This window comes from Pseudonocardia oroxyli (genome assembly GCF_900102195.1).
Lineage (GTDB): Bacteria > Actinomycetota > Actinomycetes > Mycobacteriales > Pseudonocardiaceae > Pseudonocardia > Pseudonocardia oroxyli.
Genome location: NZ_FNBE01000017.1, coordinates 115,344 through 171,274, shown reverse-complemented (window position 1 = coordinate 171,274; position 55,931 = coordinate 115,344). Strand labels below are relative to the sequence as shown.

General features: G+C 73.5%; 51 protein-coding genes, 1 rRNA gene and 2 pseudogenes (1 of these 54 only partly in view). 20 read left to right on the top strand and 34 right to left on the bottom strand.

Annotated features, from left to right (window positions below; translation table 11 throughout):
• The 11 genes from BLS43_RS23670 to argC form a co-directional block, all read right to left on the bottom strand.
• A 16S ribosomal RNA gene (locus BLS43_RS23670) occupies positions 1-334 on the bottom strand; the annotation flags it as partial.
• 593 nt (positions 335-927) lie between these two features.
• Positions 928-2,193 carry a tyrosine--tRNA ligase gene (tyrS, locus tag BLS43_RS23665; protein ID WP_093088891.1) on the bottom strand — a complete coding sequence of 422 codons (1,266 nt, stop codon included), beginning with the start codon at positions 2,191-2,193 and terminating at the stop codon, positions 928-930.
• Positions 2,190-2,852, bottom strand: a complete 663-nt coding sequence (locus BLS43_RS23660) for a DNA-3-methyladenine glycosylase (RefSeq protein ID WP_093088890.1) — start codon at positions 2,850-2,852, stop codon at positions 2,190-2,192. Before BLS43_RS23660 ends, tyrS begins: the two co-directional genes overlap by 4 nt.
• A 92-nt stretch (positions 2,853-2,944) precedes the next feature.
• The gene (argH, locus tag BLS43_RS23655) at positions 2,945-4,357 is read right to left on the bottom strand and encodes an argininosuccinate lyase (RefSeq protein WP_093088889.1); all 1,413 of its coding nucleotides are present in this window, start codon (positions 4,355-4,357) and stop codon (positions 2,945-2,947) included.
• Positions 4,357-5,781 carry an argininosuccinate synthase gene (argG, locus tag BLS43_RS23650; protein WP_093088888.1) on the bottom strand — a complete coding sequence of 475 codons (1,425 nt, stop codon included), beginning with the start codon at positions 5,779-5,781 and terminating at the stop codon, positions 4,357-4,359. The genes argH and argG overlap by 1 nt, the downstream gene beginning before the upstream one ends.
• Positions 5,778-6,266 (bottom strand): arginine repressor, encoded by a 489-nt coding sequence (locus tag BLS43_RS23645; protein WP_093088887.1) that lies wholly within the window; start codon positions 6,264-6,266, stop codon positions 5,778-5,780. The genes argG and BLS43_RS23645 overlap by 4 nt, the downstream gene beginning before the upstream one ends.
• On the bottom strand, positions 6,263-7,225 hold the full coding sequence (gene argF / locus BLS43_RS23640; RefSeq protein ID WP_093088885.1) for an ornithine carbamoyltransferase: 963 nt from the start codon (positions 7,223-7,225) through the stop codon (positions 6,263-6,265). The genes BLS43_RS23645 and argF overlap by 4 nt, the downstream gene beginning before the upstream one ends.
• Positions 7,226-8,389 carry an acetylornithine transaminase gene (locus tag BLS43_RS23635; RefSeq protein WP_093088882.1) on the bottom strand — a complete coding sequence of 388 codons (1,164 nt, stop codon included), beginning with the start codon at positions 8,387-8,389 and terminating at the stop codon, positions 7,226-7,228.
• Positions 8,386-9,273: an acetylglutamate kinase gene (gene argB / locus BLS43_RS23630; protein ID WP_176921495.1), complete on the bottom strand. Its 888-nt coding sequence runs from the start codon at positions 9,271-9,273 to the stop codon at positions 8,386-8,388. The genes BLS43_RS23635 and argB overlap by 4 nt, the downstream gene beginning before the upstream one ends.
• Before the next feature lie 13 nt (positions 9,274-9,286).
• Positions 9,287-10,444, bottom strand: a complete 1,158-nt coding sequence (argJ, locus tag BLS43_RS23625; RefSeq protein WP_093088877.1) for a bifunctional glutamate N-acetyltransferase/amino-acid acetyltransferase ArgJ — start codon at positions 10,442-10,444, stop codon at positions 9,287-9,289.
• Positions 10,441-11,451, bottom strand: a complete 1,011-nt coding sequence (argC, locus tag BLS43_RS23620) for an N-acetyl-gamma-glutamyl-phosphate reductase (RefSeq protein WP_176921500.1) — start codon at positions 11,449-11,451, stop codon at positions 10,441-10,443. The genes argJ and argC overlap by 4 nt, the downstream gene beginning before the upstream one ends.
• 83 nt (positions 11,452-11,534) lie before the next feature.
• Between argC and BLS43_RS23615 the strand changes: the two genes are divergently transcribed.
• Complete coding sequence (locus BLS43_RS23615; RefSeq protein WP_093088874.1) at positions 11,535-12,212, top strand: DNA alkylation repair protein; 678 nt, start codon at positions 11,535-11,537, stop codon at positions 12,210-12,212.
• A 7-nt stretch (positions 12,213-12,219) separates the two neighbouring features.
• Here BLS43_RS23615 and BLS43_RS30635 read toward each other — a convergent pair whose 3' ends face one another.
• Entirely contained in the window at positions 12,220-12,651 is a 432-nt protein-coding gene (locus BLS43_RS30635; protein ID WP_218129972.1) for an MBL fold metallo-hydrolase, read from the bottom strand.
• On the bottom strand, positions 12,645-13,049 hold the full coding sequence (locus tag BLS43_RS30630) for a hypothetical protein (protein ID WP_218129971.1): 405 nt from the start codon (positions 13,047-13,049) through the stop codon (positions 12,645-12,647). Before BLS43_RS30630 ends, BLS43_RS30635 begins: the two co-directional genes overlap by 7 nt.
• A 43-nt stretch (positions 13,050-13,092) precedes the next feature.
• Here BLS43_RS30630 and BLS43_RS23605 point away from each other — a divergent pair, with 43 nt between their 5' ends.
• From BLS43_RS23605 to BLS43_RS23595, 3 genes are read left to right on the top strand one after another with little or no spacing between them, the layout of a single operon-like run.
• Positions 13,093-15,159 (top strand): bifunctional lysylphosphatidylglycerol flippase/synthetase MprF, encoded by a 2,067-nt coding sequence (locus tag BLS43_RS23605; RefSeq protein ID WP_093088872.1) that lies wholly within the window; start codon positions 13,093-13,095, stop codon positions 15,157-15,159.
• 50 nt (positions 15,160-15,209) lie between these two features.
• Positions 15,210-15,695: a hypothetical protein gene (locus BLS43_RS23600; RefSeq protein ID WP_093088869.1), complete on the top strand. Its 486-nt coding sequence runs from the start codon at positions 15,210-15,212 to the stop codon at positions 15,693-15,695.
• Positions 15,696-15,723: 28 nt separating this feature from the next.
• The gene (locus BLS43_RS23595) at positions 15,724-16,356 is read left to right on the top strand and encodes a TMEM175 family protein (RefSeq protein WP_093088867.1); all 633 of its coding nucleotides are present in this window, start codon (positions 15,724-15,726) and stop codon (positions 16,354-16,356) included.
• A 43-nt stretch (positions 16,357-16,399) separates the two neighbouring features.
• Here the strand turns inward: BLS43_RS23595 and pheT are convergent, their stop codons facing one another.
• The 6 genes from pheT to infC form a co-directional block, all read right to left on the bottom strand.
• Positions 16,400-18,862, bottom strand: coding sequence for a phenylalanine--tRNA ligase subunit beta (gene pheT / locus BLS43_RS23590; protein WP_093088864.1), 2,463 nt, complete (start codon positions 18,860-18,862; stop codon positions 16,400-16,402).
• A gap of 11 nt (positions 18,863-18,873) precedes the next feature.
• Positions 18,874-19,890 (bottom strand): phenylalanine--tRNA ligase subunit alpha, encoded by a 1,017-nt coding sequence (pheS, locus tag BLS43_RS23585; protein ID WP_093088862.1) that lies wholly within the window; start codon positions 19,888-19,890, stop codon positions 18,874-18,876.
• Positions 19,887-20,675 carry a TrmH family RNA methyltransferase gene (locus BLS43_RS23580; RefSeq protein ID WP_218129970.1) on the bottom strand — a complete coding sequence of 263 codons (789 nt, stop codon included), beginning with the start codon at positions 20,673-20,675 and terminating at the stop codon, positions 19,887-19,889. The genes pheS and BLS43_RS23580 overlap by 4 nt, the downstream gene beginning before the upstream one ends.
• Positions 20,676-20,677: 2 nt before the next feature.
• Positions 20,678-21,052 carry a 50S ribosomal protein L20 gene (gene rplT, locus BLS43_RS23575; protein ID WP_093088860.1) on the bottom strand — a complete coding sequence of 125 codons (375 nt, stop codon included), beginning with the start codon at positions 21,050-21,052 and terminating at the stop codon, positions 20,678-20,680.
• A 43-nt stretch (positions 21,053-21,095) separates the two neighbouring features.
• Positions 21,096-21,290 (bottom strand): 50S ribosomal protein L35, encoded by a 195-nt coding sequence (gene rpmI / locus BLS43_RS23570; protein ID WP_093088858.1) that lies wholly within the window; start codon positions 21,288-21,290, stop codon positions 21,096-21,098.
• Positions 21,291-21,369: 79 nt separating this feature from the next.
• Complete coding sequence (infC, locus tag BLS43_RS23565) at positions 21,370-21,954, bottom strand: translation initiation factor IF-3 (RefSeq protein WP_093088856.1); 585 nt, start codon at positions 21,952-21,954, stop codon at positions 21,370-21,372.
• A 334-nt stretch (positions 21,955-22,288) separates the two neighbouring features.
• Here infC and BLS43_RS32135 point away from each other — a divergent pair.
• Positions 22,289-22,417, top strand: a pseudogene (locus tag BLS43_RS32135) (type IV toxin-antitoxin system AbiEi family antitoxin domain-containing protein); the annotation flags it as partial.
• Positions 22,418-22,756: 339 nt separating this feature from the next.
• Here BLS43_RS32135 and BLS43_RS23555 read toward each other — a convergent pair.
• On the bottom strand, positions 22,757-23,077 hold the full coding sequence (locus tag BLS43_RS23555) for a DUF3817 domain-containing protein (protein WP_093088854.1): 321 nt from the start codon (positions 23,075-23,077) through the stop codon (positions 22,757-22,759).
• A gap of 81 nt (positions 23,078-23,158) precedes the next feature.
• Between BLS43_RS23555 and BLS43_RS23550 the strand changes: the two genes are divergently transcribed.
• A complete protein-coding gene (locus tag BLS43_RS23550) occupies positions 23,159-23,788 on the top strand; it encodes a TIGR03086 family metal-binding protein (RefSeq protein ID WP_093088852.1) in 630 nt (209 codons plus the stop codon).
• 10 nt (positions 23,789-23,798) lie between these two features.
• Positions 23,799-24,962: a trans-sulfuration enzyme family protein gene (locus BLS43_RS23545; protein WP_093088850.1), complete on the top strand. Its 1,164-nt coding sequence runs from the start codon at positions 23,799-23,801 to the stop codon at positions 24,960-24,962.
• 44 nt (positions 24,963-25,006) lie between these two features.
• On the opposite strand, the gene BLS43_RS23540 is transcribed toward BLS43_RS23545, so the two are convergent.
• Complete coding sequence (locus BLS43_RS23540) at positions 25,007-27,157, bottom strand: transglycosylase domain-containing protein (protein WP_245707738.1); 2,151 nt, start codon at positions 27,155-27,157, stop codon at positions 25,007-25,009.
• Between the two features lie 167 nt (positions 27,158-27,324).
• On the opposite strand from BLS43_RS23540, the gene tatA reads away from it, so the two are divergent.
• From tatA to BLS43_RS23525, 3 genes are read left to right on the top strand one after another with little or no spacing between them, the layout of a single operon-like run.
• Positions 27,325-27,588 carry a Sec-independent protein translocase subunit TatA gene (tatA, locus tag BLS43_RS23535; RefSeq protein WP_093088846.1) on the top strand — a complete coding sequence of 88 codons (264 nt, stop codon included), beginning with the start codon at positions 27,325-27,327 and terminating at the stop codon, positions 27,586-27,588.
• A gap of 10 nt (positions 27,589-27,598) precedes the next feature.
• Entirely contained in the window at positions 27,599-28,504 is a 906-nt protein-coding gene (locus tag BLS43_RS23530) for a TIGR03854 family LLM class F420-dependent oxidoreductase (protein WP_093088844.1), read from the top strand.
• A complete protein-coding gene (locus BLS43_RS23525; RefSeq protein WP_093088842.1) occupies positions 28,501-28,974 on the top strand; it encodes a DUF309 domain-containing protein in 474 nt (157 codons plus the stop codon). Before BLS43_RS23530 ends, BLS43_RS23525 begins: the two co-directional genes overlap by 4 nt.
• Before the next feature lie 108 nt (positions 28,975-29,082).
• On the opposite strand, the gene BLS43_RS23520 is transcribed toward BLS43_RS23525, so the two are convergent.
• Positions 29,083-30,159, bottom strand: coding sequence for a dipeptidase (locus BLS43_RS23520; RefSeq protein WP_093088841.1), 1,077 nt, complete (start codon positions 30,157-30,159; stop codon positions 29,083-29,085).
• A gap of 11 nt (positions 30,160-30,170) precedes the next feature.
• On the opposite strand from BLS43_RS23520, the gene BLS43_RS23515 reads away from it, so the two are divergent.
• On the top strand, positions 30,171-31,118 hold the full coding sequence (locus BLS43_RS23515) for an NAD(+)/NADH kinase (RefSeq protein ID WP_093088838.1): 948 nt from the start codon (positions 30,171-30,173) through the stop codon (positions 31,116-31,118).
• Between the two features lie 81 nt (positions 31,119-31,199).
• On the opposite strand, the gene BLS43_RS23510 is transcribed toward BLS43_RS23515, so the two are convergent.
• Together BLS43_RS23510 and dprE2 are read right to left on the bottom strand one after the other, a co-directional pair.
• Entirely contained in the window at positions 31,200-32,315 is a 1,116-nt protein-coding gene (locus BLS43_RS23510; protein WP_093088836.1) for an NDMA-dependent alcohol dehydrogenase, read from the bottom strand.
• A gap of 108 nt (positions 32,316-32,423) precedes the next feature.
• Positions 32,424-33,134: a decaprenylphospho-beta-D-erythro-pentofuranosid-2-ulose 2-reductase gene (gene dprE2, locus BLS43_RS23505; protein WP_093088833.1), complete on the bottom strand. Its 711-nt coding sequence runs from the start codon at positions 33,132-33,134 to the stop codon at positions 32,424-32,426.
• A 116-nt stretch (positions 33,135-33,250) separates the two neighbouring features.
• On the opposite strand from dprE2, the gene BLS43_RS23500 reads away from it, so the two are divergent.
• The 3 genes from BLS43_RS23500 to BLS43_RS23490 are packed head-to-tail and all read left to right on the top strand — an operon-like array spanning position 33,251 to position 35,165.
• Entirely contained in the window at positions 33,251-33,532 is a 282-nt protein-coding gene (locus tag BLS43_RS23500; RefSeq protein ID WP_093088910.1) for an MSMEG_0570 family nitrogen starvation response protein, read from the top strand.
• Between the two features lie 12 nt (positions 33,533-33,544).
• Complete coding sequence (locus BLS43_RS23495) at positions 33,545-34,378, top strand: shikimate dehydrogenase (protein WP_245707736.1); 834 nt, start codon at positions 33,545-33,547, stop codon at positions 34,376-34,378.
• Between the two features lie 7 nt (positions 34,379-34,385).
• Positions 34,386-35,165: a methyltransferase domain-containing protein gene (locus BLS43_RS23490; protein ID WP_093088828.1), complete on the top strand. Its 780-nt coding sequence runs from the start codon at positions 34,386-34,388 to the stop codon at positions 35,163-35,165.
• Between the two features lie 57 nt (positions 35,166-35,222).
• Here BLS43_RS23490 and BLS43_RS23485 read toward each other — a convergent pair whose 3' ends face one another.
• The 3 genes and pseudogenes from BLS43_RS23485 to shbA all read right to left on the bottom strand — a co-directional run bounded on the left by BLS43_RS23485 (position 35,223) and on the right by shbA (position 38,198).
• Complete coding sequence (locus BLS43_RS23485; protein WP_245707735.1) at positions 35,223-35,774, bottom strand: class I SAM-dependent methyltransferase; 552 nt, start codon at positions 35,772-35,774, stop codon at positions 35,223-35,225.
• Positions 35,775-36,736: 962 nt separating this feature from the next.
• Positions 36,737-37,477: pseudogene (locus tag BLS43_RS31310) on the bottom strand (maleate cis-trans isomerase family protein); the annotation flags it as partial.
• Positions 37,478-37,622: 145 nt separating this feature from the next.
• Positions 37,623-38,198: an RNA polymerase sigma factor ShbA gene (shbA, locus tag BLS43_RS23475; RefSeq protein ID WP_093088827.1), complete on the bottom strand. Its 576-nt coding sequence runs from the start codon at positions 38,196-38,198 to the stop codon at positions 37,623-37,625.
• Positions 38,199-38,298: 100 nt separating this feature from the next.
• On the opposite strand from shbA, the gene BLS43_RS23470 reads away from it, so the two are divergent.
• A complete protein-coding gene (locus tag BLS43_RS23470; RefSeq protein WP_093088825.1) occupies positions 38,299-39,006 on the top strand; it encodes a DsbA family oxidoreductase in 708 nt (235 codons plus the stop codon).
• Here BLS43_RS23470 and BLS43_RS23465 read toward each other — a convergent pair.
• The 3 genes from BLS43_RS23465 to BLS43_RS23455 form a co-directional block, all read right to left on the bottom strand.
• Entirely contained in the window at positions 38,973-39,734 is a 762-nt protein-coding gene (locus BLS43_RS23465) for a hypothetical protein (protein ID WP_093088823.1), read from the bottom strand. The two genes, BLS43_RS23470 and BLS43_RS23465, sit on opposite strands and share 34 nt — an antisense overlap.
• A gap of 175 nt (positions 39,735-39,909) precedes the next feature.
• On the bottom strand, positions 39,910-41,583 hold the full coding sequence (gene ilvD, locus BLS43_RS23460; RefSeq protein ID WP_093088820.1) for a dihydroxy-acid dehydratase: 1,674 nt from the start codon (positions 41,581-41,583) through the stop codon (positions 39,910-39,912).
• 180 nt (positions 41,584-41,763) lie between these two features.
• Positions 41,764-43,512: a DEAD/DEAH box helicase gene (locus BLS43_RS23455; protein ID WP_093088908.1), complete on the bottom strand. Its 1,749-nt coding sequence runs from the start codon at positions 43,510-43,512 to the stop codon at positions 41,764-41,766.
• Positions 43,513-43,805: 293 nt separating this feature from the next.
• Between BLS43_RS23455 and BLS43_RS23450 the strand changes: the two genes are divergently transcribed.
• Positions 43,806-44,513, top strand: a complete 708-nt coding sequence (locus BLS43_RS23450; protein ID WP_176921494.1) for a tyrosine-protein phosphatase — start codon at positions 43,806-43,808, stop codon at positions 44,511-44,513.
• 70 nt (positions 44,514-44,583) lie between these two features.
• Here the strand turns inward: BLS43_RS23450 and BLS43_RS23445 are convergent, their stop codons facing one another.
• Positions 44,584-47,022 carry a Tex family protein gene (locus BLS43_RS23445; protein ID WP_093088815.1) on the bottom strand — a complete coding sequence of 813 codons (2,439 nt, stop codon included), beginning with the start codon at positions 47,020-47,022 and terminating at the stop codon, positions 44,584-44,586.
• Between the two features lie 144 nt (positions 47,023-47,166).
• Between BLS43_RS23445 and BLS43_RS23440 the strand changes: the two genes are divergently transcribed.
• Both BLS43_RS23440 and BLS43_RS23435 read left to right on the top strand, forming a co-directional pair.
• Positions 47,167-48,678 (top strand): APC family permease, encoded by a 1,512-nt coding sequence (locus tag BLS43_RS23440; protein WP_093088812.1) that lies wholly within the window; start codon positions 47,167-47,169, stop codon positions 48,676-48,678.
• Complete coding sequence (locus BLS43_RS23435; protein WP_093088810.1) at positions 48,675-50,594, top strand: primary-amine oxidase; 1,920 nt, start codon at positions 48,675-48,677, stop codon at positions 50,592-50,594. Before BLS43_RS23440 ends, BLS43_RS23435 begins: the two co-directional genes overlap by 4 nt.
• 319 nt (positions 50,595-50,913) lie before the next feature.
• On the opposite strand, the gene BLS43_RS23430 is transcribed toward BLS43_RS23435, so the two are convergent.
• Genes BLS43_RS23430 through BLS43_RS23420 form a run of 3 tightly spaced genes read right to left on the bottom strand, consistent with a single transcriptional unit; the run spans position 50,914 to position 54,994 of the window.
• Entirely contained in the window at positions 50,914-51,729 is an 816-nt protein-coding gene (locus tag BLS43_RS23430) for an HTD2 family dehydratase (protein WP_093088808.1), read from the bottom strand.
• Between the two features lie 56 nt (positions 51,730-51,785).
• Positions 51,786-52,931 (bottom strand): class I SAM-dependent RNA methyltransferase, encoded by a 1,146-nt coding sequence (locus tag BLS43_RS23425; protein ID WP_093088907.1) that lies wholly within the window; start codon positions 52,929-52,931, stop codon positions 51,786-51,788.
• A gap of 23 nt (positions 52,932-52,954) precedes the next feature.
• Positions 52,955-54,994, bottom strand: coding sequence for an APC family permease (locus BLS43_RS23420; RefSeq protein WP_093088805.1), 2,040 nt, complete (start codon positions 54,992-54,994; stop codon positions 52,955-52,957).
• An 81-nt stretch (positions 54,995-55,075) separates the two neighbouring features.
• Between BLS43_RS23420 and BLS43_RS23415 the strand changes: the two genes are divergently transcribed.
• A complete protein-coding gene (locus BLS43_RS23415) occupies positions 55,076-55,738 on the top strand; it encodes a potassium channel family protein (protein WP_093088802.1) in 663 nt (220 codons plus the stop codon).
• 1 nt (position 55,739) lies between these two features.
• Positions 55,740-55,931: the start of a potassium channel family protein gene (locus BLS43_RS23410; RefSeq protein ID WP_093088800.1), read on the top strand. 468 nt of this gene lie beyond the right edge of the window; only the first 192 of its 660 coding nucleotides appear in the window; it begins with the start codon at positions 55,740-55,742; its stop codon lies off the right edge, out of view.

Below are 55,931 nucleotides of genomic sequence, written 5' to 3'. Positions count from 1 at the left end.
AGGAGTCTGGGCCGTGTCTCAGTCCCAGTGTGGCCGGTCGCCCTCTCAGGCCGGCTACCCGTCGTCGCCTTGGTGGGCCATCACCCCACCAACAAGCTGATAGGCCGCGGGCCCATCCCCCACCGAAAAACTTTCCACCAACCCCCATGCGAGGGAAGGTCATATCCGGTATTAGACCCAGTTTCCCGGGCTTATCCCAGAGTGGAGGGCAGGTCGCCCACGTGTTACTCACCCGTTCGCCGCTCGTGTACCCCGAAAGGCCTTACCGCTCGACTTGCATGTGTTAAGCACGCCGCCAGCGTTCGTCCTGAGCCAGGATCAAACTCTCCAACAAAATCTGGCTCTAGCTGACGGGCTCGCCTCCGACGGGGTCGGAGAAACGAGCCCCACAATGAACTGGCACAAACACTGCCAGAACAAGAAAAATAGCTCGACACACTGTTGAGTTCTCAAAAGACATCCGCACACCTCCGCATGGATCCACTCGGGATACACGCTCGGGGGCGTCGTCTGCAGTCACTCTACCAGGCCGGACCGGCCGGAGGCAACTTTCTTAACTTACCCGGTTCCACCGGCCTGGTCAAGCACCGGGGTACCGCGCCGATCCCCATCGCCCCTCGCGGGTCGGTGTGAACCGATTGTCGTCGCCACCTGCCGTCTGACTCTGGGCCGGAGATTCCGTCCCGGTCTGTCGTGCTGACCGCCTTGGCGACGACGAGAAAGTTACACACACGCCCTCAGGGCCCGAAAACCGGGGGGTGGGTTATCGATGTCTTCGCAGGTCACGACCGGTACGAAAGTCCGCGTGCGCTGCACGGGCCTGCAGTCGCCCCGACGCGGCCCGACGGCGTCGCCACCGAGACGGGTCGGGCCCGGCACCCCCCTGACGGGGGCGCCGAGCCCGAGAGAACGGCCGTGTGACGTCGCTTACCGCGCGCGGACGCCGGCCAGGTTGCGCTTCCCGCGGCGCACCACGAGCCAGCCACCCGCGAGCACGTCGGCCGACGACGGCGTCCAGCCCTCATCGGTGATCTTCACGTTGTTCACGTACGCCCCGCCCTCGCCGACGGCCCGCCGGGCGGCGCCCCGGGACTCGACGAGACCGGTACCGATCAGCAGGTCGACGAGCGTGGTCTCCCCCAGCACCGCGTCTGCGGTCGGCACCTCGCTCATCGCGGCGTCCAGTGTGGACGCGTCCAGCCCGGTGAGCTCGCCGCGCCCGAAGAGCGCCGCGGACGCCGCGACGACCTGCTCCGTCTGGTGTGCTCCGTGGACCAGCGTGGTCAGCTCCGCCGCGAGCCGCTTCTGCCCCGCCCGCAGGTGCGGACGCTCCCGGGTGTCCTCCTCGAGCGCGAGGATCTCCTCCCGCGACAGGAAGGTGAACATCCGCAGGTAGCGGCCCACGTCGGCGTCGGCCACGTTCACGAAGTACTGGTACCAGGCGTACGGCGACGTCAGCCGCGGATCGAGCCAGATGTTGCCGCCGCCCGTCGACTTCCCGAACTTGCGGCCCTCCGAGTCCGTGACGAGCGGGAGGGTCATGGCGTGGGCGGAGCCCCCGTCGACCCGGCGGATGAGGTCCGCTCCGCCGACGATGTTGCCCCACTGGTCCGAGCCGCCGATCTGCAGCCGACAGCCGTACCGGCGGTACAGCTCCAGGTAGTCCTGGGACTGCAGGAGCAGGTAGCTGAACTCGGTGTAGGACAACCCGTCCGTCGCCAGCCTGCGCTTCACGGTCTCCCGCGCCAGCATCACGTTCACCGAGAAGTGCTTCCCGACGTCCCGCAGGAACTCCAGGACGCTCTGCCCGCCGGTCCAGTCCAGGTTGTTCGCGACCAGCGCCCCGGTGGGCGAGTCGTCGAAGACCACGAACCGCTCGAGCTGGCCGCGGATGAGCCCGGCCCACTCCGCGACGGTGTCGACGCTCTGCAGCGACCGCTCCCCCACGTCCCGCGGGTCACCGATCTGGCCGGTGGCCCCGCCCGCCAGCACGATCGGCCGGGCCCCCGCCTCCTGGAAGCGGCGCAGGGTGAGCAGCGGGATCAGGTGGCCGGCGTGCAGGCTGGCCGCCGTGGGGTCGAATCCGCAATAGAGCGTGAGCGGCTCGGCTGCGTCGAGGTCCTTGCGCAGGGCGTCGAGGTCCGTGCTCTGCGCGATCAGGCCGCGCCACTCCAGCTCGTCGAGGATGCTCACGGGCCAATCCTCCCCGATCCCCGCGCCGTACGTCGGTCGGGTCGGGTCGGGGTCCGGACGCGCGGGGTGTGCCGGCGATAGGGGCTGACCTCCGGCGCGCCGTCGATCCAGAACCGCCAGGGCAGCTCGTGGGCGGCCGCCACCCCGACCCGCGGTCCGCTCCGGATCCGCTCCGGGGCGACGGGTGCGCCCGCCACGATCCGCACCGGCGAGTCCGGCGAGGTCAGGTCCAGGCCGTTGTGGTCCCGGCCGAGCCCGAGCAGTGCGGCCAGACGGGCGGGCCCGCGCGCCAGCTCGCGGTCCGTGCGGGCGGTGGGCCGACGGACCCGGGCGATCCCCGGGTCCGACACCACCCGTCCCGCTCGCAGCAGCACCGCGCCCGCCGCCCCGTCGCCGAGGCAGGACACGTTGGCGCAGAAGTGCATCCCGTAGACGAAGTACACGTACAGGTGCCCGGCGGGCCCGAACATCACCGTGTTGCGCGGGGTCCGCCCCCGGTAGCTGTGCGACGCCGGGTCGTCCGCCCCGCGGTACGCCTCGACCTCCACCAGCTCGACGGCCACGGTGCCGTCCGGCGTGTCCGCCTCCACCGTGCAGCCCAGCAGCCGCCGCGCCGCGGGCAGCACGTCGCCCGCGAGCTCACCGCGATCAAGCAGCATCGTGGCTCCACACTGTGCGTCCCGAGCCGCGGATCCGGCCGTTGTGGCTCCACTGTGCGGGCGTCGGGGCGGGGGCGCGCATCCCGCGGCGCTCAGGCGGAGCACCAGGCCCGGTGGTCCGCCGTGACGAGCCGCAGCCGGTCCAGCTGCTCCTCCACCCGGACCCCCGCCGTGCCGCCCCGCGCGTCCCGGCTGGCGATCGAGCCCGCCACCGTGAGGACCTCGCGGACCGCGGGGGTCAGCGCGGGGTGGACCTGGGCCAGCTCGGCGTCCGTCAGGTCCGCCAGGCCCACGCCGCGGGCCTCGGCGGCGCGCACACAGCCGCCCGCCGCCTCGTGCGCCACCCGGAACGGGACCCCCTGCCGCACCAGCCACTCGGCGATGTCGGTGGCGAGGGTGAACCCGGCCGGGGCCAGCTCGGCGAGCCGCTCGGTGTGGAACACCAGGGTCTCGACCATGCCGGACACCGCGGGCAGCAGGACCTCGAGCTGCTCGGCGGAGTCGAACAGCGGCTCCTTGTCCTCCTGGAGGTCCCGGTTGTAGGCCAGCGGGAGGCCCTTGAGCGTGGCCAGGAGCCCGGTCAGGTTGCCGATCAGCCTGCCCGCCTTGCCGCGCGCGAGCTCGGCGACGTCCGGGTTCTTCTTCTGCGGCATGATCGAGCTGCCGGTGGAGAACGCGTCGTCCAGGGTGATGTAGGAGAACTCCGCGGTGGCCCAGAGGATGACCTCCTCCGACAGCCTGCTGAGGTCGACCGCCACCATCGCGAGGACGAAGGCGGCCTCGGCGGCGAAGTCCCGCGCGGCGGTGCCGTCGATCGAGTTCTCCGCCGAGGAGTCGAAGCCCAGCTCCGCCGCGACCGCCTCCGGGTCGAGCCCCAGCGACGACCCGGCGAGCGCCCCGGACCCGTACGGCGAGACCGCGGCCCGCCGGTCCCAGTCCCGCAGCCGCTCGACGTCTCGGACGAGCGCCTGGGCGTGCGCCCCGAGCTGGTGGGCGAGGAGCACCGGCTGCGCGTGCTGCAGGTGCGTGCGGCCCGGCATCGGGGCGTTCGGGTGGGCGGTGGCCTGGGTGACCAGCGCGTCCACGACGTCCAGCACGCCGGACCCGATCCGGCGCGCCGCCTCCCGCAGCCACATCCGGAACAGGGTGGCGACCTGGTCGTTGCGGGAGCGGCCCGCGCGGAGCTTGCCGCCCAGCTCCGGCCCGGCCCGCTCGATCAGGCCGCGCTCGAGGGCGCTGTGCACGTCCTCGTCGTCGACGGCGGGGCCGAAGGAGCCCGACTCGACGTCCGCCGCCAGCTTGTCCAGCGCCTCCAGCATCCCGTCGAGCTCGGCATCGGTCAGCAGGCCGGCGCGGTGCAGCACGCGGGCGTGCGCCTTGGAGCCGCGGATGTCGTAGGGCGCGAGCCGCCAGTCGAACTGGGTGGACTTGCTGAGGGCCGCCAGCGCGTCCGCGGGGCCGCCGGTGAACCGGCCGCCCCACAACGCTCCGCTCGACTCGGGCATCAGTCCGTACCCGACTCGAGTGCCGCGGCGTCGAGCGAGGCGCCCTCGCCGCCGTCCTCACCCGCGGCGATCCGGTCGAACCCGCCCGAGGGCAGCTCCCCGAACAGCGTGCCGTGCTCCACCAGCACGGTGCCCTGCTCGGCGGGCTGGTCCGCGTAGGCCTCGAGCTTGGCGCGGGAGTCGGCGATGTCCAGGTTGCGCATGGTCAGCTGGCCGATCCGGTCCGTGGGACCGAAGGCGGCGTTCTCGACGCGCTCCATCGACAGCCGCTCCGGGTGGTAGGAGAAGCCGGTGCCCTCGGTGTTCAGGACCGTGTAGTCGTCTCCCCGCCGCAGCCGCAGCGTGACGGTGCCGGTGACCAGCGAGGCGATCCACCGCTGCACCGACTCGCGCACCATGAGCGCCTGCGGGTCCAGCCAGCGGCCCTCGTAGAGCAGCCTGCCGAGCTTGCGGCCCTCGTTGTGATAGTTGGCGACGGTGTCCTCGTTGTGGATCGCGTTGATCAGCCGCTCGTAGGCGGCGAACAGCAGCGCCATGCCGGGGGCCTCGTAGATCCCCCGCGACTTGGCCTCGATGATCCGGTTCTCGATCTGGTCGGACATGCCCAGGCCGTGCCTGCCGCCGATGGCGTTCGCCTCCAGCACCAGGTCGACGGCCGTGGCGAAGCGCCTGCCGTTCAGCGCCACCGGCCTGCCCGCCTCGAACGTGACGGCGACGTCCTCGGTCTCGATGGCGACCGCCGGGTCCCAGAACCGCACGCCCATGATCGGCTCGACGGTCTCCAGCGAGACGTCCAGGTGCTCGAGGGTCTTCGCCTCGTGCGTGGCGCCCCAGATGTTCGCGTCGGTCGAGTAGGCCTTCTCCGCCGAGTCCCGGTAGGGCAGGCCGTGGGCGGTGAGCCAGCGGCTCATCTCGTCCCGCCCGCCGAGCTCGCCGACGAAGTCCGCGTCCAGCCAGGGCTTGTAGATCCGCAGCTCGGGGTTGGCCAGCAGGCCGTAGCGGTAGAACCGCTCGATGTCGTTGCCCTTGTAGGTCGACCCGTCACCCCAGATGTTGACCTCGTCCGCCTGCATGGCCCGGACGAGCAGGGTGCCGGTGACGGCGCGGCCCAGCGGCGTGGTGTTGAAGTACGTGCGCCCGCCGGACCGGATGTGGAACGCGCCGCACGCCAGCGCGGCCAGCCCCTCGTCGACCAGCTGGGGCTTGATGTCCACCGCGCGGGCGATCTCGGCGCCGTACTGCGTGGCCCGCTCCGGGATGCCCGCGATGTCCGCCTCGTCGTACTGGCCGAGGTCTGCCGTGTAGGTGCACGGGATCCCGCCCTTGTCGCGCATCCAGGCGACCGCCACCGAGGTGTCGAGGCCGCCCGAGAAGGCGATGCCGATGCGCTCGCCCTTCGGGAGGGAGGTCAGGACCTTGCTCACGATGCTCCTTCATGCAGGTTCTGTAGCCGGTCGGCCAGCTGGGCGCCGGTCAGCGGTTCACGGGCGACCACGAAGATCGTGTCGTCTCCCGCGATGGTGCCGACGACGATGCTCAGCGACGCGCGGTCCAGTGCACTCGCAAGGTAGTGCGCCGCTCCGGGCGGGGTGCGCAGGACCGCCATGTTGCCGCTCGAGTCGGTGGAGACGAGCAGCTCGGACAGCAGGCGTTCGAGGCGCGACGTGCCCCCCTCGACGCCGCGGACGGGGCTCCCGTCCTCCGGGATCACGTAGGCGGGCTGCCCGCCGTCCGCCCCGCGCAGCTTGACGGCCCCGAGCTCGTCCAGGTCCCGGGACAACGTGGCCTGGGTGGTGTCGACGCCGTGCTCCTCCAGCAGCACGAGCAGCTCGCCCTGGCTGCGCACCGTGTGCCGCGAGACCAGCTCGATGATCAGACCCTGCCGGGCCGCCCGGGTGGCGCCGGTCATGTGCGGGCGGGGTCCATCAGCCACGCCAGGAGCGCCTTCTGGGCGTGGAGCCGGTTCTCCGCCTCGTCCCACACCGCGCTGGCGGGACCGTCGAGCACCTCGTCGGTGATCTCGTCCCCGCGGTGGGCGGGCAGGCAGTGCAGCACGATCGCGCCGCTGTTCGCCTTGCCCAGCAGCTCGGCGTTGATCTGGTACGGCCGAAACGGCGCCGCGCGGTCCAGCCCGTCCGCCTCCTGGCCCATCGACACCCAGGTGTCGGTGACCAGCACGTCCGCGCCCTCGGCCGCGGCGCCCGGGTCCCCGATGAGTTCCGCCGACCCGCCGGTCTCGCTGCCGTGGGCCTTCGCCGCCTGCAGGACCTCCGGGTCCGGCTGGAAGCCCTCGGGCGCGCAGATCCGCACGTGCAGGCCCGCCAGCACCCCGCCGAGGAGCAGCGAGTGGGCCATGTTGTTCGCGCCGTCCCCCAGGTAGGTCAGGGTGAGCCCGGCGGTGCGACCGAACCGCTCCCGGATCGTCTGCAGGTCCGCGAGGACCTGGCACGGGTGGAACTCGTCGGTCAGCGCGTTGACCACCGGGACGGTGGCCGCGGCGGCCATCTCGGCGATCCGCTCCTGCCCCGAGGTGCGCCAGACGATGGCGTCGACGAAGCGCGAGAGCACCCGCGCGGTGTCGGAGATCGTCTCGCCGCGGCCGAGCTGGCTGGTGGTGCCGTCCAGGATCACCGGCTGCCCGCCGAGCTGGGTGATGCCGACCTCGAAGGAGACCCGGGTGCGGGTGGACGCCTTGTCGAAGATCACCGCGACCGGGCGCGGGCCGTGCAGCGGCAGCGCCGATCGGTCGTTCCGCAGGCTCCTCTCCCCCGCCGCGAACCGCTCCGCCTTCAGCTCCGCCGCCAGCGCGAGGACCTCGGCCTGTTCGGCGGCGCTGAGGTCGTCGTCCCGCAGGAAGTGCCGGACCATCTAGACGCTCCGCAGGATGTCGGGGAGATCGGCCAGGAAGCCCTGGGCCTCCTCCCGGGTGAGCACGAGGGGCGGCGCCAGCCGCAGCCGGTCCGGCGCCGGGTTGTTGATCAGGTAGCCCCGCTCCCGGGCGGCCGCGGTGATCGCCGCGGACTCCGGCTTGGCCAGGCCGATCCCGATGTGCAGGCCCGCGCCGGACACGTCGGTGACCAGGGGCATCTGCTCGACGGCCGCGGTGATCTCCTTGCCGAGCGTGGTCACGTGCTCGAGCAGGTTGTCGTTCGCGATCACGGCCAGGACCGCGAGGGCCGCGGCGCAGCTGACCGGGTTGCCGCCGAAGGTGGTGCCGTGCTGGCCGGGCTCGAGCAGGCCCGCCGCCGCCCCGATCCCGATGCAGGCGCCGATCGGCAGGCCGCCGCCCAGGCCCTTGGCCAGGGTGACGACGTCCGGCACGATCCCGACCGTCTGGTGCGCGAACCAGGCGCCGGTGCGCCCGATGCCGGTCTGCACCTCGTCCAGCACCAGGAGCGCGCCGTGCCGCGCGGTGATCTCCCGTGCCGCCGCCAGGTAGCCCTCCGGCGGCACGATCACGCCCGCCTCGCCGAGGATGGGCTCGAGGAACACCGCCGCCGTGGTCTCGTCCACCGCCGCCTCGAGCGCCGCGACGTCCCCGAACGGGATGTGCACGACGCCCGGGGGCATCGGCTCGAACGGGGCCCGCTTGGCGGGCTGGCCGGTCAGGGCCAGCGAACCCATGGTGCGGCCGTGGAACGCCTGCTCACAGGCGATGATCTTCGGGCGGCCGGTCCGCCGCGCGATCTTGAACGCCGTCTCGTTCGCCTCGGCGCCGGAGTTGCTGAACAGCACCCGCGCCGAGTCCTGGCCGAGCAGGTCCCGCAGCTTCTCCGCGAGCAGCAGCGGCGGCTCGGCGATGTAGAGGTTGGAGACGTGGCCCAGCGTGGAGATCTGGCGGGTGACCGCCTCGACGATCGCCGGGTGGGCGTGGCCGAGGGAGTTGACCGCGATGCCGCCCAGCAGGTCGAGGTACTCGCGCCCGTCCGCGTCCCAGACGCGGGCGCCCTCGCCGCGCACCAGGGTGAGCGGCGGGGTGCCGTAGTTGTTCATGAGCGAGTGCTGCCACCGCTCGGCGTAGTTGCTGGTCATGAGGGCACCACCATGGTTCCGACACCGGCTGAGGTGAAGACTTCGAGCAGCACGGAGTGCGGCACGCGGCCGTCGATCACGTGCGCCTGGGGGACCCCGCCCCGCACCGCGCGCAGGCAGGCCTCCATCTTCGGGGCCATCCCGCTCTCGAGCTGCGGGAGCATCGGCTCCAGCTCGGCGGCGGTCAGCTCCGAGATGATCGACTCGGGGTCCGGGTAGTTCGCGTAGAGGCCCTCGACGTCCGTGAGCACCACGAGCTTCTCGGCGCCGAGCGCGGCCGCCAGCGCGGCGGCCGCGCTGTCGGCGTTGATGTTGTGGACCTGGCCCGCCACGTCCGGCGCGACACCGGCGACCACGGGGATGCGCCCCGCCGCCACGATGTCCAGCACCGCCGCGGGGCTGACCTCCACCACGTCTCCGACCAGGCCGATGTCGACCTCCTCGCCGCCGACCAGCGCCGTGCGCCGCTCGGCGGTGAACAGCCCGGCGTCCTCCCCGGAGAGGCCCACGGCGTAGGGGCCGTGCTGGTTGATCAGGCCGACGAGCTCGCGGCCGACCTGCCCGACCAGCACCATCCGGACCACGTCGATCGTCTCGGGCGTGGTGACCCGCAGCCCGCCGCGGAACTCACCCGGCAGGCCCAGTCGCTTCAGCATCGCGCTGATCTGCGGCCCACCGCCGTGCACGACGACGGGGTGGATGCCGGCCAGCCGCAGGAACACCATGTCCTGCGCGAAGGCCTGCTTGAGCTCCTCGTCGATCATGGCGTTGCCGCCGTACTTGACCACGACGACCTTGCCGTGGAAGCGCTGCAGCCAGGGCAGTGCCTCGGCCAGGACCGCGGCCTTCTCACCCGCGTGGGTGAGCCGACCAGGGCTGATCACCGGGCTACCGCCCTCACGAGGAGTAGGCACTGTTCTCCTCCACGTACGCGTGCGACAGGTCGGTGGTGAGGATCTCCGCCTCGCCGCCGCCGATCCCGAGCGCGACCTCGACCAGGACGTCCTCGCCGCTGAGGTCCGCGAGCGAGCGGTCCCCCGCCGCCACGCCGCCCCGGCAGAGCAGCACGCCGTTGATCGTGATGTCCAGCGAGTCGGGGTCCAGCTCCGCCTCCGCGTAGCCCGCCGCGGCGGCGATCCGGCCCCAGTTCGGGTCCGACCCGAACAGCGCGGTCTTGACCAGCGAGTCCCGGGCGACCGTGCGGGCGACCGTGACCGCGTCGTCCTCGCTCGCGGCGCCGGTGACCCGGATCGTCGCCCGCTTGGTGACGCCCTCGGCGTCCGCCTGCATCTGCGCCGCGAGGCTCTTCGCGACCTCGGTGAACGCCACGGTGAGCTCCGCGACCGAGGGCGCGGCACCGGAGGCGCCGGAGGCCATCGCGATCACGGTGTCGTTGGTGGACATCGACCCGTCGACGTCCAGCCGGTCGAAGCTGACCCGCACGGCGGCGCGCAGGGCGCTGTCCAGGGTCTCCGCCGACACCGCGGCGTCCGTGGTGAGGACCGACAGCATGGTGGCCATCGACGGCGCGATCATCCCGGCGCCCTTGGTGATCCCGCCGACCGACCAGCCCTCCCGGACGGCCACGGCCTGCTTGGCCACGGTGTCCGTCGTCATGATCGCGGTGGCCGCGGCCAGCCCGGATTCCGGTGAGGCGTCCAGCGACGCGGCGGCCTTCTCGACCCCGGCCAGCAGCACGTCCCGCGGGAGCTGTGCGCCGATCAGCCCGGTGGAGCAGATCGCGACGTCGATCGCGCCCACCCCGAGCACCTCGGCGGCCTTCTCGGCGGTGGCGTGCGCGGTCTGGAAGCCCTCGGGGCCGGTGCAGGCGTTCGCCCCGCCGGAGTTGAGGACGACCGCGCGGAGCGTGCCGGTGGTCAGGACCTGCTGGGACCACAGGACGGGGGCGGCCTTGACCTTGTTGCGGGTGAAGACGGCCGCGGCGGTCTGCTCCGGCCCGTCGTTCACCACGAGCGCGAGGTCCGGCTTGCCGCTCACCTTGAGCCCCGCGGCGATGCCCGCGGCCCGGAAGCCCCGCGGCGCGACGACACTCACGGCGCGATCCCCGTGGTCGGGAGACCCGTGGTCTCGGGGAGGCCGAGCGCGATGTTCATGCACTGGACGGCGCCGCCCGCGGTGCCCTTGGCCAGGTTGTCGATCGCGCCGACCACCACGAGCCGCTGCGCGTCCGCGTCCACCGCGACCTGCAGCTGCACCGTGTTGGCGCCGAGCGTGGCCTTGGTGGTGGGCCACTGCCCCTCGGGCAGCAGCCGGACGAACGGCTCGGCGGCGTAGGCCTTCTCGTAGACCTCCCGCGCGTCCGCACCGTCTCCGGTCAGCGGCGCGGTGCAGGTCGCGAGGATGCCCCGGGGCAGGGGCGCGAGGACGGGGGTGAAGCTCACCCGTACCGGGGTACCGGACACCCCCGACAGGTTCTGCGCGATCTCCGGGGTGTGCCGGTGCACGCCCCCCACCCCGTAGGCGGAGAGCGAGCCCATGACCTCGGCGCCCAGCAGGTGCGGCTTGAGCGACTTCCCGGCACCGGAGGTCCCGGTGACCGCGGTGACCACCACGTCCGGGGCCACGATCCCGGCCGCCAGGGCCGGGGCCAGGGCGAGCGACGAGACCGTGGGGAAGCAGCCGGGGACGGCGACCCGCCGGGTGCCCCGCAGCGCGTCCCGCGCGCCGGGCAGCTCCGGCAGGCCGTAGGGCCAGTGCCCGGCGTGCTCCCCGCCGTACCACCGGTCCCAGGCCACGGAGTCCGCCAGCCGGTGGTCCGCCCCGCAGTCGACGACGAGGACGCCCTCGCCCAGCTGCGCCGCGATCTCCGCCGACTTGCCGTGCGGCAGCGCGAGGAAGACCACGTCGTGTCCGGCGAGCACCTCGGCGGTGCTCTCGCCGAGCACCCGGTCCGCGAGCGGGGTCAGGTGGGGCTGGAACTCACCGACTCGTCGGCCCGCGTTGCCGCCCGCCGTGAGCGCGCCGATCTCGACGCTCGGGTGGGCCAGGAGGAGCCGCAACAGCTCTCCCCCGGCGTAGCCACTGGCTCCTGCCACTGCGATCCGTACCACGCGGATGATTATGCACACCCCTGCAAGCTCATGCAAAGGGGGTTTCCCCGAGCCTACGGCTCTAGGCTCGCCCCATGCACCCGTTGGTGGCCGACCTGCGCGCCGCGCTCGCGCGCGCGGCCGATCCCGAGCAGGCGCCGACCATGCAGGCCTACATGAAGTCCGCCCTGCCCTTCCGCGGGGTGCCGCAACCGGTCCGCGCCCGGATCCTGCGCGAGTGCCTGGCCGTCGCGCCGCCGCCGACCGCGGACGTCCTGGCCCGCGTCGTCGACGCTCTGTGGGACGGCGCGGAGTTCCGCGAGGAGCGCTACCTCGCCACGGCCCTGTGCGCCCACCGGTCGCTCGCCCGCATGCCGGACGCGGACTGGCTCCCCCGCTACCGGCACTGGATCGTGTCCGGCGCCTGGTGGGACCACGTCGACGAGATCGCGAACCGCCTGGTCGGCCCGCTGGTGCGCGCGGACCCCGGCCGGGTCGTCCCGGTCATGCGGCGCTGGGCCACCGACCCCGATCCGTGGCTGCGGCGCGCCTCGATCATCTGCCAGCTGATGGCGAAGGAGGCCACCGACACCGCCCTGCTGGGCGAGGCGATCGAGGCCAGCCTCAAGGACGAGGACTTCTTCCTGCGCAAGGGGATCGGCTGGGCGCTGCGCCAACACGCCCGCACCGACCCGCTGTGGGTCCGCGAGTTCGTCGACGCCCACCCGGACCTCTCCCCGCTCTCGCGCCGCGAGGCCCTCAAACACCTGTGAGCCGCGGTCACAGCCGGTACGTACTGCCCGCGCTGGGCGGGAGGTAGGCGTCCGGCAGGGCTGCGGCGAGGGCGTGTTGCGCCTTCCAGCCGGTGCAGTGGCCTCCGACGACCACGGCGGGTGCGAGCGCCCGCAGCGCCGCCACGGTCGGGGCGATCACCGGCTCGAAGTGCGCGCCGCCGAGGTGCAGGCCGCCGACCAGGGCGTGCAGCTCCGACACGCCGGTGAGCCGCTGCGCGTGCCGCACGATGTTCACCGCGCCCGCGTGCCCGCATCCGGTCAGCACCACGAGACCGCGGTCCCGGACGTGCACGACGAGGGCCTGGTCGTCGAGCACCCACGGGTCCGGCTCCCAGTCGTCCCCGGTCCAGGCCTGGTGCGCGGCGGGCATGCCGAGCTCGAAGTCGGTGGTCCGGTCGACCTCGCCGGTGATCAGCACCGCGCCGTCGACGAGCAGCGACGGGACCCGCCGCTCGACGAGCGCGAAGCCCTCCGCCTCCAGCGCGCGGCGTTGAGCGACAAGGCGTCCGGCGAGAGTCCGGCGTCGAACAGCAGTGCGGTCTCCGTGGCTCCCCGGCGCACTTTGACCAGCGCGGAGAACCCGTGCTCGGCCACCAGGCCCACGTCCGCCGCGCCGCCGAGGAACTGCGGCGCCTCGACCCGACCCGCCCCCAGCCCGGCTCGTGCGACCCGCGCGGAGCCGACGAGCAACGCGTCGAAGGTGTTCTCCACCAGGGTCGTGATCCGCACCTCGTCGACCGGCTCGAGCGCGATCGGGTCCACGGCGACGCCGGGCGCGGGTCGGGGCGCGCCGCCGGGCTCGTCTGCGAAGCACATGATCCGACGGTAACGCCGTCTGCGCCCGTGCGACCCTCTCCGGATGACGCACCTGATCAGGCGGCTGCCGTTCACCAGCGCCGTCGTGGTCGCGATGATCGTGCTCGGGCTCGCGACCGGCACCCTCTGGCGGGCCGCCGAGGACGCGTCCTGGTACCCGATGGTCGCCTACGGCGTGCCGTCGCTGGAGGCGGGCCGCTGGTGGACGTTGCTGACGGGCCCGTTCTTCGCCGTGGTGCCGCTGTTCTACCTGGCCATGACCGGCAGCTTCGCGTTGCTGGTGGGGTACGCCGAGTGGCGGCTGGGGACGCGGGTCGCCGCGGTCGCGGCCGTCGTCGGGCAGCTGACCGGCATCCTGGCCGCGCTCGGGTTCCTGGTCGCCGTCCGCGGGCACGGGTGGGGATGGGCGGACCGCACCGCCACCCTGCTCGACGTCGGGTTCTCCGCCGGGTCGCTGGCGGCCGCGGCGGTGACGAGCGCGGTCCTGCGCCCGCCCTGGCGGCTGCGGCTGCGCCTCGCCCTCGGCCTGTACGTGCTGGCCAGCGCCGTGTACCTGGGGTCGCTGGCCGATCTCGAGCACCTGGTGGCGGTGGGACTGGCGCTCGCCGTCGGACCGCGGCTGGTGCGGGCGCGGCTCGGGCTCGCCGCGCCCGGCAGGCCGACCCGGCGCGAGTGGCGGCTGCTGGCGGTGTTCGTGCTGGTCCTGCTCACCGCCGGGTCCGTGCTGAGTGTGGCGCTGCCGAACGACGGGCCGCTGGGCTCGACCGCCGACCCCGAGAGCACGTGGGTCGACATCGTGCTCAACGTGGTGATCACCGGGCTCGCGGTGAACGGCCTGCGCAAGGGGCACCGGGTCGCCTGGCGCTGGGTCGTCGGCTGGGCGGCGCTCAACGTCGCCGTCGGGCTCCTCGTCGGCGTCGCGGCGGGGGCGGTGGCGGTGGCGGGCGGGGAGGCGGGCGGGGAGATCGAGCTCGGCCAGGCGCCGGGGATCTTCGTGGCGGACCGCCTGGCCTACGCCGTGCTGTTCGCGGTGCTGGTGATCGGGCGGCGGGCGTGGCGGGTGCCGTCGCGGCGCGGTCGGCGGGCCGCGGGCGGGCTGACCGACCGGGAGACCGCCGTCGCGCTCGTCGAGCGGTACGGCGGCGGCACGCTGTCGTGGATGGCGACCTGGCCGGACAACGACTGGTTCCGCACCGCCGCCGGGGACACCGTCGTCGCCTGGCAGCGGCACGCCGGCGTCGCGATCGGGCTCGGCGACCCCGTGGGCGCCGACCCGGTGGGCGCGGTGGCCGAGTTCCGCGCCCGCAGCGAGACGGCCGGGCTGGTGGCGTGCCTGTTCTCGGCCTCGGACGAGCTGGCGCAGGCCGCCCGCGCGGCGGGCTGGCGCACCACGCAGGTCGCCGAGGACACCTTGATCGACCTGCCCGACCTGGAGTTCCGCGGGAAGTCCTGGCAGGACGTCCGGTCGGCGCTGAACCGGGCGGGCGCCCAGGGCGTCGGGTTCCGGATGGTCACCCTCGCCGAGGAGCGGTACTCGCTCGTCGCGCAGGTGCGGGAGATCTCGGAGCAGTGGGTCGGCGACAAGGGCCTGCCCGAGCTGGGGTTCACCCTCGGCGGGGTCGACGAGGCGCTCGACCCGCACGTCCGCGTCGGGCTGGCGCTCGACGCCGACGGGATCGTGCAGGGGGTCACGTCCTGGCTGCCGGTGTACGGAGGCGGACGGGTCACCGGCTGGACCCTCGACGTGATGCGGCGGCGGGAGGACGGGTTCCGGCCGGTCGTCGAGTTCCTGATCGCCTCGTCCTGCCTCGCGTTCCGGGCGGAGGGCGCACGCGTGGTGTCGCTGTCCGGGGCACCGCTGGCCCGCACCGACACCGACGGGGACACCGCCGTCCTCGACCGCCTGCTGGACACCCTCGGCGCCCGCCTGGAGCCGCTGTACGGGTTCCGCTCGCTGCACGCGTTCAAGGCGAAGTTCCAGCCGCGGTACTCGCCGCTGCACCTGGTCTTCCGCGACGAGGCGGACCTGCCGCGGATCGGGCTGGCGCTGACCCGCGCCTACCTGCCCGACGCCTCGGCGCGGGAGCTGGTCAGGCTGGCGCGGGTCTGAGTTCGGCGAAAACGCCTCGGGGCCCGGGGCGGGCGTCGTAGCGTCGGGCGGTGCGCGCGGTCCTGGCCCCGGTGGTGCTGCTCCTGGTCGCCGGGTGTGCCGTGTCCGTGCCCGGGCGGGCGGTGCCGGAACCCGCGCCCGCCGCCCCGACCACCGCGGTGCTGGTGTCGGACGTCCTGCCGGACGAGTGCCTGCTCGACGCCGAGGGGTTCGCGCTCCTGCTGGAGGCGCCGGTGGCCCCGCCCGCGAACGGCGGCGACCCGCCGTCCTGCGCGACCGCCACCACCCGCGGCACCCCGCGCGGCCTCGCCGCGATCAACGTCTACGGCGTGCGCGGCGGCACGCCCGCCGACCTGCTGCGGTCCGGACGTCCCCTCGAGGTGGGGGACGCCGCCGTGGTCGTCGACACCGCGGGCGGGCCGACGCTGCAGGTCGCGACGGGTGACCGGCTCGTCACGATCGCCGTGGCCGACCGCGAGCCGGACGACGCGCGGTGGGTCGAGGCGGGCCGCCGGGCCGTCGCGGCGCTGGGATGAGCCGCCGCGGACGCCCTACGCTGCCGCCATGAGCGAGCGGGAGCCTGCGGCGGAGGTCGACGGGACGGAGCTGGGCGCCGCCGAGCGGATGGCGTTCTTCTCCGACGCCGTCGTGGCGATCGCCATCACGCTGCTGGCGATCGACCTGCAGGTGCCGAAGGGTTCCACGTTCGCCGAGATCGGGGCCGCGTTCGGCGCGAACTGGAACGCCTACCTGGCCTTCCTGATCAGCTTCGCGGTGATCGGGCGGCACTGGATCAGCCACCACCGGCTGTTCCGCTACGTGCGGCGGGCGGACACGATCACGATCTGGATCAACCTGGCGTGGCTGCTGATGATCGTGCTCACCCCGTTCCTGACGCAGTTCATCGCCGACGAGCAGGTCGACTTCGCGCACTTCACGATCTACGCGCTGGCCCAGACGCTCCAGATCCTGATCTTCACCGCCCTCGTGCTGAGGCTGGACCGGACCGACGCGTTCCGGCCCGACACCCCGGCCCACTGGCGCGGGCTCGAGGGGTGGTTCGGCGCGATGGTCAGCGCGGTGGCGTTCGTGGTGTCGATCCCGACGTTCCCGCTGCTGGGGAGCTGGGCGTTCGTGCTGTGGGGCGTGATCCCGTGGCTGGGCGGGATGCTCGAGAAGCGGCTGCTGCGGTCGTGAGCGGTGAGTGGTGCTCTGGCACCACTCACCGCGCACGGGCGCGTCAGCGCTGGACGGCCTCGAACCGCTCGGCCGCCACGGCGATCGCGGCGTCCCGGGCGGCGTTCGCCTCCTCGCTGGTGAGGGTGCGGTCGGGGGCCCGGAACCGCAGGCTGTACGCCAGCGACCGCCTGCCCTCGCCGACCTGGTCGCCCGCGTAGACGTCGAACAGGCGGACCGCCTCGAGCAGCTCGCCGCCGCCCTCGACCAGCGCCTGCTCGACGCTCGCCGCGGGCACGTCCAGCGCCGTGACCAGCGCGACGTCCACCGAGACCGGCGGGTACGGCGACACCCGCGGCACCGGCCGGTCCTCCCGCAGCGGGATGGCGTCCAGGTCGATCTCCATCGCGCAGGTCCGCGGCGGCAGGCCCAGCGCCTCGACCACCTTGGGGTGCAGCTCGCCCGCGTGCCCGACGACCCACTCCCCCACCCGCAGCGCGGCACACCGGCCGGGGTGCCACGGCGCGAGCTCGGCGCGGGTCACCCGCAGCTCCACGCCCGCGACCCGACCCACGAGCCGGCCCACCTCGACGGCGTCCGCCCAGCTCGCCGGGCGGCCCCGGCCCCAGTGCCCGGCGGGCTCGCGGTTCCCCGCCAGCACCGCGCCGACGTGCACGGGCTGCGCGGGCAGCGCCGCGTCGATCATGGCGATCTCCGCGTCCGTGGGACGGCGGTCGACGGCCGGGTCGGGCATCGGCACCGGGTTGCGGTGCGGCAGCACGACCTGCCCGACGGTGTAGAGCGCGAGGTCGTCGAACCCGCGGGCGGCGTTGCGGACGAGGGTGTCCAGCAGCCCGGGCAGGAGCGTGGTGGCGAGCCGGTTGCGCTCGGCGTCGAGCGGGTTCGCGACCGTGACCGTGGTCCGGCGGATGTCGTCCGGAGCGAGCCCGAGGTCGTCCCACACGGCGTCGGAGACGAACGGGAACGGCTCGACCTCGACGAACCCCGCCTCGGCCACCGCCCGCGACACCGCGCGCCTGCGCTGCTGGGCCGGGGTCAGACCGCGCCCGGCGGGCGCGGCCGGGAGCACCGACGGGATGGTGTCGTACCCCTCCAGCCGCAGCACCTCCTCGACCAGCGCGGCGGGCAGGTCCAGGTCGGGGCGCCACGACGGCGGGGTGACCGTGAGCGGGTCGGTGCCGGTGACCGTGCAGCCGACCTCCTCGAGCCGCGCGACGGTCGCGCCGGGCGGGTAGGTCGTGCCCGCGTACCGGTCCGGCAGGTCCAGCGCCATGGTGATCGACGGCAGAGCGGGCGCCGCACCCACGTCCGTGCGGCCGGGCTCGATCCGCCCACCACCGTGCTCCACCAGCAGGTTCGCGACCAGCTCGGCCGCGATCGGGGGCAGCTCGGGGTCGACGGAGCGCTCGAAGCGCTTGGACGCCTCGCTGGGCAGCTTGTGCCGGCGCGCGGCCCGCGCGATGACGGTCGGGACGAAGTGCGCGGCCTCGATGACGACGTCGATCGTGCCCGCCGCGTCGAGCGGGATCTCGGTGGAGGCCCCGCCCATCACGCCGGCGAGGCCGATGGGGCCCGAGTCGTCCGTGATCAGCAGGTCGTCCGGGTCGAGGGTGCGCTCCACGCCGTCGAGCGTGCGGAGCGTCTCGCCCGCGACGGCCCGCCGCACGACGATCTCGCCCTGCAGCGCCGACGCGTCGTACGCGTGGATCGGCTGCCCCAGGTCGAGCATCACGAAGTTGGTGACGTCCACGGTCAGCGAGATCGGCCGCATCCCGGCCGCGAGCAGCCTGCGCTGCATCCACCAGGGGGTGGGCGCGCTCGCGTCCACCCCGACCACCGTGCGTGCGACGAACCGGGCGCAGCCGGAGTCGGCCAGCCGGACCGGGTGGGCCTCGCCCTTCGCCGCGGGCACCGCGACCTGCGCGGCCGGATCGGTGTAGCCGGTGCCCAGGGACGCGGCGAGCTCGCGGGCGATGCCGCGCACGGCGAAGCAGTAGCCCCGGTCCGGGGTGATGGCCAGCTCGACGACCGGGTCGTCCACGCCCAGCACCGCCAGCGCGTCCGCGCCGGGCTCGGCGGTGCCCGGGGGCAGCACGAGGATGCCGGAGTGGTCCGCGCCGAGCCCGAGCTCCCGGGCGGAGCAGATCATGCCGTCCGAGATCCGCCCGTAGGTCTCGCGCGCGGCGATCGGGAAGGGTCCGGGCAGCACGGCACCCGGCAGCGCGACGACCACCAGGTCGCCGACGGCGAAGTTCCGGGCGCCGCAGACGATCCCCTGGGGCTCGGCGGCGCCGACGTCCACCCGGCAGTACCGGATGGGCTTCTTGAAGCCGGTGAGCTCCTCGATCTCGCGCACCCGGCCGACGACGAGCGGGCCGGCGATCTCGGGGAGCGGGTGGATCTCCTCGAGCTCCAGGCCCACGCGGACGAACGCCTCGCCCACGACGGCCGCGTCCGAGGGGACCTCGGCCACGTGGTCGCGCAGCCAGGACAGGGGGACTCGCACTGCCTACTCCCTCAGATTCCGAAGGCCCGGGAGAACCGGACGTCGCCCTCGACCATGTCCCGCATGTCCGGCAGCCCGTTGCGGAACTGCAGGGTGCGCTCCAGGCCCATGCCGAACGCGAAGCCGGAGTAGACCTCCGGGTCCACGCCGCAGGCGCGCAGCACGTTCGGGTTGACCATCCCGCAGCCGCCCCACTCGACCCAGCCCGCGCCGCCCTTCTTCTCCGGGAACCACACGTCCACCTCGGCGGACGGCTCGGTGAAGGGGAAGAACGAGGGCCGCAGGCGGGTGGTCGACTCCTGCCCGAACATGGCGCGGGCGAAGGCGTCCAGGGTGCCCTTGAGGTGCGCCATGGTGATCCCCTCGTCGACGGCGAGGCCCTCGACCTGGTGGAACACGGGGGTGTGGGTGGCGTCCAGCTCGTCGGTGCGGAAGGTGCGCCCGGGGCACACGACGTAGACCGGCAGCTCGCGGTTCAGCAGCGCGCGGACCTGCACCGGGGACGTATGGGTGCGCAGGACGGTGCCGTCGTTCAGGTAGAACGTGTCCTGCATGGTCCGCGCGGGGTGGTCCTTGCCGAAGTTCAGCGCGTCGAAGTTCAGCCAGGCCGACTCGACCTCGGGCCCCTCCGCGACCTCCCAGCCCATGCCGACGAACACGTCCGCGATCGTCTCGGCGATCTGGGTGATCGGGTGCCGGGCGCCACGCGGGCGGCGGTCCCAGGGGAGGGTGACGTCGACGGTCTCCTCGCGCAGCACCCGTGCGTCACGCTCCGCGACGAGCACCGCGCGGCGGGCGTCGAAGGCCGCCTGGATCTCGACCCGGGCCGCGTTGACCCGCTTGCCGGCCTCGGCGCGCTCCTTGCCGGGCAGGCTGCCGAGGCTGCGGCGGGCCAGGAGCACGGGGGCCTTGTCGCCGAGGTGCGCGGGCTTGACGGCGGCGAGCGCGTCCAGATCGCCCGCGGCCTCGAACGCCTCGTGGGCCGCCTTGACGGCGGCGTCCAGGTCGGTGCTCTCCAGGCTGGTCATCGGGTTCCCTCATGCACGGTCGGTGATCGTAGAGCGTGGGCGCTCGCGTACAGACACACGGCCGCCGCGGTGGCGAGGTTCAGGCTCTCGGCCCGCCCGTAGAGCGGCACGCGCACCCGGTGGTCCGCCCGCGCCAGCAGGACCTCGGGGACGCCGTGGGCCTCGCCGCCGAAGATCCAGGCGGTGGGCCCGGCCAGCACCTCGGGCGACGCGTGCAGGTCGACCTCGCCGTGCCCGTCGGCGGCCAGCAGGGTGAGGCCCGCCAGCGCGTCGAGCACGGTGGCCGGGTCCCGTTCCCGGGCGACGGGCAGGTGGAAGAGGCTGCCGGTGGAGGCGCGCACGGCCTTGGGGTTGTGCGGGTCCACGGTGTCTCCCGCGAAGACCACGGCGTCCGCGCCCGCGGCGTCCGCGGCCCGCAGCACGGTCCCGGCGTTGCCCGGCTCGGCGATGCCGGCGAGCACGGCGACCAGCCGCGCCCCGCGCACCGCCTCGGTCAGCGGCACGTCCACCAGGTCGCAGACGGCGATCAGGCCCTGCGGGGTGACGGTGTCCGACAGCCCGTCCGCGGCCCGGTCGTCGACGAGGGTGACCGGCACGCCGTCGAGCAGGGCGGCGTTGCGGTCCAGGGCCGCCTGCGTCGCGAAGATCTCGTGGACCCGCCCGTACCGGATCGCCTCCGACACGGCCTGGGCGCCCTCGACGAGGAAGCGCCCGGCCCGTTCACGCGACACGCGCCGCAGCAGCTTGCGGGCTGCTACGACGCGTGGCGTGCGTTCGGTGAGCAAGCTCAGGCGGCAGGCGACTGGGCAGGCACGTTGGCCTTCGCGAGCTCGACGAGCGCGGCGAACGCGGTCGGGTCGCTGATCGCGAGCTCCGAGAGGTTCTTGCGGTCCACCTCGACACCCGCGGCCTTGAGGCCCTGGATGAAGCGGTTGTAGGTCATGCCGTTGGCGCGGGCGCCCGCGTTGATGCGGGTGATCCACAGCTGCCGGAAGTCGCCCTTCTTGGCGCGCCGGTCCCGGTAGGCGTAGGTCAGCGAGTGGAGCTGCTGCTCCTTCGCCTTGCGGTACAGCCGCGAACGCTGCCCGCGGTAACCGGCCGACGCCTCGAGGATCGAGCGGCGCTTCTTCTGGGCGTTCACCGCGCGCTTCACGCGTGCCATGGGGTGTTCCTCACTACTTCAGGGGGCTAGCGGGCGGGAGCGGTCAGCGACCGAGCAGCTTCTTGACGCGCTTGCGGTCGGCCTTGTTGACCTCGACCACGTGACCCAGGTCGCGGGTCTCCTTGCTCGACTTCACCTCGAGCCGGTGGCGCAGACCGGTCTGCTGGCGCAGGAGCTTGCCGGAGCCGGTCACCTTGACCCGCTTGGCCGTTCCCTTGTGCGTCTTGTTCTTGGGCATGGCTGTCTCACTTCTGTCTGTCGCGGTCCGCCGCTGGTCGCGGCGGGCCGCGGCACGGGTACTACCGGGCTGGTCGGTCTCAGGCCGTCGGCTCGACCGTCGCCTCGGCCTCGGTCTCGGACTCCTGAGACTGGGCCGTCGGCTTCTTGGTCGGCTTCTTGGTCGGAGCGATCACCATCGTCATGTTGCGGCCGTCCTGCTTCGGCGCCGCCTCGACCACACCGAGGTCGCTGATGTCCTCGGCGAGCCGCTGCAACAGCCGGTAGCCCAGCTCCGGGCGCGACTGCTCGCGACCACGGAACATGATCGTGACCTTGACCTTGTTGCCGCCTTCGAGGAAGCGGCGGACGTGGCCGCGCTTCGTCTCGTAGTCGTGCTTGTCGATCTTCGGCCGGAGCTTCTGCTCCTTGATCACCGTGAGCTGCTGGTTCCGCCGGGACTCCCGGGCCTTCTGCGCGCTCTCGTACTTGAACTTGCCGTAGTCCATGAGCTTGCAGACGGGCGGGCGGGCCGCAGCCGCGACCTCGACGAGGTCCAGCTCGGCCTCCTGCGCCAGCCGAAGGGCGTCCTCGATACGCACGATGCCGACCTGCTCGCCGTTCGGGCCGACGAGCCGGACCTCGGGAACGCGGATGCGGTCGTTGATGCGGGTCTCTGTGGTGATGGGGTCTCCTCGTTATGCCGTCATGTCACGCGACGACAAGCAAAGACCCGTCGATCGACACAGCTCCGCGAAGAACTGCTGACCGGGACCCGGACACCTGTGAGCAGTGAGCGGGTGGGAGCGGGGCTCCACTTGATCGCCCTGACGTACGTGGTGAACGCACGACGGGGTGGTCGCATTCCGAAGGGTACACGGCTCCCCCGCGAGCGACAGCCCGGGGGTCCCGCGGCCGCAGCGCGGTGCAGGAGCCGCTGAGCAGCGGCCCAGGTACCGCGCTGCGGCGGGTTTCCGCATTCCACCACGAGGTGGGGTCGCGCTGCCGCACCCTGTCGCCATGCGACTGGGCGAGGTGACGGCACGACAGGCGGGTGTCGTGTCGCTCGCTCAGCTCCGGGCGTGCGGCCGCAGCCCCGAGTTCGCGCAACGGCGCGCCACCTCCGGCGAGTGGAGCAGGCTCCACCCCGGGATCTACCTGGCCGACGGGCACGTGCCGCTCGCCGAGCTGCACGCCGTCTACGCGCGCTATCGCGACTCGGTGGGCTGGACGACGGCCGCGGCACTGCTGGAGGCGGCGGGCGACGGCGAGTCGACGCCCGAGCGGATCCTGCTGCGTCTCCTGCGCGCGGCACAGATCACCGGCTGGGTGGCGGCGCATCCGTTCCCGCCGTGGACGCTCGACGTCGCCTACACCACCACCCCGACCGCTGCCTCACCCAGATCGAGGCGGCCGTGCGTCGGGCCCGGAAGGCACGGCGCGGTGCGGGAGCCGCGCTGTAGCGGCTCAGGTACCGCGCTGCGGACCTCAGCCCGCGAGCTGCCCGCGGGCGGCGGCGCGGCGCTCGAACCAGATGGTCATCAGCGGCGGGATGCTGGAGACCAGGGCCAGCGCCAGGGTCTTGAGGTCCCACCGCAGCATGCGCCAGGCCACCAGGGCGACCACGCAGTAGAGGACGAAGAGGGCCCCGTGGATCGGGCCGAAGATCGTGACGCCGATGTCGTTGCGCACCACGACGTACTTGAAGAACATCCCGACCAGCAGGCCCGCCCAGGAGCAGGCCTCGGCGATCGCGACCGCCCGGAACAGCCTGCCGATGCCGGTGACGGTGGCCGTGCTCGCGGTCATGGGGTCCCTTTCGTCGGCGTCCCTGAAGTTCTACCACGTGTCGAACGATGAGTTCCGCGGACGCCCGCGGTCTCCCCCAGCATGACTGCTTCGACGACCGACGCGCCCCGCCCGCCCGAGCCCGCACACGAGCCCGCTCTCGGCCCCGCACTCGGCCCCGCACTCGATCTGGCCCCCGCGGCCCGCCGGGTCGCCGAGCTGCTGCCCGCGATCGGCCCGGAGCAGCTCGGCGACCCGACCCCCTGCCCGGACTTCGACGTGGCGACCCTGCTCGACCACCTGGTCACGCTCACCGACGCGTTCACCCACTCCGCCCGCAAGACCCCGCTCGGCGCCCCGGAGACCCCGTCGGCGGCGCACCTGGACCCCGACTGGCGCACGGCCCTGCCGGACATGCTGGCCGAGCTCGTCGCGGCCTGGGCCGAGCCCGCGGCGTGGGCGGGCGAGACCGAGGCGGGCGGGCTGCGCCTCCCCGCGTCCGAGGTGGGCGCCATCGCGGTGAACGAGCTGGTCGTGCACGGCTGGGACCTGGCCCGGGCCACTCGTCAGCGGTTCTCCGTGGACGCGGCGAGCGCCCGCGCCTGCCTGGGGTTCGCGCAGCAGTTCGAGGTGGTCGTGCCCGGGCTGTTCGGCGAGCGCGTCGAGGTGGGGGCGGACGCACCGGTGTTCCATCGGGTCCTCGGCCTGGAGGGTCGGGACCCGCGCTGGTGAGAATGCGGGCGTGCACTTCGACACGCTGAGCGTCCACGCGGGCAACGCCGTCGACCCCGGCACCGGGGCCGTCCGCCGTCCGATCGTCGCGGCCAACTCCTACGCGCTGCCCGCCGACCCGTCGACGTTGAGCTGGTCGGACGTCGACACCCCGATCTACACCCGCAACGGCGGCGCCAACCAGGGCTGGCTCGAGGAGAAGCTCGCCCTGCTGGAGACGGCCGGGGACCGCGGGAACGTCGACGCCGTCGCCCTCGCGAGCGGGGTCGCCGCCCTGCACGCGGTGTTCTTCACGTTCCTGCGCTCCGGCGACCACGTCGTCAGCTCCGACGTGACCTACGTGGCCACCCACCGCCTGCTCACCGAGCTGCTGCCGGACAAGTACGGGATCACCGCCACCCTCGTGGACTCGAGCGACCCGGAGGCCGTCCGCGCCGCGATCCGGCCGGAGACCCGGCTCGTGCACGTCGAGACGCCCGCGAACCCGAGCACGCGCATCACGGACGTCGAGGCCGTCGCGGCGGTCGCCCACGAGGCGGGCGCGCTGCTCTCCGTCGACGCCACGTTCGCCACCCCGATCCTGCAGCGACCGCTCGCGCTCGGCGCCGACCTCGTCGTCCACTCGCTGACCAAGTACCTCAACGGCCACGGCGACGCGATGGGCGGCGCGGTGATCGGCGACCGCGCCCTCACCGATCGCATCCGGACGGACGCGCAGGTCAACGTGGGTGGCGTGCTCAGCCCGTTCGCCGCATGGCTGATCATGCGCGGCGCGGTCACCCTCCCGCTGCGGATGCGCCGGCACTGCGCGAGCGCCCAGACGGTGGCCGAGTGGCTCGCGGCGGACCCGCGCGTGGCGTACACGACCTACCCCGGCCTGCCCACGCACCCGCAGCACGAGCTCGCCGCCCGCACCATGGACGGCTTCGGCGGCATGATGGCCTTCGCGGTGCGCGGCGACCAGAACGCGTTCGTCGCGAACCTGAAGGTGATCACCTCCGCCGTGTCGCTGGGCCACGACGAGTCGCTGATCGTGCACGTCGCCGGGGATGACGAGCGGGCCCGCTCCTGGCCCGCGGAGTTCCGGGAGTGGGGCCACCTGCGCTTCTCGGTCGGCCTCGAGGACCCCCGCGACCTGATCACCGACCTGGACCAGGCGCTCCGCGCCCTGTGAGTGGTCAGTGGTGCTCCAGCACCACTCACCACTCACGAGCGGCGTCAGCCGCCGTTCTCGCCGCCCGGCTGCGGCTGGTCGGCCGGGGGCTGGGCGCCGTCGGGCTGGGGCTGGTCCGGCGGCGGGGCGACGACGACGTCCGGCAGCGTGCCGTGCAGGTACGCCGGGTCGGTCGGGGGCAGCGGCGCCACCGGCTGCGCGGCCAGGATGTCGCCGAAGGCCCGGTAGAACGTGCGGGCCGGGGCCTTGCCGCCGTAGATGTTCCCGCCGCCGCAGGAGCGCGGCGGGCTGCCGTCGCAGATCGGCTTGGGCGAGGCGGAGTCGTCGAACACGATCGCGGCGCCCGCGAGCTGCGGGGTCGCGCCCACGAAGGCGGCCGACTTGTACTCCTGTGTGGTGCCCGTCTTCGCCGCGATCGGCCGGTTCCACCCCATCTGTCCGGCGGCGGCGGCCGAGGTGCCGCCCGCGGCGTCGTCCTTGGACAGGCCCGTCATCAGGGTGTCCGCGATCGCCGGGTCGAGGGCCTGGGTGCAGGCCTGCTGGGTGACCGGCACCGCGGCGCCGGCCCGGTCGGTGACCGAGAGGAGCGGCGTGGGCGGGCACCACGTGCCGTGCGACGCGAGCGTGGCCTGCACGTTCGCCAGCTCCAGCGCCGAGGTCGGGGTGACCCCGAGGGTGAACGAGGCCTGCTTCTGCTGCTTCATCACGTCGGCGATCGAGGGGGTGCCCGCCTTGCCGCTGTAGGGCGTCTCGGCGAGCGAGGTCAGCCCGAGCCGCACCGCCATGTCGACGACCGGGGGGACCCCGGTGCTCTCCTCGAGCTTCACGAACGCCGTGTTCGGCGACTCGGCCAGCGCGTCCTGCAGGGTCAGCGCGGTCCGGTAGTTGCCCGCGTTGCCCACGGGGATCGGCCTGCCCGCGCCGTTGCGGTAGATCGGCGAGGTGTACCCGCTGGGCGGCACGGAGATCACGGTGTCGATGCCGACGAGGTGCTGCTCCATCGCCGTCGCCGCCGTGAAGATCTTGTAGACCGAGCCCGCGCCCATGTTCTCCGGCTCGTAGGGCAGCCCGTAGCTCGACTCCCCCTCCTTGTTGCCGAAGGTCCGGTTCGCCGCCATCGCGACGACCTGGTGGGCGTCCGCACCCGGCGCCACCACGGACATCACGTTCGCGACGTGCGGCTGCGTCGGCGGGACCTGCTCGTCCACCGCCGCCTTCGTCTTGGCCAGCGCATCGGGATCGAGCGTCGTGGTGACGGTGTACCCGCCGCCGGAGAGCCGGTCGGTGGGGAACCCGGCCTTGCGCAGGTAGTCCAGGACGTAGTCGCAGAAGTAGCCGGCGTCGCCCGCCCCGATGCACCCCTCCGCCGGGACCGACGGGTTCGCCACGACGCCCAGCGGCTGCGCCTCGGCGGAGGTGTCCGGGATCGACCCCTGCGCCGCCAACGCCTCGATCACCACGTTGCGCCTGCCCGTCGCCGCCTCGGGGTGGTTCACCGGGTCGTACTCGGCCGGGCTCTGCACCATGCCCGCCAACAGCGCGGCCTGCGGCACCGTGAGCGCGGCCGCGTCGACCCCGAAGTACGCCTGGGCCGCCGCCTGCACCCCGTACGCCCCGTGTCCGAAGTAGACCAGGTTGAGGTAGCGGGTGAGGATCTCGTCCTTGCTGAGGTCGTGGTCCAGGCTGACGGCGAGCTCGGCCTCCTTGAGCTTGCGCGCGTAGCTGGGCGCCACGGCGGCGCGGCGCTCGGCGTCGGTCTGCGCGGCGACGTAGAGGTCGTAGTTCTTGACGTACTGCTCGGTCAGCGTGGACGCGCCCTGGGTGGCGCCGCCGTTGGAGTTGTTGACCAGCGCGCGCAGCGCGCCGATGGGGTCGAAGCCGCCGTGCTCGTAGAACCGCCGGTCCTCGATCGCGACGATGGCGGCCTTCATGGCCGGCGCGATCCGGTCGCTGTCCACGGGCACGCGGTACTGCTGGTACAGCGAGGCGATGGTGGCGCCGTTGCGGTCCTTCACGGTGGTCACGGCGGGGAGCACGCCCGTCTCGAGGTCGGTGTGGGAGCCGACGGCGGAATCGCTCACCGACGCCGCGAGAAGCCCGATTCCGCCCGCCACCGGGAAAAGCATTCCGGCGAGCAGTACCCCCGCGGCCACCCCGAGCACCAGGAGCTTGCGCACACCGACCAGTCGACCCACAGCCGCACTGTCTACCAGCCCGAATGGCGCGCCGCGGACCGGCCGAACGCCGTGTTTCCGACAGCGGGCCGCAATTCGGACGCAATTCCTGGGGCTCCGCTGTGAATGTGACGCGCGCGCCGGCCTATGGTCCATACTCGGACGACGACACACCAGCAGGAGGCGGCATGGGTGGGCTCAGCGCGTGGCACTGGCTGATCGTGATCGGAGCGTTCGTGCTCCTCTTCGGCGCGCAGAAGCTGCCGGACGCGGCACGCAGCCTGGGGCGTTCCACCCGCATCCTCAAGGCCGAGCTGAGCGCCGACGCGGCCCCCGGCCCGGCCCCGGCCGCGTCCCCCTCGCCGACGCCCTCGCCCGCGCCGTCGGCCGACTCGACCGTCGGCCCGATCGGTTCCGTCGGTTCTGTCGGCAAGGAGCCCACCACCCCGTAGCGTCGGGCGGGTGAAGGTACGGATCGGTATCGGCTCTCTCCCGGCGGGCGGGTCCACCGGGGCGGACGGGTTCGTCGAGCTGGTGGACGAGCTCGAGGCACGCGGGATCGACTCGCTCTGGCTCCCCGACCTCGTCGGGACCGACGCGGTCGACGCGCACACCGGCATGGCGTTCGCCCTCGGGCGCACCCGGACGCTGAAGGTGGGCACCGGCGTGCTCGTCCTCCCGGGCCGCAACCCGGCGCTGGTCGCCGCGGAGCTCGCGTCGCTGGCCACGCTGGCGCCCAAGCGGGTGCTGCCCGCCTTCGGGGTGCGGCCCGCCCGGGCGCGGGAGCGGCAGCTGTACCCGGTGCCCGGCGACCGTGCCGCGGTGTTCGAGGAGGCGCTGGTCGTGGTCCGCCGGCTGCTCACGGAGGACCGGGTCACCCACCACGGCGAGTTCTTCCAGCTGACGGACGCGAGCGTCGGACCCCGACCGCCCGGTCACGTGGACCTCTGGCTCGGCGGGCGCGCCCGGGTCGGCCTCGAGCGGATCGGCAGGCTGGCCGACGGCTGGCTCGGCAGCTTCGTCACCCCGGCGGAGGCCGCCGAGTGCCGGGCGATCATCGAACGCGCCGCCGCCGCCGAGGGCCGCGCCGTGGAGCCGGACCACTACGGCACCAACCTCGCCGTCGTCCCGCCGGAGGCCACGGACGCGCAGATCGCGGCCGCGCTGGCGAACTCGGTCGACCGCCGACCCGACGTGTCGCCCGACCAGATCGTCGCGCACGGCTGGGCGCAGGCGCGGGAGCGCATCGCCGAGTACGTCGACGCGGGGCTGACCAAGTTCGTGGTCCGCCCGGCCACACCGGTGCCGGACTGGCGGGGGTTCCTGGACCGGTTCGACCAGGAGCTGCGCCCCCTGGAGTCCGGATGAGGGACCGCGACCCCGCCGGGCGCGCCCGCAACGCCCGCCCTCGGGACGTGTTGGGCCGCCCACTCCCCCATGGGGCACAAGGGGTTCCGGCGATCCCGGACGACCTCGACCTCACCCCGGACGAGACCGTCACCGAGGCGCAGCGCCTGTTCGACGAGGGCATGCCCTTCCACGCCCACGAGGTGCTGGAGGCGGCCTGGAAGACCGCGGGCCCGGAGAGCCGCGAGCTCTGGCGTGCCCTGGCCCAGTACGGCGCGGGCCTCACGCACGCCCAGCGCGGCAACTCCCGCGGCGCCGCCTCGCTGCTGGAGCGGGCGGGCGACGGGATCGCGCGGTGGATCGGCGACCCCCCGGCGGGCCTGGACGTCCGGGGGCTGCAGCAGCACGCCTTCACCCTCGCGGAGCGGATCGCGCGCGAGGGCGTCGAGTCGGTGCCGGAGTCCGACCTCCGCCCGACCCTCCGCGCCTGATGATCATGCGGGTGGGTGATCACCAGGCGCTGAGGGCTGAGCTGGGGCGGCGGCTCGACCGTGGGCGCCTGATGATCACCCCCGCGCATGATCACCAGGCGGTGGGGGCTACGGCTGGGAGACGTCGTCCACGGCGCGCAGGACCCGCAGGACGTTGCGGCCCGCGAGCTTCTCCAGGTCCGCCCGGCTCCAGCCGCGTGCGGACAGCGCCGCGAACAGCCTCGGGTAGCCGCTGACGTCCTCCAGGCCCGCGGGGAGCTCGGCGACGCCGTCGTAGTCGCCGCCGATGCCCAGGTGGTCGATCCCCGCGACCTCGCGGGCGTGGTCGAGGTGCGCCACGACGTCGTCCAGGGTGGCGCCGGGCGGTGGCGGGCCGTACCAGGTCGCGGCGAAGGCGTCCCGCGCCCGCAGGTCGCGGTGGTCGGCCCCGGCGGCCGCCATCGCGTCGGCCAGGCGGGCGTCCCAGTCCGCGACGGCCCGCGAGACGAACCGCGGCACGAAGGTGATCATGCACACGCCGCCGTTCGCGGGGAGCGCGGCCAGCACGTCGTCCGGCACGTTGCGCGGGTGGTCGGTCACCGCGCGCGCCGACGAGTGCGTGAACAGCACCGGCGCCCGGGTCGCGTCCAACGCCGCCCGCATCGTGGTCGCGGCCACGTGCGAGAGGTCCACGATCATGCCGATGCGGTTCATCTCCGCGACCACGTCGCGGCCGAAGTCGCTGAGTCCGCCGTGGGCCGGCTCGTCGGTCGCCGAGTCCGCCCAGTCGGTGTTCAGGTTGTGCGTCAACGTCATGTAGCGCACGCCGGAGCGGCGCAGCGCGCGCAGGACCTGCAGCGACCCGCCGATCGAGTGCCCGCCCTCGGCGCCGAGCAGCGACCCGATCCAGCCGTCCGCGTGGGCCGCCTCGACCTCGTCGGCCGTGGTGACCACGCGCAGGTCCGCCGGGTACCGGTCGGCCAGCGCGTACACCCGCTCCACCTGCTCGACGACGGCCGCGACCGCCGCGTCCCCGACGAACGAACAGGGCACGTAGACCGACCAGAACTGGGCACCCACCCCGCCCGCGCGCAGCCGCGGCAGGTCCGTGTGCAGGGTCGGAGCGCCCGCGGCGAGATCGGGCTCCGGCCCGTCGAACGTGCGGAGCGCCCACGGCAGGTCGTTGTGTCCGTCGATGAGCAGCATGATCGGACAGTATGGAGGTCGTGCAGATCGCGCTGGTCCTCCATCCCCGCAACGACGTCACCGAGGTCGCCGAACGCGCCGTCGCCGTCGCCGCCGAGCTCGGCGCCGAGGTCCTGGTGCGCGCCGCGGACGCCCGCCGGGTGCCCGGCGCGGTGCCGGTCTCCACCGACGAGCTCGCCGCGGAGTGCGACGGCGTGCTGAGCCTGGGCGGGGACGGCACCATGCTCGGCGCCCTGCGTCTGGTCGCCGACCGCCCGGTGCCGGTGCTCGGCGTGCACCTGGGGAACCTGGGGTTCCTGGTGGAGGTCACGCCCGCCGAGCTGGACTCGGCGCTGCCGCGGCTCATCCGGGGTGACTTCACCGAGGAGCCGCACAGCGCGCTGCGGATCACGGCGGTGCCGAGGGTCGACTCCGCGGGCTCCGTCTCGGGGACCGACCGGGCGATCGCGTTCAACGACCTCGCGCTGGCCCGCCGGCCCGGGCGCGGCCAGGTGGACGCCACGCTGTCGGTCAACGGCCTGAGCTACGGCTTCTACCGCAGCGACGCCCTCGTGGTCGCCACGCCCGCGGGTTCCTCCGCCTACAGCTACGCCGCGGGTGGGCCGCTGGTGTCGCCGTCCGTCGACGGGGTGGTCGTGACGCCGTCGGCGCCGATGAGCGGGATCTCGCGGCCCCTCGTCGTCGCCGGGACGGACGCGCTGACCTTCGATCTCACCCCCCGCTGCGGCACCCTCGCCGTGGAGGTGGACGGGATCGGGCACAAGGACGTGACCGCGGGTGACCGCGTGCACGTCACCGCGGAGCCGCACGCCGGACGCGTGGTCCGGCTCGACCCGGACCTGCACGCGCGGCGCAGCCGGGTCAAGCTCAGCCTGCTGGACCTCCCGCTGCTCCCCGAGCAGCTGCGCGAGCTCCTCCCGGCGGACGTCCGCGACCGCCTCGAGGCCCGCGACCACTGATCTGCGGCTCCGCCGCTCGTGCGTGGTGAGTGGTGCTCTGGCACCACTCACCACTCACGGGCGGCGCAGCCGCGGGTCGAGTCAGTAGACGATCACGCCGCGGATGTTCTTGCCGTCGTGCATGTCCTGGTAGCCCTGGTTGATCTCGTCGAGCGAGTAGGTCTTGGTGATCAGCTCGTCGAGCTTGAGCACGCCCTGCTGGTACATCTCCAGCTGGCGCAGGATGCCGAAGCTGGGCGCCGAGGCGCCGAACAGGGCGCCCTGCAGGCGCTTCTGGAACAGGGTGAGCTCGGAGATCGCGATCGGGACGCCGACCTCGGTGATGTCCCCGAGGCCGGTGACGACCGCCGTGCCGGCCTTGCGGATCGCGCTGAAGGCCTGGGCGACGTGGTCGCCCGTGGTGACGCCGACGGTGACGATCGCCGAGTCCGCGCCCTGGCCGTTGGTGAACTGGCGGCCGAGCTCGGCGGCCTCCTCCATCGTCTCGACGGCGTGGGTGGCGCCCAGCTCCTGCGCCTTCTCGCGCTTGAAGGCCACCGGGTCCACCGCGATGATGTTCGAGGCGCCCGCGTGCCGCGCACCCTGCACGGCGTTGATGCCGATGCCGCCGATGCCCATCACGATCACGGTGTCGCCGGGCCGGACCTCCGCGGAGTTGACCGCCGAGCCCCAGCCGGTGCCGACGCCGCAGCCCACCAGGCAGGCCTTGTCCAGGGGGATGTCGTCCGGCACCACGACCGCGGAGTCGATCGCGACCGTGGTGGTCTCGCAGAAGGTCGAGATGCCGCACATCTGGCCGACCGGCTGCCCGTCGAGGGACAGCCGGAAGTCGGTCGGGTCCTCCCAGCGGGAGCCCTGCAACAGGGTCGAGCCGAGGTCACACAGGTTCTGCATGCCGCTGGCGCACCAGCGACACCGGCCACAGCCGGGCAGGAACGAGAAGACGACGTGGTCGCCCTCCTTGTACCCCTTGGTGCCGGGGCCCACCTTCGTGATGATGCCCGCGCCCTCGTGACCGCCCGCGAACGGGTACATGCCGACGGGGATGTCACCGGTGGCGATGTGGTCGTCCGAGTGGCACAGGCCCGAGGCCACCAGCTGGACCTGGATCTCACCGGTCTTCGGGTCGTCCACCTCGAGATCGACGACCTCGTACTTGCCCGGCGCCTGCCGGACGACTGCTCCGCGAGTGTGCACTGGTCGTTCTCCTTGACGTCGTCGTCACAGGGGGAGATGCGCACCCGACCTTATGACGACGATCACGGACGCGCCACTGTCGGCCCGTCACGAAAGTGTCGAACGATTTCAGCGCGGCAGACGTCGCCAGAGCGCCCGGGGCAGGTGCCTGGCCACCGCGAACAGCGGCTGCAGCACCCGCGGGACCCAGACCTCGTCCCGCCCGCCGCGCAGGGCGGCGACGGTCGCGTCGGCGACCTGGTCGGGCGTGCTGGAGAAGGGCGCCGGGCTCATCCCCTCGGTCATCCGGCCGATCACGAACCCGGGCCGGACGAGGAGCAGCCGCACCCCGGTGCCGTGCAGCGCGTCCGCCAGGCCGGAGGCGAAACCGTCGAGGCCCGCCTTCGCCGAGCCGTAGACGTAGTTCGCGCGGCGGACCCGGGCGCCCGCGACGGACGAGTAGACGACGATCGTGCCGCGGCTCCGGGCCCGCATGTGGTTCGCGAGCTCGGTCAGGACCTGCACGTGCGCCACGTAGTCGGTGTGCACGACCTGCACGGCGTGCGCCGGGTCGGCCTCGGCGCGGGCCTGGTCGCCGAGGATCCCGAACGCGACGACGGCGACGTCGATCTCCCCCGTCCCCTCGACCAGCGGGCGGTGCGCGGCCAGGTCGTCGGCGTCGAAGTCCACGGACTCCACCGCGGCCCCGGGGATCTCGGGCACGGGCTCGACGCCCCCGCGGGCCGCGAGCACGATCCGGGTCGCCTCCCGCCCCGCGAGCCGCCGCACCACCGCCAGCCCGATCTCGCTCCGTCCGCCCAGCAACAGCACCGTGCCCATGGGGCGGAGTCTGTCAGGGCCCTCCGACCTCGTGAGCGGCGATGGTCGCTCTGGCGACCATCGCCGCTCACGGGGTGGGCAACACGGTCGTCACATCCGCGATCTACCGTCGCCGGGTGCCCGAGGTGCTCTTCGACGTCCGCTGGCCGGACGGTTCCCGCCAGACCTTCTACTCGCCGTCGTTGATCGTGGAGGAGCATTTCCACGCCGGGTCGGTGTACCCCGTCGCCGAGTTCGTGGACACGAGCCGCACCTGCATGCGGATCGCCGACCAGCGCGTCCGGCAGAAGTACGGGTTCGGCTGCGCCCAGTCCGTGGCGACGATGGCGGGCATCGAACAGGCGGCCGCCCGGTTCGCCGCCACCGACCAGGTCACCCTGGAGTCCTTCCGCAGGTAGATACTTCCCGGTGTGACACGACGCGCCGCCGTGCTCGGCTCTCCCGTCCGACATTCGCTCTCGCCCGTCCTGCACCGCGCGGCCTACGCCGCCCTGGGTCTGGAGGGCTGGTCGTACGAGGTGGTCGAGACGGGCGAGGCGGACCTGGCGGGGTTCGTCGCCGGGCTGGACGCGAGCTGGGCGGGGCTGTCGCTGACCATGCCGCTCAAGCGGGTCGCGCTCGACGTCGCGGACACGGTCTCCCCGCTGGCCGAGGCCGTCGGGGCGGCGAACACCCTGGTCCTGGGCCCGGACGGGCGGCACGCCGACAACACGGACGTCGTCGGGATCGTCGGGGCGCTGCGGGCGGCGGGGGTGGAGAAGGTCGAGCAGGCGGTCGTGCTCGGCGCGGGCGGCACCGCCCAGGCCGCGCTGGCGGCGCTGCGCGAGCTCGGTGCCGCGGAGCCGACGGTGCTCGTCCGCGAGCCTCGCCGCGCGGGCGAGCTGCTCGACGCCGCCGAACGCCTCGACGTGCGGCCGGACGTGCGCGGCGTGCTGACCGACGCCGAGCTGGCCGCACGCCTGCTGGACGGGGCGGACGTCGTGCTCTCCACGCTGCCCGCGGGCGCCGCGGACGAGCTGGCCGGGGCCCGGTGGCGGGACCGCACCGTGGTGCTCGACGTCGTGTACGCGCCCTGGCCCACGGCCCTGGCCGCGGGCGCGGCGGTGGCGGGCTGCCGCGTGGCGAGCGGGCTGGACATGCTGCTGCACCAGGCCGTGGCGCAGGTCGAGCTGATGACCGGCCACGAGGGCCCGGTGGGCGCGATGCGCGCGGCCCTCGACGCCGCCGTCCGGGACTGGACGTGACGGGCTGATGGACGTCTACACCCACGGCCACCACGAGTCCGTGCTGCGCTCGCACCGCGCGCGGACCGCCGAGAACTCGGCCGGGTACCTGCTGCCGCTGCTGCGCCCGGGCCTGGACCTGCTCGACGTCGGCTGCGGGCCGGGCAGCATCACCCACGATCTCGCCGCGCGGGTGGCGCCGGGCCGGGTCAAGGGCGTCGACGTGGTCGAGGCGCCGCTGGCGGAGGCACGCAGGCGGCCCGGGCCCGAGTTCGCGGTGGACGACGTCTACGCGCTCTCGGACCCGGACGACACGTGGGACGTGGTGCACGCCCACCAGGTCCTGCAGCACCTCTCCGATCCCGTCGCGGCGCTGCGCGAGATGCGCCGGGTGTGCCGTCCGGGCGGGGTCGTCGCGGCGCGGGACGCGGACTACGCGGCCTTCACCTGGTACCCGGCGGACCCGCGGCTGGACCGCTGGCTCGCGCTGTACCGGGCGGTCGCGCACGGCAACGACGCCGAACCGGACGCGGGCCGTCGGCTGCTCGCCTGGGCCCGCGCGGCCGGCTTCACCGAGATCACCCCCACCGCCTCGGTGTGGTGTCACGCCACCCCCGACGCCCGCGCCGCCTGGGGCGGGATGTGGGCCGACCGGATCCTCGACTCGGCCATCGCGACCCAGGCCGTGGAGCGCGGGCTCGCGACCCGGGCGGACCTGGAGGAGATCTCCGCGGGCTGGCGGGCCTGGCGCGACAGCCCCGACGGGTGGTTGATGGTGCCGCACGGCGAAATACTCTGCCGGGCATGACCCGCCCCGAGACGATCTCCGGCGGATGATCCAGGACCTCCCTCCGCGCCGCTCACCTCACGGGGTAGCCGACCGGGTGTGGACGGAGACGGCGTAGGCGCCGCCGGTGTAGGGCGCGCGGTCCCAGGTGGACCAGCGGTCCTCCAGGGACAGACCGGCGCACCAGCCGTCGTAGTCGTCGAGGGTCGGCCAGCCGGGCTGCAGGGTGAACCCGGCGATCAGGCGCCCGCCCGGGGCGAGGTGTCGCACGCAGCCCGCCACGACCCCCGGGCGGTCGCCCGCGTACGGGATCACGTTGCCCGCCAGCACGATCACGTCGAACCGGTCGGGGAGGTCGAGGGACTCCAGTCCCTCCTCCCGCCACCGCAGCTCCGGCGCCTTCGCCAGGGCGGCGGCGATCATGTCGGCGTCCGGGTCCACCCCGACCACCGCGATCCCGCGCCGCGCCAGCTCGATCGCGACCCGGCCGGTGCCGCAGCCGCCGTCGAGCACGGACGCGGGCCCGTAGGAGGCGACGAGATCGGCCTCGCCGTGGGGGTTCTCCATGCCGGACCAGCGGTCGTCGTAGGCCGTGGTGTCCGGGTGGTACCAGCGGTGCGGGAGGGTCACACGGGGAGCGTAGGCGCCGGCCGTCCGGACCGTTCCGCGAGGCGCTTGCGCAGCCAGCGCCCGAGGCGCATGCCGCGGTAGTGCGGGTGGACGAGCAGGACCGGGGCCCCGTGCTCGTCCGCGACCTCCCCGTCGACCACGGCGCCCAGGGCGACGACCCGCTCGCCGTCCCGGACCAGGAGCGCCGGCCCCCGCGGGGTGATGAGCAGGTCCCGCAGCTCGCGGTCGGTCCAGGTGGTGCGCTCGCCGTCCGGCCCCAGCGTCGCGAGGCACTCGCACAGCAGCTCCTCGACCGCGCCCAGCTCCTCGCCGGTCGCGGGCTCGGCCACCAGCTCGTCCCCGGACAGGGTCAGGATGTCCCAGCGCGGCCGCACCGGCTCCACGCCCGCCGCCCGCACGAAGGCCTCGGCCCGCGCCTGCTCGGTCACGGTGAACGGCGCCCACTCCCGCTGCGCGACCAGCCACCCGCCGGTCGGCGCCGCGACCGCGAGGACGTGCGGGTCCGACGACGGCGCGGTGGGCTGGTAGCGGACCTCGTCGGCGTGGACGAGGGCCTCGATGCCGCGGGCGAGATCCCCACCGGACATCGCCTGCACCGCCAGGTCCAGCGCGCGGGTGGGCGCGTCGACGAGATCGTGCGGGTCGGCGGGGGTGACGAGCACGGGCTCCGCGGTGCCCACGCCGCGGCGGATGGCCTCGGCGAGGTCCTCGGCGCTGCCCGTGGAGCCGACGAACATCTCGTCGACCACCGAGCGCGAGTCCTGGCCGTGGACCGCGAGGCCAAGGATGTTGCCCTCGGCCCGTGCGACGGCCTCGGTGAGACGGGCCAGGGCCCCCGCCTCGTCCGGCAGCCGGACCCGGACCTTGTGCAGGACGGGCGGCCCGTCGGGCCCGCCACCCTTGCGCCGCGGCTGGTCCGGCACCACCCGCAGGTGCGCGGGCGCGCCCTGCCTGCCGGTGACCAGCGACTGGCCCGGCCCGACCGCGCGGCGCCCGACCGCGCGGAGCGCCGCCCAGACCGTGACCTGGTTCGCCGTGATCACCGGCTTGCCCAGCAGGCGTTCCAGCGGAGCGATGACGTCGTAGGTCGCGAGGTTGGTGCAGCTGATGAACACGGCCTCGGCCTCGGGCCGGTCGGCGGCGCGCACCGCCCGTACCACCTCGTCGTAGGTCACCCGCCAGATCTGGCCGAGCAGCCCCAGCCCCACGCTCCCGACGGTCTCCACCCCGTGGGCGGCCAGGAACGCGGCGAGCTTGTCGGTCAGGTCGTCCACGTAGGGCGTGACGACCGCGACCCGGCTCGCGCCCAGAACCTTCAGCGCCTCGACCAGCGCGCCGGACGTGGTCAGCGCCAGCGGGGCGCCCGCGTCCGCGATCACGCCGGTGAGCGCGATCTCGCCCGCCGCGCCGTCGACGAAGCTGCCCGAGGTGCACGCGTAGGCGACCACGCCGGGCTCGGGCACCAGCACGTCCCGCGTGGCGCGCTGGACCGGCTCGGGGTCCGAGATCACCCGCGCCATCTCCGCGGTGACCGGCGACGGCACGAACGGCGTGCGCGTGACGTGCAGCGCCGCGTCCTCGGGCACCCACCGCCACAGCTCGCGGTCCAGCGCGAAGTCGAAGGGGACGATCACGCCGATTCCTGCGGTCGGCGCGGGTCCGGGGGCCCGCAGCAGATCGACGGACGGTTCCCGCTCGTGCATGAGGCCACGGTGAGCCCGCCGGGTTGCGCGCCGTGATCCGCGGTGTAACGAGCGCGTTCCGGGCCCCGCCGGGGTGGGCGCCGATTCCTCGGGTGCCGGGGCGCCTGCTCGGTACTGCGGCTCGGTACTGCGGCTCGGTGTGGGCTCAGTACTGCGGCACCGCCGACCGCACCATCGCGGCGGCGCCGGACCGCAGCGTGGCGAGCGCACGGTGCTGCATGGTGCGGACCGAACCCGGGGAACGCCCGACGACCGCCGCGGTCTCCTCCGCGGACATGCCGAGTGCCACGCGCAGCAGCAGCACCTCCCGGGCGGCGGGCGTGAGCCGGTTCAGCAGCGGGCGCACCCGGCGCATGTCGTCCCCGGTCAGCGCCCGTTCCTCGGGTCCGACGTCCGGGTCCGGCCGGTCGGGGACGAGCTCGGCGAGCAGCGGGTCCCGCGCCGCCGCGCGGTAGGCGTCGGCCACCTCGCGCACCGCGATCCGGTGGACGAACGCCAGGAACGGCCGTCCGCGGTCCTCGTAGCGCGGCAGCGCCCGCAGCACCGCGAGGCACACCTGCTGGGCCAGGTCCTCGGCCGTGACCCCCGGCAGCGCGTGCCCCAGCCGCGCGCGGCAGTACCGCAGCGCGAACGGGTGCACCGCCGTCAGCACCCGGTCGATCGACGTCCGGTCCCCCGCCTTCGCCCGCGCGACCAGCTCCGGCTCCGGCCCCTCGCCCATCCCTCCACCATGGCCCGGCACGATCGGTGTCGGGTGGGCGCGCGCTGAGAGAGCGCTGTGAGTGGGAATCGCCGTGCCGGGCGGGCGGTTGTCACCGAGCGTGAAGCTCGAGATCTGGTCGGACGTCGCCTGCCCGTGGTGTGCCCTGGGCACCCGGCGGATCGCCGCCGCGCTGGCGGCGTTCCCGCACGAGGTGGAGGTGCGCTACCGCAGCTTCGAGCTGGACCCGCACGCGCCCCGCGCCTACGAGGGCGACCGCACGCAGCGGCTGTCGGCGAAGATCGGTGCGGACGTGCCGCAGGTGCGGGCGATGGAGCAGCGGCTCGCCGACCTCGCCGCGGCGGACGGGCTGGAGATCCGGTTCGACCGCACGCAGGACGGCAACACCTTCGACGCCCACCGCCTGCTGCACCTCGCCTGGGATCTCGGCGGTGCCGAGCTGCAGTCGCAGGTCAAGTCGGCGCTGGTCACGGCCCTGTTCCGGGACGGCGAGCCGATCGGCTCCGTGGAGGCGCTGCGCCGGGTCGCGGTGGCGGCGGGTCTGCCGGAGGCCGACGTGGACCGGGTGCTCGGCTCTGCGGAGTACACCGACGCGGTGCGCGCGGACGAGGAGACCGCGCGGAGCCTCGGCATCAGCGGGGTGCCGTTCTACGTCCTCGACCGCCGGTACGGCGTGTCCGGCGCCCAGTCGGTGGAGGTGCTGGTGCAGGCGCTGGAGCAGGCGTGGTCGGAGTCGGATCAGGAGTCGGATCAGGCGTCCGGAGAGGGCTCCGCTCAGGCCGGCACATCCTCCGGGAACGCCAGGTAGGTGTCCGGGTCCCCGTCGCCGTAGAGGGCGACGAGGCCCGCGGCGATCCACATCAGGCCGGCGAGGAAGTCCTCGCCCAGCTCGTCCGCCGCGGGGCCGAGGGCCGCGCGGCGCTCCTCCTCCGAACCCGTGATCCCGATCAACGTCGCGGCGACCTCGCCCGGGCGCGCGCCGAGGGTGTCCGCGACCCACGCCGGGACACGGGTCCGCGCCGCGGTGGGGACGGGGCGCGGTCCGCGGTTGGCGAGCCAGCGCAACAGGATCGCCAGCGCCATGCCCTGGGCGGGGGCGCCGCCGATGTCGCCGGGAACGACGTCGGGATCGCCCATCTCCCCGTCGGACTCGACGAGGCAGCGGACCTCCTCGCGGGCGGGCTCGGGCGACCGGGCGTCGAGGGTGTCCCGCACGGCGCGGCGGACCCGGTCGTCGAGGATCTCGACGACCAGCTCGTTCTCCCTCGCGTCGGCGAGGACGTCGACGTTGGCCTGGAGGACCTCGAGCCACTCCGGGTTGCCGTCGTGCGGGCCGAGGGCGCGGACCGTGCGGATCTCCGCGACGGCGTAGCGCATCTCGTCGACGGGCGTGAGCTCCTCGACGGGGCCCTCCCAGCCGTCCAGCCCGGGCAGGTTGACGACGGGGCGCAGGGGCTCGCTCTGCCGGACCTTCCGCTTCCGCGCTGCGACCTTCGCCGCGCGCTTCTGCCCCCGACCCTGCTGCTTCCTAGCCACGCCACTCCTCGTCCTCTGCTGCTCGGGCGTCCCAAGCGTCACTCCGTGGTGCTTGGGCGTCCCAAGCGTCAGCCTGCGCCCGCCCATGCCCGACGCTCGGGCGTCCCAGGCGTCGCTCAGCGGTGCTTGGGCCGCCCAAGCGTCACCGTGGCGCCTGCCGCGATCCGGCCCCGCGTCAGGAGCAGACCGCGCCCTGCGCCGCCGACCCGACCAGTCTCGCGTACTTCGCCAGCACGCCCGTGCGGCGCCCCGTCTGCGGGCGCACCCAGGCCGCCTTCCGCGCCGCCAGCTCCTCGTCGGGGATGTCCAGGGTCAGCGTGCGCGTGGTCATGTCCAGCACGATCGGGTCACCGTCGCGCACGAAGGCGATCGGGCCGCCGTCCGTCGCCTCGGGGGCGACGTGCCCGATGCAGAGCCCGGTCGTCGCGCCGGAGAACCGCCCGTCCGTGACGAGGAGCACGTCCTTGCCCAGCCCCGCGCCCTTGATCATCCCCGTGACGGCGAGCATCTCCCGCATCCCCGGGCCGCCGCGCGGGCCCTCGTAGCGGATCACCACGACGTCCCCGGGCACGACGGTGCCGTCGGACACGGCGTCGAGAGCGCCCTGCTCGCCGTCGAACACCCGGGCGGTGCCGCGGAACTCGGTGGAGTCGAAGCCCGCGGACTTGACCACGGCGCCGTCCGGGGCGAGGGAGCCGCGCAGGATCGTGATGCCGCCGGTGGGGTGGATCGGGTCGGTCATGAGGTGGATCACGGTGCCGTCGAGCGGGGCGTCGACGTCCGCCAGGTTCTCCGCGACGGTCCGCCCGGTGCAGGTCAGGGCGTCCCCGTGGAGCAGGCCCGCGTCCAGCAGCGCCTTCATGACGACGGGCACTCCCCCGACCTGGTCGACGGTGCTCATCACGTGCTTGCCGAAGGGCTTGACGTCCGCGAGGTGCGGCACGCGGTCGCCGATCCGGTTGAAGTCGTCCAGCTCGAGGGGGACCTCGGCCTCCGCGGCGATGGCGAGCAGGTGCAGGACGGCGTTGGTCGAGCCGCCGAACGCCATGACCACGGCGATCGCGTTCTCGAAGGCCTCGCGGGTCAGGATCTGCCGCGCGGTGATCCCCTTGGCCAGCATGCCGATCACGGCCTCGCCGGAGTCTCGCGCGATGCCGTCCCGGCGCCGGTCGACGGCGGGCGGGGCGGCCGACCCGGGCAGCGCCATGCCCAGCGCCTCGGCCGCGCTCGCCATCGTGTTCGCGGTGTACATGCCGCCGCAGGCCCCCTCGCCGGGGCAGATCGCCTTCTCGATGGCGGTCAGCTCGTCCCGCGTGATCAACCCGCGCGCGCAGGCCCCGACGGCCTCGAACGCGTCGGAGATGTTGACCTCCCGGCCGTCGATGTGGCCGGGCAGGATCGAGCCCGCGTAGACGAACACGCTCGCCAGGTCCAGGCGCGCGGCGGCCATCAGCATGCCGGGCAGCGACTTGTCGCAGCCGGCCAGCAGCACGGTGCCGTCCAGCCGCTCGGCCTCGACGACGGTCTCGACCGAGTCCGCGATGATCTCGCGGCTGACCAGCGAGAAGTGCATCCCGACGTGGCCCATCGAGATCCCGTCGGACACCGAGATCGTGCCGAACTCCATCGGGTAGCCGCCCGCGCGGTGCACCCCCTCCTTCGCCGCCTGCGCGAGGCGCTGCAGCGAGAGGTTGCAGGGGGTGATCTCGTTCCAGCTCGACGCGACGCCGATCTGGGGCTTGGCGAAGTCGTCGTCCCGGAACCCGACGGCGCGCAGCATCCCGCGCGCCGCGGTCCGCTCGATCCCGTCGGTGACCTGGCGGGAGCGGGGCTTGAGGTCGTGCGTCATCTCTGACTCCCTCGTGGTGGTGGGTGGTGTCTGCCTACCACCACCGGCCCGGGTCCTGATCCAGGCGAACGGCGCGTTCGCTCACCAGGTGTGAGCGAACGCGCCGTTCGGCGGGTGGCACGGGGTGGAGACGGCGACGGCCCCGCCACCCTGGACGGGCGGCGGGGCCGTGGCGTGAGCTCAGTTCGCGGCGCGGTCCCGGCGGATGTTGGCGCGGCGACCCTTGAGGGTCGTCACACCCCGCATGGAGCGCAGGACGTCGTCCGCGGCGTGCTCCGGGATCTCGACGAGCGAGTGGCGCTCGTGGATCTGGATGGCGCCGATGTCCCGGCCGGACAGGCGGGACTCGTTCGCCAGCGCGCCCACGATGTCCTGCGGGCGGACACCGGCGGCGCGACCCGCCGAGACGAACAGGCGGGTGGCACCCTCGCGGGGCGGGCGGGGGCCCTGGCCGCGGCCACCGAGACGGTCCGGACGACCGCCGCGCGAGGCACCGCGGTCGGCGCCGCCACGGGGGGCGTTGAACGTGGGGATCTCCACGTCGTCGTCCGGGGAGGTCGAGCCGGTCCGCGCGAGGCGCACGGCCGCGGCCGCCACGTCCGCCGGGTCGAACTCGCCCATCAGGGACTCGACCATGGCGCCGACGCCGTCGACGTCCGCGTCCGCGTCCTGGCGCAGGTCGGTGACGATCTGCTCCCGCAGCTGCACGCGGGTGCGCTCCAGCCGGGCCGCCTTGAGGTCGTCGACCGTGGGGACCGGGGCGACCGGCACGGACTTGCCGATCAGCCGCTCGATGTTACGCAGGTGGCGGATCGCGCCGGACGGGACCAGCGTGATCGCGACGCCCTCGCGCCCCGCGCGGCCGACGCGACCGATGCGGTGCACGTACGCCTCGGGCGACTTCGGCACGTCGTGGTTGACCACGTGCGAGAGCTGCTCGATGTCCAGCCCGCGGGCGGCGACGTCCGTCGCGACCAGCAGGTCCGTGCGGCCGTTGCGCAGCCGCTCGACGACCCGGGTGCGGTGCTCCTGGTCCATGCCGCCGTGCAGCGCCTCGGCGCGCAGGCCGCGACCGGTGAGGGTCTCGGTGACCGCGTCGACGTCCGCGCGGGTGCGGCAGAACACGATGGCCGCGGTGGGCCGCTCCAGCTCGAGGATCCGGCCGAGCGCGGTGGTGGTGTGGGTGCGCGGCACCATGTAGGCGGTCTGCCGCACGCGCGGCGCCTCGCCCTCCGGGACCTCCTCGCGGGCGATCCGCACCATGACCGGCTCGCGCATGTACTCGCGGGCCAGCAGCTCGATCCGGCGCGGCATGGTGGCCGAGAAGAGCACCGCCTGCCGGTCGGCCGGGGTGGCCTGCAGGATGGTCTCGATGTCCTCGGCGAAGCCCATGTCGAGCATCTCGTCCGCCTCGTCGAGCACGACGACCTCGAGGGCGTCGAGCGCCAGGGCGCCGCGGTTCATCAGGTCGATCGCGCGGCCGGGCGTGGCCACCACGACGTCCACACCGCGCTTGAGCTGACCGAGCTGCGGGCCGATCGGGGCGCCGCCGTAGACGGCGAGCACCCGGGCGCCGATCTTCGAGCCGTACTTGGTGATCGCGTCGTTCACCTGCATGGCCAGCTCGCGGGTGGGCGCCAGCACGAGGCCGAACGGGCGGCGCTCGTCCCGGCGGCCGCTCTCGGCGAGCCGCTGCAGCATGGGCAGGCCGAACGCGGCCGTCTTGCCGGTGCCGGTGGCGGCCTGGCCCAGCACGTCCCGCCCCGCGATCAGCGAGGGGATGGACTCGGCCTGGATGGGGCTGGGCGTCTCGTAGCCCAGCTCGTCGAGCACCTCGACCAGGGCGGGGTCCAGCCCCAGGGCGAGGAACGCGGCTTCGGTGATCTCGTCGTTGTCGTTGTCGTTGTCGTGCTCGGGCAGGTCAAGCAGAGTGCTCACTCATGTCCTTGTCGCATAGCCGGGTGGCCGAGAAGGTTCGGCACACCCGCGGGGAAGCCCGCGGGCCCGGAGCGGCGCACTCGTGCTGCGCCGGAGAAGGACCATGGGGCTACTCGGCTGACGTCATCGCTGACAGCCGACGCTCCCAGTGTCGCACGACGGGTCGCGGGGGATCTCCACGGGGGGATCATCGTCCACAACGACCTCCCCCCGCGGGTTGTTCCGGACGTGCCTCCGCTCACGATTCCACCCGCCGTTCACGCTCCACCCGCACCCTCGGAGGGGTGACCGCCTCGCTGGATCTCACCGTGCCCGCCAACCTGCGCGACGTCGGCGGCCTCACCACCGCCGACGGCCGCACGCTGCGCCGCGGCGTCCTGCTCCGCAGCGACGCCCCGCAGCCCGGCGACGTCTCCCCCGTCACCCCCGGGTCGGTCATCGACCTGCGCTCGCCGCGCGAGACCGAGGGCAGGGCCCACCCGCTCACCGGTCGGGCCGAGATCCACGTGGTGCCGCTGGGCGCGTCCCTGGCGCCCGACGTGATCGCCGCCACCCCGGCCGCCGAGCGCGACCTGGGCTGGGCCTACCGGCTGCTGGTGGCGGACGCCGCCGCCGAGATCGCGCGGATCGTGGAGATCGTCGCGACCGCCCCGGCGCCCGTGCTCGTGCACTGCGCGGCGGGCAAGGACCGCACCGGGATCATCGTGGCCACGGTGCTGCGGCTGGTCGGGGTGCCGCGCGCACAGGTGCTCGCGGACTACGCCGCCACCAACGAGAACCTGGAGCCGCTGTTCGCGCGGCTGCGGGCCTCCGGCGCGCACCTGCCCGGGGTGGACGACGACGCGGAGGACCTCCTCGGCGTCGACCCGGCGGCCCTGGAGGCGGTGCTCGACGACCTGGAGTCCCACCCCGGCGGCCTGCGCGGCTACCTCGTGGCGAACGGCGCCGATCCCACCCACCTCGACGCGATCACCGCCCGCCTGCTCGGATAGGCGGCCGAGCCCGCTCGTGCGTGGTAAGTGGTGCTCTGGCACCACTTACCACGCACGGGCGCCGAAGGCGCTACTTGAAACCGGCCCGCTTCAGAGCGTCGGCCATGGCGTTGTTCAGCGGGGCGGGCTTCTGGTCCTGGCGGCGCTGGCCGCCGCGGTTCTGCCGGTTCTGACCTCCGCCCTTGCCGCGGTTCTGCCCGTCGCGACCCTGTCCGTCGCGACCCTGACCGCCCGGTTTGCCGCCGCGGTTGCGGTCGCCGCCCTGTCCGCCGCCCTGTCGGCCGCCCTGTCCGCCGCCGCGCTGGGCCGCCTTGCCCGGCTCGTCGTCGAGGCGCAGGGTCAGCGAGATCCGCTTGCGGGCCTCGTCGACGTCGAGCACCTTGACCTTGACGACGTCCCCGGACTTCACGACCTCGCGCGGGTCGGACACGAACTGGCTGGACATCGCCGAGACGTGCACGAGGCCGTCCTGGTGCACGCCCACGTCGACGAAGGCGCCGAAGGCCGCGACGTTCGTCACCACGCCCTCGAGCACCATGCCCGGCCGCAGGTCCGCGATCTTGTGGACGCCCTCGGCGAAGGTCGCCGTGCGGAACGCGGGCCGCGGGTCGCGGCCCGGCTTCTCCAGCTCGGCGAGGATGTCGGTGACGGTCGGCAGCCCGAACCGGGTGTCGACGAACCGCTGCGGCTGCAACGACTTGATCTTGGTGGTGTTGCCGATCAGCTCGTCGATCGAGAGCTTCGAGGCCTCCACGATCCGCCGCGCCACGGGGTAGGCCTCGGGGTGCACGCCGGAGATGTCGAGCGGCTCGTCGCCGCCCCGGATGCGCAGGAAGCCCGCGCATTGCTCGAAGGCCTTCGGGCCCAGCCGCGGGACGTCGGACAGCGCGGTCCGGGTCCGGAACGGCCCGTTCGCGTCCCGGTGCGAGACGATCGCCGCAGCCAGGGACTCGCTGATCCCGGACACCCGGCGCAGCAGCGGCGCCGACGCCGAGTTCAGGTCGACCCCGACGGCGTTCACACAGTCCTCGACCACCGCGTCGAGCGAGCGGGACAGCGAGGACTCCGGCAGGTCGTGCTGGTACTGCCCGACGCCGATGGACTTCGGGTCGATCTTCACCAGCTCGGCGAGCGGGTCCTGCAGCCGGCGCGCGATGGACACCGCGCCCCGGATCGAGACGTCCAGGTCGGGCAGCTCCGCCGACGCGTACGCCGACGCCGAGTACACCGACGCCCCCGCCTCGCTGACCATGACCTTGGTCATCTTCAGCCCGGGGTTCATCGCGACCAGCTCGCCCGCCAGCGCGTCCGTCTCCCGGGACGCGGTGCCGTTGCCGATCGCGATCAGCTCGACGTCGTGCGCCGTGGCGAGCTTCGTCAGCGTGACCAGCGCGCCGTTCCAGTCCTTGCGCGGCTCGTGCGGGTAGATCGTGTCCTTCGCGACGACCTTGCCGGTCGCGTCGACCACGGCGACCTTGACGCCCGTGCGCAGGCCCGGGTCCAGCCCCATCGTCGCGCGGGTGCCTGCGGGTGCCGCGAGCAGCAGGTCCCGCAGGTTGGAGGCGAACACGGCGATCGCCCCCTCCTCCGCGGCGGTGCGCAGCCGGACCCGGATGTCGATGCCCAGGTGCAGCAGGATCCGCGTGCGCCAGGTCCAGCGGACCACGCCCGCCAGCCACTCGTCCGCGGCCCGACCCTGCTGCGACACCCCGACGTGCGCCGCGATCAGGGTCTCCCAGTCGCCCGCGTTCTCGGGGTCCGCGTCCGGCTCCAGCGTGACGTCGAGGACCTCCTCCTTCTCCCCGCGGAACACCGCGAGGATCCGGTGCGAGGGGAGCGTGGTGAAGGGCTCGGAGAAGTCGAAGTAGTCCGCGAACTTCGCGGCCGCGACGTCACCGGTCTCCTTGCCCGCCCGCACCTTCGACACGAGCACGCCGCGCGACCACATGCGCTCGCGCAGGCCGCCGATCAGGTCCGGCTCCTCGGAGAAGCGCTCGACGAGGATGGAGCGGGCGCCCTCGAGCGCGGCCGCGGCGTCCGCGACCTCGTCGGTCACGTAGCCCTGTGCGGTCTCGGTCGGGTCCAGGGTCGGATCGGCCAGCAGCGCGTCGGCGAGCGGCTCGAGGCCCTGCTCGCGGGCGATCATCGCCTTGGTGCGGCGCTTGGGCTTGTAGGGCAGGTAGACGTCCTCGAGGCGGGCCTTGGACTCCGCCGCGTGGATGCGGGCCTCCAGCTCGGGGGTGAGCTTGCCCTGCTTGCGGATCTCGTCGAGGACCGCGGTGCGCCGCTCCTCCAGCTCGCGGAGGTAGCGCAGGCGCTCCTCCAGGGTGCGCAGCTGCGCGTCGTCGAGGCCGCCGGTGGCCTCCTTCCGGTACCGGGCGACGAAGGGGACCGTGGACCCGTCGTCGAGGAGGCCGACCGCGGCGGCCACCTGGTGCTGTCGCACGCCGAGCTCGTCGGCGATCCGCTGCTCCACCGAGGGCTGGGGGGTGAGGACCGAACCTGTCACCACCCCATCCTCCCCGGAGCCTCCCCGCGGCGGAACGCCCGGGGGCCCCGAAATCCGGTGCGCTGTGCAATAGATGCAACATGCAACGCTCACGGCCGTCACACGGGCCTCGCACGCTGGGAAGCCCGACCCCGTGGAGTCGTCATGGCCGACCTGACCCTGGAAACCCCCGCCCGGAGCGGCAGGCTCGCGGGCGGCGCCCTCGGGCTGCCGTCCGTGCTGTTCTGCATCGTCACCGGTGCCGCACCGCTGACCGCCATGCTGTTCAACGTCCCGGTGGCGGTCGACGGCGGCGGCTGGGCGGCGCCCGCGGCGTTCCTGCTGGCCACGCTCGCGCTCACGATCTTCTCGGTCGGCTACATCGCGATGAGCCGCCGGGTGACGAGCGCGGGCGGCTTCTACACCTTCGTCAGCCGCGGGCTCGGCCGGATCGTCGGCACGGGCGCCGGGGTGCTCATCGCGCTCTGCTACATGATCTTCACCGCGGCCGTGATCGGCGTGCTCGGCTACTTCGCCGCGACCACCGTCGAGACGTGGACGGGGGCGGTGCTGCCCGCCTGGGTCTACATGGTCGTGGCGCTGGCGGTGATGGCGTTGCTCGCGTGGTTCCACATCGAGCTCACCGCCAAGGTGCTCGGGGTGATGCTGATCGCCGAGGTGCTCGCGCTGGTGGTGCTGAGCGTCGCGGTGCTCGGGCAGGGCGGGGCGGAGGGGCTGTCGGCGCAGCCCTTCAACCCCGTCGCGATCTTCGACAACCCGGGTGCGATCCAGGTGTTCGGCGGCGCCGCGGCCGGCGTCGCGCTGTTCGCCGCGTTCTGGTCCTGGGTGGGGTTCGAGATGGCCCCGAACTACGCCGAGGAGTCCCGCGACCCGCGCCGGATCGCCACGGTCGCCACCTACACGTCGGTGATCGGGCTCGGCGTGTTCTACATGGTCGTGTCCTACGCCTTCGTGTCCGGCTGGGGCCTGACCGGCTCGGTCCAGGCCGTGTCGGACCAGTTCGCGGGCACCTACGCCTCGGCCTTCTACCCCCTCGCCGACCGGTTCGTGGGCGGCTGGCTCACCGCCGTGCTGGAGCTGTTGGCCGTGACCAGCTCGTTCGCCTGCGCGATGGCCTTCTTCAACACCGGTGCCCGCTACCTGTTCGCGCTCGGCCGCGAGGGCGTGCTGCCGCGCAGGCTGGCCGACACCTCGCGCCACCACTCGCCCGGGATCGCGGCCATGACGGTGACCGCCTTCGTGTTCCTCTACGGGCTCGCCTTCGTCCTCGCCGACCCCTCCACCGAGGGCGCGCTGCTCAAGCTCGGCACGTGGTCACCGCTGCTCGGGGTCCTCGGGATCCTCGCGGTGCAGGGCCTGGTGTGCGTGGCGATCATCCGGTTCTTCCTGGTCAAGGCCCGAGACGGCTTCCACTGGTTCGGGACGCTCGTCGCGCCGGTGATCGGCGGGCTGGCCATGGTGGGCGCCTGCTACCTGCTGATCGCCAACCGGGACACCCTCGCCGCGGCCGAGGACGCCCCGTTCGTCACGGCGATCCCGTGGGTGGTCCTCGTCGTCTTCGTTCTCGGGATGGTGACCGCCTGGTACTTCCGCGCGAAACGACCCGCGGTGTACGCAGGACTCGGACATTTCACCCTGGAGCTGGAGGAGTCATGACCGCCGTCCTGCAGACCCACCCCCTCGAACCGCTCACCGCCGACGAGGTCGCCGCGGCCTCGGCGCTGCTGACCGAGCTGCGCGGCCTCACCCCGACCGCCCGGTTCGTGTTCGTCTCGCTGCACGAGCCCTCGAAGGCCGCGCTGCTCGCCTGGGCCCCGGGCGACCCGGTGGACCGCTGCGCCGAGATCGTCCTCTACGACCGCGGCACCCGGACGACCTCGGAGGCGGTCGTCTCGCTGACCCGCCGCGAGCTGGTCTCCTGGCGGGACCGGCCCGGGGTGCAGCCGCCGATCACCGCCGAGGAGTTCACCTCCACGGAGGACATCGTGCGGGCCGATCCGCGCTGGCAGGAGGCCATGCGGGCGCGCGGGGTCACCGACTTCTCGCTCGCCATGATCGACCCGTGGGCGTCGAGCTGGACGGGCCCGGAGGACGACCCGGCCCTGCGCCGGATCGTGCGGCCGCTCACCTGGGTGCGCGCCGCGCCCGGCGAGCACGGGTACGCCCGGCCCGTCGAGGGCCTGATCGTGACCGTGGACCTCGACGCGGGCGAGGTCGTCGACGTGGCCGACCACGGGATCGTGCCGTTCCCCCCGCAGCCGGGGAACTACGAGGCCGAGTGGATCCACGCGCCGGACAACGTGCCCCGGGTCGAGTCGGTGCGCGAGGTCAAGGCCTGGGACGTCGTGCAGCCGGACGGGCCGTCGTTCACCGTCGACGGGCACGCCGTCGGCTGGCAGAAGTGGACGCTGCGGATCGGGTTCACCCCGCGTGAGGGCCTGGTGCTGCACCAGATCGCCTACGCCGGGCGGCCGATCGTGCACCGCGCCGGGCTCGCCGAGATGTACGTCCCCTACGGCGACCCGGCCCCCACACACCGGATCAAGAACGTCTTCGACCAGGGCGAGTACGGCGTCGGCTGGCTGGCCAACCCGCTGCAGCTCGGCTGCGACTGCGTGGGGCACATCCAGTACTTCGACGGCGTGGTCAACGACCAGGACGGGGCCGCCGTCGTCATCCCGAACGCGGTCTGCATGCACGAGGAGGACGTGGGGATCGGGTGGAAGCACACCGACTTCCGCACCGGCCGCGTGGAGGTGCGGCGCCGGCGTCGGCTCGTCCTGTCGACGATCGTCACCGTGGGGAACTACGAGTACGGCTACTTCTGGTACCTCTACACCGACGGGACGATCGAGTACGAGGTCAAGATGACCGGCGTGATCTCGACGGGCGCCGTCGCCCCCGGGGTCACGCCCGCCCACGGCACGCTCGTCGCGCCCGGCCTGTACGGCCCCCACCACCAGCACTTCTTCTGCGTGCGCATGGAGATGGCGGTCGACGGGCCGGGGAACACGGTCGTCGAGCTGGACTCGGTGCCCTCTCCCCCGGGCCCGGACAACCCCCACGGCAACGCGTGGGAGGTGCGGCGGACCCCGGTCGTCTCGGAGGCGGTGGGGGCCCGGGACACCGACGCGTCGGTGGCACGGCACTGGCGGATCGAGAACCCGTCGGTGCACTCCGCGCTCGGCACCCCCACCGGGTACGTGCTGATGCCGGGGACGTCCGCGCCGCCGATCTACCCGACGACGGCGCTGTTCGCCCCGCGAGCCGGGTTCACCCGGCACCAGGTGTGGGTGACCGCGCAGGACCGCTCGCAGCGGTTCGCGGCGGGCGACTACCCGCTGCAGAACCCCGGCGGGGACGGGCTGCCCGCCTACGTCGCGGCCGACCGGCCGCTGGAGGACACCGACCTGGTGCTCTGGTACTCGATGGGCGCGCACCACATCGTGCGCCCGGAGGACTGGCCGGTGATGCCGGTGAGCACGGTGGGGTTCATGCTCAAGCCCAGCGGGTTCTTCGACGGCAACCCGGCACTGGACTACCCACCGAGCGCGCCGGAGGCCTGCCACTGACGAGTGCGGGCGGTGGGGTGTGCGCGGCGGCGTGGGCGCCAGCTGACGCGTGGGCACCGCTGACGCTTGGGATGCCGCTGACGCTCGGGACGCTCGGGACGCTCGGGCACCGCTGACGCTTGGGACGCCCAAGCGTCACTGAGCGGTGCTTGGGCGCCCCAAGCGTCACCAGCCGCCCCAGGCACACCGCCACTTGGGCGCCCCAAGCGTCACTCAGCGACGCTTGGGCGTCCCAAGCGTCGCCGCGCGCCTGCCCGTGCCTGATGCTTGGGCGTCCCAAGCACCGCTCAGCGACACTTGGGCGTCCCAAGCGTCAGCGTCACGGCGCCAGTGTGAGCGACGCCGTCACGCTCGGCTCCGCACCCCGCACACCCGCGGCCGTCGCGGTCCCGACGAGCGGGCTGTGGGCGAAGGCGGGGCGGCGCAGCCGGTAGTCCACGGCGGCGACGCACCGCCCGGCGCGGCGCGGGACCTCGAGCACCAGCAGGGCCAGGAGCGGGCCGTGCACCACCAGGCCGGGGTACCGCTCGACCGCGGTGGCGTAGGGCAGGTCGTGGTGGATGCGGTGGGCGTTGTAGGTCAGCGCGCTGAAGCGGAAGAGCAGCACCTCGTCCGGGGTCAGCGCCACGTGCGGTTCCGCCGGCGCGGGGCCGGGTTCCGGGACCGTCGGGGCCGCGGCGCGCGGGGCTCCCGGCTCCTGCTGCCGGTAGACGACGTCCTGCTCCTCGGTCTGCACCACGGCGCCGTCGCGCACGTACTCGTGCCGCAGGGTCACGAACAGCATGTCGCCGGAGCGCCCCGACTTCGGGGTGATCGAGGTCAGCGCGCTGCGCCGGGTGATCGTGTCGCCGAACCGGATCGGCGCGTGGAGGGTCAGCCGCCCGCCCGCGAACATCCGGCGCCGGTGCGGGATCGGCGGCAGGAAGTGCCCCTCGCGGGGGTGCCCGTCCTCCCCCAGCTCGGCGGTCGGCGTGAGCTCCAGGAAGTGGAACACCGTCCACAACGGGGGCAGCTCGGTGACCGGCGGGGTCTGGTCGAGCAGTCCCGCGAAGGCGGTCGAGGGGGTCGCGGAGATCGTCTCGGTGACCTCGACCGGCCTCGGCTCCCACTCCTGCACATGATCGGCGATGGCCACGGCCCCACCCTAGATCCCTCGTGAGCGGCGATCGTCGCCATGGCGACGATCGCCGCTCACAGGGTCTCGAAGAGCGCCACCGACTCCATGTGGTGTGTCATGGGGAAGGCGTCGAAGCTGCGGATCCGGGTCAGGCCGTAGCCGCGCTCGCGGAACAACCGCACGTCGCGGCCCAGGGCGGCCGGGTCGCAGGCCACGTAGACCACCCGCTCCGGAGCCCGCTCGGTGATCTCGGTGACCATCCGCTTCTGCAGGCCCTTGCGCGGCGGGTCCGCCACGACGACCGCCGGGTCGGGCAGGCCCGCGATCACGCGTTCGACGCGGCCCGCCCGGAAGTCCACCTGCCGCAGGTCGGCGAGGGCCCGACGGCCGTCGGCCACCGCCTGCGTGGAGGCCTCGACGACCGTGACCGAACCCTGGGGCCCCACCTGCGCGGCCAGCACCGCCGCGAACAGCCCGACCCCGCCGTAGAGGTCCCAGGCCACGCCGCCGCGCGGGGCCGCCGCCCAGTCCCGCACGACGTCCGCGAGGGTGTCCGCCAGCTCGGGGTGGACCTGCCAGAACGCGCCCGGCGACAGCTCCCAGTCCCGGCCCGCCGCGTGCTGGACGGACGCCGAGCCCAACCGGCGCTCCCCCGTCGCGTCCACCGCGACCTCGAGGTGCCCGTTCGGGGGCCAGCGCTGTTCCAGCAGGTCCGGCAGCATGCCCGACGGCGCGAGCAGGCAGTCCGCGACCGGGACCACCTCGTGGCTGTGGTGGGCCCGCAGGCCCGCGCGGCCCGCGTCGTCCACCGCCAGCCGCAGGCGCTGCCGCCAGCCGAGCGGGCCGCCGGGGAGCTCTTCGACGACGACGTCCGACTCGACGCCGCCGAGCCGGGAGAGCTGCTCGCGCAGCACGGTCGTCTTGAGGTCCCGCTGCGCGGCGGGCTCCACGTGCTGGAAGTCGCACCCGCCGCACCCGCCCGCACGGGCCCAGGTGCACGGGGCGGCCACCCGGTCCGGCGAGGGCTCAAGGACCGAGATCGCGTCGGCGAGGGCGAACGAGCCGCCCTGGTCGTCGGTGACCACCGCCCGCACCCGCTCCCCGGGCAGGCTGTGGCGCACGAACAGCACCCGCCCCTCGTGCCGGGCGACGCAGTGCCCGCCGTGCGCGACGGGCCCCACCTCGACGTCGAGCACACGGTCGGTCCAGTCGAGCGTCACGGGGGTCGCGGGTGTCGCGGGGGTCACTGCTGTCTCTCCGGGGTCTTCGGGTTCGCGCGGTCGCCGGGCAGCTGCTCCAGCGACGGGTAGCCGCGGCGGGAGGCCCCCGGAGCCTGGTGCGGCGACAGCGCCTTGGCCGACGCCGAGGAGTCCAGCTGCCAGGGCACGCTCGTCACCATGACGCCCGGCTGGAACAGCAGCCGGGACTTCAGGCGCAGCGCGGACTGGTTGTGCAGGATCTGCTCCCACCAGTGTCCCACGACGTACTCGGGGATGTAGACGGTCACGACGTCTCGCGGGTTGTCCGACCGGATCCGCCGGACGTACTCCAGCACGGGCCGGGTGATCTCGCGGTACGGGGACTCGACCACCTTCAGCCGCACCGGGATCTTGCGCTTCTGCCAGTCCGTCATGAGGCGCTTGGTGTCCGCGTCGTCGACGTTGACGGTCAGCGCCTCCAGGACGTCCGGCCGGGTGGCGCGGGCGTAGGACAACGCGCGCAGGGTCGGTTTGTGCAGCGTCGACACCAGCACGACGGCGTGGTTGCGGCTGGGCAGCACGGTGTCCCCGTCGTCCGCCACCAGCTCGGCGGAGACCCGGTCGTAGTGCCGCTGGATGGCGAGCATGAGCACGAAGAAGCCGGCCATCGCGACGATCGTGATCCACGCGCCGAGGGTGAACTTCGTGATCAGGACGGTGATCAGGACGAGCCCGGTCATGATCGCGCCGAACCCGTTGATGGCTTGCGAGCGGCGCATCCGGCGTCGTTCGCGCTGGTCGGAGACGTCGAGGAGCTCGCGGTTCCAGTGCCGGACCATGCCCGCCTGGCTGAGCGTGAACGACACGAACACGCCCACCGTGTAGAGCGGGATCAGCCGGGTGACCTCGGCCTGGAAGCCGATGACCAGCACGATCGCGAACGCCGCGAGGATCAGGATGCCGTTGGAGAAGGCCAGCCGATCGCCGCGGGTGTGCAGCTGGCGGGGCAGGTACCGGTCCTGCGAGAGGATCGAGCCCAGGACCGGGAACCCGTTGAACGCCGTGTTCGCGGCCAGCACCAGGATCAGCGCCGTCATGATCACGACGAAGAAGAAGCCGGGCCGGAATCCGGAGAACACGGCGTCCGCGAGCTGGGCGACCATGGTCTGCTGCTGGTAGCCCGGCGGCGCGTCGGGGAACTGGCGGGCCGGGTCCTCGGCGATCTGGACGCCGGTGAGCCTGCCCAGCGCGATCAGGCCCATGAACATGCTCACCGAGATCAGGCCCAGCAGGAGCAGCGTGGTGGCGGCGTTGCGGGACTTGGGCTTGCGGAAGGCCGGGACGCCGTTCGAGATGGCCTCGACGCCGGTCAGCGCCGCGGCGCCCTGGGTGAACGAGCGCAGGACCAGCAGCACCAGGGCCAGGCCCGTGAAGGTGTCCCCCTCGGCGACGAGGTGCAGGTTCGTGCTGGCCGTCTCGACGTCCTGACCGAGGATCAGGATCCGGGTGAGCCCCCAGATGATCATGGTCGCGACGCCGATCATGAACAGGTAGACCGGGATCGCGAAGGCGACGCCCGCCTCCCTGATCCCCCGCAGGTTGATCGCGCTGAGCACCGCGATCGCCACCACGGCGAACCACACCTTGTGCTCGCCCACGAACGGGATCAGGGCGCCGATGTTCGCCGCCGCCGCGCTGACCGACACCGCGACCGTCAGCGTGTAGTCGACCAGCAGGGCGCTCGCCACGGTCAGCCCGGCGCGCTTGCCGAGGTTGACGGTGGCGACCTCGTAGTCCCCGCCCCCGGACGGGTAGGCGTGCACGTTCTGGCGGTAGCTGGTCACCACGGTGAGCAGCACGACCACGACCGCCAGGCCGATCCACGGGGACAGGGCGTAGGACGCCAGGCCCGCCACGGACAGCGTCAGGAAGATCTCCTCCGGGGCGTAGGCGACCGACGACATGGCGTCGGAGGCGAACACCGGCAGGGCGATCCGCTTGCGGAGGAGGGTGTTCGACAGCTTGTCGCTGCGTTGGGGTCGGCCGACCACGATCCGCTTGAGCGCGGTCCCGAGCTTGGGCACGCGCGCAGCCTATGCTCCCTCCGTGCAACGGACGCGATAGCGTGCCCGCACCAGCGACCAGGACCCCGGAGGGCCCACCCGATGTACGTCGTGATCATGGGATGCGGCCGGGTCGGCGCGTCCCTCTCCGCGGGGCTCGAGCGCCTCGGCCACGAGGTGGCCGTGATCGACCAGGACGTCCAGGCGTTCCGCAGACTGGGCACCGACTTCCGGGGGCGCCAGGTCGTCGGCTTCGGGTTCCACCGCGAGGTGCTGATCGAGGCGGGCATCGAGAAGGCGGACGCGTTCGCCGCGGTCTCCTCCGGGGACAACTCCAACATCCTCTCGGCGCGGGTCGCGCGCGAGACCTTCGGCGTGGAGCGGGTCGTCGCCCGGATCTACGACGCCAAGCGGGCCGCCGTCTACGAGCGGCTCGGCATCCCGACCGTCGCGACCGTCCCGTGGACCACGGACCGGTTCATGCGGATGGTGCTGCCCGACGGCGTCGCCACGGCCTGGCGCGAGCCCGCCGGGACCGTCGCGATCCTCCCGCTGCCGCTGCACGAGGGCTGGGTCGGGCACCCGATCAAGGAGCTCGAGGAGACGGCGGGCTGCCGGGTGGCGTTCATCGTGCGGTTCGGCACCGGTGTGCTGCCGACCCGCGAGACGGCCGTCCAGGACGAGGACACCATCTACGTCGCGGCGGTGTCCGGCACGGTCTCGGACGTCACGGCCGCGGCCGCCGCGCCGCCGCAGGAGGCATGAGATGAGGGTCGCGATCGCCGGGGCCGGGGCCGTCGGCCGCTCCATCGCCCGCGAGCTGGTGGAGAACCGCCACCAGGTCATGCTCATCGAGCGGGACCTCACCCACATCGACCCCACCGCCGTGGACGAGGCGGAGTGGGTGCACGCGGACGCCTGCGAGCTCCAGTCGCTGGAGGACGCGGGCATCGAGAGC

What these genes read in the sequence shown, in the direction of transcription:
- argH (WP_093088889.1), bottom strand. Translation starts at nt 4,357, where the DNA reads ATGCCCGAGTCGAGCGGAGCGTTGTGGGGCGGCCGGTTCACCGGCGGC.
- BLS43_RS23615 (WP_093088874.1), top strand. Translation starts at nt 11,535, where the DNA reads ATGCACCCGTTGGTGGCCGACCTGCGCGCCGCGCTCGCGCGCGCGGCC.
- BLS43_RS23550 (WP_093088852.1), top strand. Translation starts at nt 23,159, where the DNA reads ATGACTGCTTCGACGACCGACGCGCCCCGCCCGCCCGAGCCCGCACAC.
- BLS43_RS23435 (WP_093088810.1), top strand. Translation starts at nt 48,675, where the DNA reads ATGACCGCCGTCCTGCAGACCCACCCCCTCGAACCGCTCACCGCCGAC.
- BLS43_RS23595 (WP_093088867.1), top strand. Translation starts at nt 15,724, where the DNA reads ATGAGCGAGCGGGAGCCTGCGGCGGAGGTCGACGGGACGGAGCTGGGC.
- dprE2 (WP_093088833.1), bottom strand. Translation starts at nt 33,134, where the DNA reads ATGGGCACGGTGCTGTTGCTGGGCGGACGGAGCGAGATCGGGCTGGCG.
- BLS43_RS23660 (WP_093088890.1), bottom strand. Translation starts at nt 2,852, where the DNA reads ATGCTGCTTGATCGCGGTGAGCTCGCGGGCGACGTGCTGCCCGCGGCG.
- pheS (WP_093088862.1), bottom strand. Translation starts at nt 19,890, where the DNA reads ATGACCAGCCTGGAGAGCACCGACCTGGACGCCGCCGTCAAGGCGGCC.
- BLS43_RS23415 (WP_093088802.1), top strand. Translation starts at nt 55,076, where the DNA reads ATGTACGTCGTGATCATGGGATGCGGCCGGGTCGGCGCGTCCCTCTCC.
- ilvD (WP_093088820.1), bottom strand. Translation starts at nt 41,583, where the DNA reads ATGACGCACGACCTCAAGCCCCGCTCCCGCCAGGTCACCGACGGGATC.
- BLS43_RS23515 (WP_093088838.1), top strand. Translation starts at nt 30,171, where the DNA reads ATGGAGGTCGTGCAGATCGCGCTGGTCCTCCATCCCCGCAACGACGTC.
- argF (WP_093088885.1), bottom strand. Translation starts at nt 7,225, where the DNA reads ATGGTCCGGCACTTCCTGCGGGACGACGACCTCAGCGCCGCCGAACAG.
- BLS43_RS23635 (WP_093088882.1), bottom strand. Translation starts at nt 8,389, where the DNA reads ATGACCAGCAACTACGCCGAGCGGTGGCAGCACTCGCTCATGAACAAC.
- BLS43_RS23605 (WP_093088872.1), top strand. Translation starts at nt 13,093, where the DNA reads ATGACGCACCTGATCAGGCGGCTGCCGTTCACCAGCGCCGTCGTGGTC.
- BLS43_RS23440 (WP_093088812.1), top strand. Translation starts at nt 47,167, where the DNA reads ATGGCCGACCTGACCCTGGAAACCCCCGCCCGGAGCGGCAGGCTCGCG.
- BLS43_RS23520 (WP_093088841.1), bottom strand. Translation starts at nt 30,159, where the DNA reads ATGCTGCTCATCGACGGACACAACGACCTGCCGTGGGCGCTCCGCACG.
- BLS43_RS23645 (WP_093088887.1), bottom strand. Translation starts at nt 6,266, where the DNA reads ATGACCGGCGCCACCCGGGCGGCCCGGCAGGGTCTGATCATCGAGCTG.
- BLS43_RS23555 (WP_093088854.1), bottom strand. Translation starts at nt 23,077, where the DNA reads ATGACCGCGAGCACGGCCACCGTCACCGGCATCGGCAGGCTGTTCCGG.
- rplT (WP_093088860.1), bottom strand. Translation starts at nt 21,052, where the DNA reads ATGGCACGCGTGAAGCGCGCGGTGAACGCCCAGAAGAAGCGCCGCTCG.
- shbA (WP_093088827.1), bottom strand. Translation starts at nt 38,198, where the DNA reads ATGGGCGAGGGGCCGGAGCCGGAGCTGGTCGCGCGGGCGAAGGCGGGG.
- rpmI (WP_093088858.1), bottom strand. Translation starts at nt 21,290, where the DNA reads ATGCCCAAGAACAAGACGCACAAGGGAACGGCCAAGCGGGTCAAGGTG.
- BLS43_RS30630 (WP_218129971.1), bottom strand. Translation starts at nt 13,049, where the DNA reads ATGTGCTTCGCAGACGAGCCCGGCGGCGCGCCCCGACCCGCGCCCGGC.
- BLS43_RS23490 (WP_093088828.1), top strand. Translation starts at nt 34,386, where the DNA reads ATGGACGTCTACACCCACGGCCACCACGAGTCCGTGCTGCGCTCGCAC.
- BLS43_RS23525 (WP_093088842.1), top strand. Translation starts at nt 28,501, where the DNA reads ATGAGGGACCGCGACCCCGCCGGGCGCGCCCGCAACGCCCGCCCTCGG.
- tatA (WP_093088846.1), top strand. Translation starts at nt 27,325, where the DNA reads ATGGGTGGGCTCAGCGCGTGGCACTGGCTGATCGTGATCGGAGCGTTC.